Source organism: Streptomyces sp. NPDC107538 (assembly GCF_055657445.1).
The window spans coordinates 54848-109920 of record NZ_JBVKAY010000019.1; the positions used below are offsets into that span (position 1 = coordinate 54848).

Consider the following 55073-nt stretch of genomic DNA (forward strand, 5'->3'; position numbering starts at 1 on the left):
GTGCTCGACGAGTTCGGCGCCTTCCCGGCCGTCGTCGCGCGGGAGCTGGACCGCTACCTCCCCTTCCTCGCCACGACCAAGGTGCTGATGGGCGCCGTACGGGCGGGCGTCGGCCGTGAGGTCGCGCACGAGGCCATCAAGGAGAACGCCGTCGCCTCCGCGCTCGCCATGCGCGAGCAGGGCGCCGAGCGCAACGAGCTGCTGGACAAGCTCGCCGCCGACGACCGCATCCCGCTGGACCGCGGCCAGTTGGACGCCCTCATGGCCGACAAGCTCTCCTTCACCGGCGCCGCCGCCGATCAGGTCGCAGTGATCGTCGGCCGGATCGAGGAGATCCTGAAGCAGCGCCCGGAGGCCGCCGGTTACACGCCGGGGGCGATCCTCTGACCCGCTGGACCCTGGCCGAACTGGAGGCCGCCCGCGACCGGCTGGTGCCGGATGTCACGGCGGACGGCCTCCGGGTCCTTTTCTGCGGCATCAACCCGGGGCTGATGACGGCCGTCTCCGGCCACCACTTCGCCCGCCCCGGCAACCGTTTCTGGCCCGTCCTGCATCTGTCCGGGTTCACGCCCCGGCTGCTGAAGCCGTCCGAGCAGGGCGAGTTGCCGTTGTACGGGCTCGGCATCACCAATGTCGTCGCCCGTGCCACGGCACGCGCCGACGAACTGACGGCGGAGGAGTACGTCGCGGGCGGGCGCCTGCTGACCGCCAAGGTCGAGCGGCTCCGGCCGCGCTGGCTCGCGGTGGTCGGTGTGACCGCGTATCGCGCCGCCTTCGGCGACCGCAAGGCCGTCGTCGGGCCCCAGGAGCGGACGATCGGTGACGCGCGTGTGTGGGTGCTGCCCAATCCCAGCGGGCTGAACGCGCACTGGACGACGGCGACGATGGCGGAGGAGTTCGGGCGGCTGCGGGTGGCGGCGGAGGGCTGAGCGCCGCCGGGTGCCGTGGGGTTCCCCTGGGTTTCGGCAGGTCAGGTCGTCAGGTCAGGTCAGGGCGGGTCGATCTCCGTTATCACCGCGACCAGTTGGAACGGCAGCTCCTTGTCCCACTGGGAGACGCCGAGCGCGACCCAGCGGCCGTGGCCGTTCGCCCGCCACAGGTGCACGTCGGGGACGTGGGCGCTGAGCGGTCCCCAGGGCTCGGGTATCTCCTCGCCGTCCGTGGAGCGGTCGCGGACGCTCCAGAGGCTGAACACGTCGGGGGCGCCCCAGCGCGCGGCGAGCCGCTCCGACAGGGCGTCACGGTCCGCCTCGTACTGTTCCTCGGTCTCCTCGCGCCGTGTCCCGTCGTCCTCCCAGAAGTCGGCGCTCGTCCCTAACTCGGCGATGTGCCAGCCGGGTCCGGCCGTGCCGACGTCCGAGCGGCCGGGCTCCGCCGGGAAGTCCTCGGAGCACAGCCGCTCGATGACGGCGAGGTGCTGCGTGATGCTCATGCGGTCCAGTAAAGCGGGCACCACTGACAATTGGCACGGTGTCAGGGGGGCGGGCACGGGGGCGAGCGGTCGTCGAGCACGGGTGGTGGTCGGCGGTGGCGGTGGAGTCGTCGTCGGCGGCGGGTAGTCGTCGGCGGCGGCGGGTAGTCGGCGGTGGTGGTGGTCGGCGGCGGCTGCGGCTGCGGTGGTCGGGGCCCTCGGGCGGGGCCAGGTCGTGGGGTCGGGTCGTGGGGTCGGGCGTTCGTCCGGCGGCCGGGGCGCCGGTGGGCGGCGGCAGCGGATGCCGGGCCGGCGGGCCACCGCTCCCGCCCGCGCCCACACCCGCCTTCGTCGGGGATTCCGCAGGTCGGGGGCGGCAGGCACTCGCCGGGGTGCGGCTTGGCGAGTACGATCCGGCAGACACGGGAGCGAGCTGGGAGGACGGGCGTTGGGGCGACTGACCGGCGGGGATCCTTCTCTGCTCCGAAGAATCAACTCGGCCGTGGTGCTGCACGCGCTGCGCGCCACGGACCACGCGACACTCACCGAGATCACCAGGGTCACCGGGCTGTCGCGGCCCACGGTCGAGGGCGTCGTGGAGGGGCTGGTCGAGGCCGGGCTGGTGGTCGAGCGGGCCGCCGACGAGGGCGCCGCACGACGGCAGGGGCGCCCGGCGCGACACTACCGGTTCCGGGCCGAGGCGGGCCATCTGCTGGGCCTGGACGTGGGCTCGCACCAGGTGACCGCGCTGCTCGCGGACCTCGACGGGCGGGTGCTGGGCTCGCTGACCAAGGATGTCTCGGAGTCGGCGTCGGCGGACGACCGGCTGGAGCGGCTGCGCTCGACCGTCGCCGAGCTGCTGCGCAGGTCAGGCGTCTCCCGGGGCTCGCTGCGCGCGGTCGGCGTGGGCAGTCCGGGGGTCATCGAGGCCGACGGCGCCGTACGTCTGTGCGCGGCCCTGCCGGAGTGGACGGGGCTGAACCTCGGCGAGCGGCTGAGCCGTTCCTTCAAGTGCTCCGTGCTGGTCGAGAACGACGCCAACGCGGCGGCCGTCGCCGAGCACTGGAAGGGCGCCGCCGCCGAGTCGGACGATGTGGTGTTCGTGTTGGCGGGGCTGAGTCCGGGCGCCGGTTCGCTGATCGGCGGGCGGCTGCACCGGGGGTACGGCGGCGCGGCCGGCGAGATCGGCGCGCTGCATCTGCTGGGCCGCGAGGCCACCCCGGAGGCGCTGCTGTCGACGACGGGTGAGCCCCTGCATCCGCTGGACGAGCAGGCGGTCGCCGAGGTCTTCCAGCACGCGCGCGAGGGAGACGAACGGGCCCGTGAGGCCGTCGACCGCTTCATACAGCGCCTCGTGCACGACGTGACGGCCCTCGTGCTCGCCCTCGACCCCGAACTCGTGGTCGTCGGCGGCTGGGCGACCGGTATCGACGATGTCCTCGACCCCCTCCGCCACGAGCTGGCCCGCTACTGTCTGCGTCCGCCCCGCGTCGCCCTCTCCCGACTGGGCGAGACGGCCGTCGCCATGGGCGCGCTCCGGCTGGCCCTGGACCATGTCGAGGAGCAGCTGTTCGCGGTGGAGGGCACGGTCACGGCCCGCCGCTGACGGCCGTGCCCCGGACGTCCGGGCACGAGAACGCCGCGCCCCGGATGTCCGGGGCGCGGCGGGTGCGGCTCGCGGTGCGGCTCGCGGGTGCGATTCGCCGGGCGTGCGCGGGGTCAGGACGCGCGGCGCTCCGGGCCGTGGTGGATCTCGACGCCGCCCGAGGCACCGAAGGTCAGGCGGCACGTGTCAGCACGGTAGGTGGCCAGGGAGACGGCCGCCGTGCGTCCTTCGGCGTAGAAGCGGGTGGTGACGACGAGGACGGGCGCGCCGGGCAGCCGGTCCAGCTCCTTGGCGTCGTCCGCGCGGGCGGAGCCCAGCTCCACCGAACGCTCCTGTCCCTCCAGCTCCAGACGCTGCAGCTCACGCAGTACGGCACGCGCGCGTGCGGCACCGGAGGGGGCGTCTATGGCGGACAGGGCGGGCACCGAGGCCGCCGGGATGTAGAGCAGTTCGGCGGCGACGGGCTGGCCGTGCGACATACGGGAGCGGCGTACGACGTGCACCTGCTCGCCGTGCACGCTGTCCAGGATGTCGGCGACCGCGACGGGCGGCGCCGAGTCCGTGCAGTCCACGGTCTGCCAGGTGTCACCGACGGTGCCCGGCCACGCGTGCTGCTCGGTGCCGACCGCGACGCCCACGCGCGGGGGTGCCACGGTGGTGCCGACGCCGCGCCGGCGCTGCAGTCGGCCCTCCAGTTCGAGCTGCTCCAGCGCTTGGCGGAGGGTGGCCCGGGCGACACCGAAACGGGCCGCGAGATCACGTTCGTTGGGCAGGATCTCCCCCACCGAGAACTCGGAGTCCAATGCCTCACTGAGCACGGTCTTCAGATGCCAGTACTTCGGTTCCGGCACCGATTCCAGCTGCTGGGTCCCCACCCTGTCCTCCGCTGCTTCGCCGTGGCCCGGCGGCGTTTTTAGCGCCCTTGTTTATTAAAGGTTGTTGCACTTTCTTGCGACCATAGGCCTGCCCCCACCCTTGGTCAAGACCAATCATCGAACCCTCGGGCATCCGACAGGTCGGACGCCCGACAGCGTTCATCAGAGCTTCACGGCCGCCAGTGCGAGCAGCTTCTCCGGGTTGCGCACGATGTAGACGCACTGGATCCGCCCGTCGACGACGTCGAGTTGGAACACGCTGTCGACCTTGCCGCCGGCCAACAGCACCACCGCGTGGCCGCCGTTGATCTCCATGAAGCGGAACGAGACCTCCGCGACGCCCTTGCCGGCCGCGCCGTGCAGGAACCGTCCCACCTTGTCGGCGGTTTCGAGGACCCGCACCGGGGCCTTGCCGATGCCGCCGCCGTCGCCCACCAGCCGCACGTCCGGGGCCAGCAGCGCCATGAGTCCGTCGAGGTCGCCACCGGTCGCGGCGGCGAGGAACTTCTCGGTCAGCTCACGGCGTTGGGCCGGGTCGACCTCGTAGCGCGGCCGGCGCTCGTCGACATGCCTGCGGGCTCGTCCGGCGAGTTGGCGGACGGCGGGCTCGGCGCGGTCGATCATGGCCGCGATCTCGGCGTAGGGAAAGCCGAAGGCCTCCCGGAGCACGAACACCGCGCGTTCCAGGGGCGACAGGGACTCCATGACGACGAGGACGGCGAGGGAGACGGTGTCCGCGAGGACGGCCCGCTCGGCGGTGTCGGGGACGGTGGCCCCGTAGTCGGTGATGTACGGCTCGGGCAGCCAGGGCCCTGGGTAGGCCTCGTTGCGCGACTGCACCTGGCGCAGCCGGTCGATGGCGAGGCGGGTGGTGATCCGGACCAGATAGCCGCGTGGTTCACGCACCTCGGACCGTTCGGCGCCGGACCAGCGCAGCCAGGCCTCCTGGACCACGTCCTCCGCGTCGGCGATCCGGCCGAGCATGCGGTAGGCGACTCCCATGAGGACGGGGCGGTGCTCTTCGAAGACGTCGGTCGCGATATCGGTGTCGGTGGTCACCCGTCCATCCCATCCCGGCGGGCGCCGCCCTGTCCAGGCGATTCCGCGCACGCGCGGAGGCTTGTTACCGACAAGGACTACCCGCCGGTAGCAGTTGCTGACAAGCTGTCTATGAACGCCGTACGTCAGAACGCCGTACGTCAGAACGCCGTACGTCAGAACGCCGTACGTCAGCGCGCCCCCTCCCAGACGAGGAGCTGCACCATGTCCGCCGCCACGGTCTCCTTCCAGGTCCCCACCCCGCTCGGCCCGCGACCCGTGACGGTCTCCTACGCGCGCGAGGGCGCGGGCGAGCCGCTGCTCCTGCTGCACGGCATCGGCCACCACCGGCAGGCCTGGGACCCCGTGGTGCACATCCTGGCGGCCGAGCGCGAGGTCATCACCGTGGACCTGCCCGGCTTCGGCGAGTCCCCGGCGCTGCCCGACGGCCTCGCCTACGACCTGCCCACGACGACCGCCGTGTTCGGCGCCTTCTGCGAGACGCTGGAGCTCGACCGCCCCCACGTGGCCGGCAACTCCCTGGGCGGGCTGCTCGCCCTGGAGCTGGGCCGCGAGAAGCTCGTACGGTCCGTCACGGCCCTGTCGCCCGCCGGGTTCTGGAACGAGGCCGAGCGGCGCTACGCGTTCGGCGTCCTGCTCACCATGCGGCACATCTCGCGGCGGCTGCCGCTGCCCCTGGTCGAGCGGCTGTCCCGGTCCGCGGCCGGCCGCACCGCACTGACGAGCACCATCTATGCCCGCCCGGCCCGCCGTTCACCGGAGGCGGTGGTCGCCGAGACGCTCGCGCTGGCGGGGGCCACCGGGTTCGACGCGACCCTGCGGGCCGGCGGCAGCGTCCTGTTCACCGACGACGTCCCCGGGCTGCCGATCACCGTGGCCTGGGGTACCCGGGACTGGCTGCTCGTCCGCCGCCAGGGCGTCCGCGCCAAGCGGGTCATCCCCGGCGCCCGCCTCGTACGGCTGCCCGGCTGCGGCCACTGCCCCATGAACGACGACCCCGCGCTGGTCGCCCGCGTCATCCTCGACGGCAGCCGCTGAGGTTTTTGGCCGCCTCTTTCGGCGCGGGTCCGGTGGGGGCTGGTCGCGCAGTTCCCCGCGCCCCTGAAAGGGGCCTGCGGCCCTTTCGCGGCGAAAGGCATGGGGCGCAGCCCCTGCTTTTCAGGGGCGCGGGGAACTGCGCGAGTAGCCCCACCGGACCCGCACCCACCGACGCACCGAAACCCCCGCGTTCCACGCGGCGCCCGCTTCCCTCACGTCCCGGACAGTTGTTCACTTGACGTTTCCGTGTGCGCTGCGGCGTACGCGTAGTCATGGCTGTGCACACTGGCCGGATCCGTCACTGGAGGCGCATTCATGTCACACCGTCCGCCGAGTTCTCAGCCCGGCCGCCGCAGCGTGCTGCGCGGCTCGCTCGCCGCGTCGGCGGCCCTCGCGCTGCCCGGTTCCGTCGCGCTCGGTTCGGTGCCGGCGCTGGCCCTGTCGGGGCGGCCCAAGGCCGGGTGGGGTGTGCAGACCGGCGACGTGACCGCGCACTCCGGGCTGGTGTGGGTCCGGTCGGACCGTCCGGCGCGGATGATCGTCGAGACGTCCGCCACCGAGTCGTTTCGCAACGCGCGCAGATGGCACGGCCCGCTGCTCGGCGCCGGCACGGACTTCACCGGCACCACGCGGCTGAGCGGTCTGCCGTCGGGTGAGCAGATCCATTACCGGGTGCTGCTCGCCGACCCGGACGACCCGCGCCGCACGGGTGAGCCGGTCACCGGGACGTTCCGTACGACCTCGCTGAAACGCCGTTCCGGGGCGCGGTTCGTGTGGTCGGGCGACCTGGCCGGGCAGGGCTGGGGCATCAACCCGGACCGCGGCGGCTACCGCATCTTCGACGCGATGGGCGCGCTGGACCCGGACTTCTTCCTGTTCAGCGGCGACACCATCTACGCGGACGGCCCGATCGCGGCGACGGCCGCGCTCCCGGACGGCAACACCTGGCGGAACGTCACCACCGAGGAGAAGTCCAAGGTGGCCGAGACGCTCGCCGAGTTCCGGGGCAACTTCCGCTACAACCTGCTGGACGAGAACCTGAAGCGGTTCAACGCCCAGGTCCCGGCGATCGTGCAGTGGGACGACCACGAGGTCACCAACAACTGGTACCCGGGCGAGATCCTCACCGACACCCGGTACACCGAGAAGAACGTGGACGTGCTGGCGGCGCGGGCGCGGCGGGCCTTCAGCGAGTACTTCCCGATCTCCACGCTGCGGCCGGGCGCCCGGGAGGGCCGCGTGCACCGCGTGCTGCGCCACGGCCCCCTGCTGGACGTGTTCGTGCTGGACATGCGGACGTACCGCAACGCCAACTCGCCCGACACGCAGACCACCGACGCGGTCGGCATTCTCGGCGCCGAGCAGTTGCAGTGGCTCAAGCGGGAGCTGTCGAAGTCGCGCGCGGTGTGGAAGGTGATCGCCTCCGACATGCCGCTCGGCCTGGTCGTGCCGGACACCGGCGACGGCAAGCCGAACATCGAGGCCGTGGCGCAGGGCGATCCGGGCGCTCCGCTCGGGCGGGAGCTGCAGATCGCCGAGCTGCTGCGGTTCATCAAGCACCGGAAGATCACCGGCACGGTGTGGCTGACGGCCGACGTCCACTACACCTCGGCGCAGCACTACCAGCCGTCGCGGGCCGCCTTCACCGACTTCGAGCCGTTCTGGGAGTTCGTCTCCGGCCCGCTCAACGCCGGCGCCTTCCCGGCCAACGCGCTCGACAACACCTTCGGTCCCGAACGGGTGTTCATGAAGGCGCCGACCACGGCGAACGTCTCCCCGGCGGGCGGCTACCAGTTCTTCGGCGAGGTCGACATCGACGGCCACAGCGGGGAGTTGACGGTCCGGCTGCGGGAGCAGGACGGGACCGTGCTCTACACGAAGGTGCTGCAGCCGGGTCTCGTCGGGCAGTAACCCGTAGCCCGTACGCAGCCCGCAGCCCGCAGCCCGCAGCCCGTACGACGATCGCCCCTGAACCTCGCGTTTTCGCAGGTCAGGGGCGATTGTCAGTGGTCGCTCCTACGGTTTTCCCATGACGCGATCTCTGCAGGCCGTGGCCTACACCCGACCCTCCGTGCTGGAGTCCGTGGCGGGCGGACGTCGGCTGGGGCTCGAGACCTCCCGGGGTGCGACCCCGACGGGTGTCGAGGACCATCCGCGGTTCTTCACGGGCTTCCTGACCTCCCCTCAGGTGGCGGCGGCCGGGCTGCTGGCGGTGGCCGACGTGGCGGCGGCGCGGTACTTCCAGCAGCAGCTGCGGTCCTCGCTGGATCCGGTGGTGACGGGCAACGGGGACCGGCTGCGGTTCGAGTCCTTCTCGGGCTGCGGCGGCGTCTACGCCCGGCTGGACGTGCTGGGGCCGGGCCTCGACGGTGGCGAGGTGGGGCACGGCACCACCAATGTGGACGTCAACAACCCGCTGCGGGAGGCGCTGTCCCGGATCGGCGGGGACGATCCGCTGCATCTGCGGGTAGGGCCCGAGGAGTTGGCGGTGACCACCCTGGACGGTCCGGTGGTGGAGAAGAAGGTGCCGCTGCCGGACCGCTGGCTGCGCGGTTTCGCCGAGGCCCAGGTGATCGCGGCCGGGTTCGATCTGCGGGCCGAGCTGCCCGCCGCCGAGGCGGTGCGGTTCCTGCGGTCGCTGCCGCGCGGCGGTGCGCGCGGGGCTTCGCGGGGCGCCCAGTGGGTCGTGCCCGCCGGACGCGCGCTGCGGCCGACGACCCGGCCCGTCCCGGGCGCGGTCTGTCTGCCGGGCCCGGAGCGGCTGGTGGCCCTGCAGCGGGTGCTGCGCCATGCCACGGCGCTGCGCGTCTACGGTCCGCCGGCCACCGGTGAGACCGCGGTGGCCGGCGCCTGGGAGGTCGTGCTCCCCGGTATGCGGCTCACCCTCACGCTGTCCCCGGAGGCCGGGCGGGGCTTCTCCGGCGAGGGCGGGGTGCTGGAGGCCCTGGCCACCGACGAGGCCGCCGAGGACGCGGAGCTGATCGGGGTCCTGCTCGCCTGGGAGCCGCGCATCGACATCGGCGACCTCGCCGCCTCGTCCGGCCTGCCGGCCGAGCGGGTGCGGGCGGCGCTGACCCGGCTGGGCACCTCGGGGCGCGTCGGCTACGACACGGCGGAGGCCGCGTACTTCCACCGTGAACTGCCGTACGACGCCGACCGCGTCGAGCGCCACAATCCACGGCTGCGCTCGGCCCGCGCCCTGGTGGCCGCCGGAGCGGTCGCCCTGGACGGCGACCTCGGCACCGTCACGGCCGAGGACGGCCATGTCCACCGGGTCCGGGACAGCGCGGGCACCCTGAGCTGCTCCTGCCTCTGGTGGGCGAAGTACCGGGGCGGCCGGGGCCCCTGCAAGCACGCGCTGGCGGTGCGCATGGTCCGCAGGGGCGCCACGGCGGAGCCGGATGGCACACAGGCCGACGCAGAAGCCGGCGCGGTACGGATCGACGGGGGTGCGCGATGAGTGCGGAGTCGCTGATCAGGGCGGTGCGGTCGGGGAACATGAGTGACCTGGTCGCGCTGGTGGACGGGATGACGGACGCCGAACGGCGCGCGTGCGTGCCGGAGTTGAAGCAGCTGCGGAAGGAGCTGCGGGCCGAGCCGTGGAGTTCTCCGGCCCAGCGCGCGTATCCGACGCTGCATGCGGCGGGTGCCGTCTGTCAGACGGGCGCCGCCGCCGTGGCGGCCTGGCTCACCGGGTCCGAGCTGCGCTGGCGGCAGGCACCGCCGAGGGTGCTGATCGACGTGCTCGGCGACCGTGATCCCGCCTGGCTCGCCGAGGTCGTGCGGCGCCTGGCGGAGCGCCCGCTCTCCTCGGACGTCCCGTACGAGCTGATGGCCGGCCTCGTCCGGCTCGCGGGCTGCCCGGTTCCCACGTCCGAGGCCTATGTCCGGGGCTGGATGGACCACGTCGGACGGCAGCGTCGGCACGCGGGCACGGTCATCGGAACCCTGCGGACGGACCCGCATCTGGCGGAGCTGGTCGCCGCGCTGTTCGAGACCGAGGAGATCGGCGCCCGCAGCGACTGGCGGTACGGCGAAGGGCTGAACGACTGGACGTACGCCCTCACCCAGCTGACCCGGGAGGGCCTCCTCGACCGCGAGGCCATGGTCGACGGGTGTGTGGCCCGGCTGCTGCGCGGCGGCGGCTCCATGGCGGACAACAAGGTCTTCCTGGGCCTGCTGACCGCGTTCGACCTCACCCGCGACGAGCAGCGCGCGCGGATCGCGGACTGGACGGCGCTGTGCTCCGACGCGCCCTCCACGGTGGCGGCGCACGCGCAGTCGGTCCTCGCGGGCTTGGCGCTGGAGGGCGAGTTGGGGCTGCGTCGGCTCGCGGAGCTGTCCGGTGCGGTGCTCTTCCGCACCGAGAAGAAGCTCGTCCGGGCCCAGCTCGTGCTGCTGGGCAAGGCGCTCAAGCAGGATCCGTCCACGGCCGCCGAGCTGCTGCCGGTCATCGCCCAGGCGTTCGGGCACCCGGACACGGATGTGCAGGAGCGGGCGCTGAAGCTGGTGGAGCGTCACCTGGGCGACCTCGACGACACCGGTGATCTCGGCGACGTCGGCCCCGGAAGCGGCGGGGAGGCGATCGGCGTACGGGACGAGATCGCCGACGCCGCGGCCCAGTTGATCCCCGGCCTGCGGGTCCGGGCCCATCGGCTCCTCGGTGCTCCGGGCACGGAGGAGCCCGCCCCCGAGGTGTACGAGGAGCTGCTGCCGCCCGTTCCCCTGCCGACCCGGGTCGCCCCGGCGCCGGAGACGGTGACCGAACTGGCCGAGGAGATCGGTGCCCTGCTGGCCGCGGAGGGCGAGGTCGACGCGTTCGAGCGGGCGTTGGACGGACTCGTCCGGCACGCGCACCGGGACCGGGACGCGTTGGTGGAAGCGCTGGGCCCGGCGGCGGCCGGACGCTGGTGGACGGGCATGGGCACGGGGTACGTCGACAAGTACTTCCGTGAGTCGGCCCACGGCCTGGAGATCATCCTCGCGACGCTGTTCGAGCGGGTGCGCACCGACGCCCTGCGCCCGACCCGCAACAGGGCAGAGGAGTCGGCGGGTTGTGTGCACAGCGGCCTGGCCTGGTCGTTCGACGCCCGGCTGCGGGAGATCGCGTATCGGATCCGGACCGAACCGCTGCCGTTCCTGCTGGCGACGCCCACCTGGAGCACGGGGTCGCTGGAGGCGGCGGACCTGGTGGAGCGGCTGGACGTCTACCGGCGGTCGGGCGTCCGGCCGGGCGAGGCGGACTTCGCGCAGGCCCGGCTGCGGGTGCGGCGCGACGACCCGGCGGCGCTCGCGTCCGCCGCGGCGGCGGCCCGGCGGCTGGGCACGACGGAGGGCGACCGGCTGGCCGAGTGGCTGCTGACGGGCGTACCGTCGCAGCCCGTCGAGCGGGGCCGTACGGCCGGGCCGAGGATGCTCGTGGAGTTCGGTGAACTGCCCGAGCTGCGGGTCGATTCGTTCCCGCCGGAGTTCCGTCGGCTGGGGCGGCCGTCGTCCGTGTACACGGACCGCTACTACTGCGCGCACTGGGACGACGACGAGTGGAAGCACTGGCTGGCGCTGGTGCCGGGGCGGCCGGAGCTGGTGGCGGGACGGATCCTGCGCGATCTCTCCATGGCCACCATCGAGGACACCCGGTCCGGCTACAGGTTCCTGCCGACGCTCGCCGAGGCGGAGGGCGAGGCGGGCCCGGCCGTCCATCTCTGTGTGGCGTACGGGCTGGGCGCGCAGCGTGCGGAGGACCGGCTCGCCGCCGTGGACGCCCTGCTGGTGCTGGCGGCGCGCGGGCGGCTGGACGCGGCGCGGTTGGGGGCCGACCTGGGGAAGCTGGCGGTGCTGGGGAGTGTGAAACCGGCGCGGCTCGCGGAGGCGATACGGACGGCGGCCTCGACCGGGGCGTACGGCACGGCCTGGGCGGTGCTGCGGGAGGCACTGCCACCGCTGCTCGCCGAACTCACGGAAGGCGCAGCACCCACGGAACTCTCGGACGGGAAGGGGGCGAAGCCGGCGCCGCGCGGTCTCGGGGATCTCGTGGCCGTCGCCGCCGAATGCGTGGAGCGCTCCGGGGCACCCGGGGAGCTGCCGTATCTCGCGGAGGTGGCGGAGCGGCGGGGTTCGTCCCGGCTGGTGTCCCAGGCCCGGCGGCTGCGCGCGGCGCTGGGAGAGGGGGTGGCGGGGGCGGTGGTCTGACCTCGGCGGTCACGGTCGGCGTCGGATCCGGCAGCATCGGTCAGCTTCGGTTATACAAACCGCAACAAAAGGTGCGGAACGATGCTTTTACCGGTCAGTCACAAAGCGTTCGTGATCACGCAACACCGTTCGTTCACAGTGGCCCCATGACTCCAGACATGTCAGATGCTACGCGGGCCCGGAACGGCCGCGCGATCCACCACCACTTCCTCTCGGCCACGGCCGGGTTCCGTGGCTGGTGGGAACGCCGCCACGGGCACGCGCCCCCGACCGGTGATACCGACGCCCGGCCGCCGCTCGCCGAGGGGCAGCAGGCCGGGCCGTCCGCCGAGGCCGCCCCGGTGGTCACCGGTGCGACCCTGATGTGGCGGATGCGGACGACGGTGAAGGACGAGCCCGGTTCACTGGCCGCGCTGTGCATGGCGCTGGCGGGGCACCGGGTCGACATCCTGAGCCTGCAGACGCATCCGCTGGCCGAGGGCACGGTGGACGAGTTCCTGCTCCGGGCGCCCGAGGAGCTGTCGGCCACCGAGATCGTGCGGGCCGTGTCGGAGGCGGGCGGCTCCGGGACCTGGATCGAGCGCGGTGACGCCCACGACCTGGTGGACGCGCCGACCCGGATCCTCGGTCTGGCCACGCGTACGGCACTGGACGCGGCGGAACTGCCGCTCGCGCTGCGGCAGTTGCTGGGCCGCTGCACCATCCGCTCGCTGCCCGCCACCGCTCCCGGCTCGGGCCGGGTCCAGGAGAGCGCCCCGGTCGAAGGGGTCCTGGAGGAGACGGTGATGCGGCTGCGGGCGCCGGAGGGCGGGGTGATCACGGTGGAACGGCCGTATCTGCCGTTCACGCCGACGGAGTTCGCGCGGGCGCGGGCCCTGGTGGAGCTGGACGCGCGGCTGGGGCCGAGGATCCCGCGCGGCGAGGACGTGCTGACGCTGCCCGAGGGCAACGACATCACGGTGCGGCGTGCCGACGCCGGGGATCTGCGGGCGGCGAAGGAGATGCACGAACGGTGCTCGGCGCGGACGCTGAGCATGCGCTACCACGGGCCGGTGGGGGACGCCGACCGGTATCTCAAGCACCTGCTGAGCCCGCGCTTCGGGCGGACGCTCGCCGCGCAGACGGCCTCGGGTCGTCTCGTCGGGCTGGGTCACCTCCTCTGGGACGGCGACGAGACGGAGATCGCGCTGCTCGTCGAGGACGACTGGCAGCGGCGCGGGATCGGCGGGGAGTTGCTCCGCAGGCTGGTGGACATGGCGGCGGGGACGGGGTGCGCGCACGTGTACGTGGTGACGCAGTCGTCCAACACGGGGATGGTCGCGGCGATGCGGGGGCTTGAGCTGCCGCTCGACTATCAGATCGAGGAGGGGACGCTGGTGATCACCGCGCGGTTGGACGAGGTGCGGGTGGTTGAGGCTGCGGAGGGGCGCCGTCGGGGTTGACGCCCCGTCGTCGGCTACCGGTGCGCTGTGGCTGGTCGCGCAGTTCCCCGCGCCCCTGCAGGGGTGCTGCGCACCCTGCTCCCCAGCGCCGCGTCCAAATCCGTCCACAGGTCCTCGACGTCCTCCAAGCCAACCGACATGCGCAGCAGTCGGTCGCTGACGCCTGCGCCGCGGCGGTCGGTCTCGTCCACGATGCGGTGGCTGATGGAGGCGGGGTGCTGGATGAGGGTGTCGACGCTGCCGAGGCTCACCGCCGGGGTGATCAGGCGGACGGCGGCGATGACCTCGTGGGGGTCGCCGTGGACTTCGAAGGCGATCATGGCGCCGCCGATGCGCGGATAGTGGACGCGGGCGACACGCGGGTCGGCGGCGAGACGGCGGACGAGGTCGGCGGCGGTCGCCGAGGCCGCGCGGACCCGGACCGGGAGCGTGGACAGGCCGCGCAGCAGGAGGTAGCCGGCGAGCGGGTGCAGGACGCCGCCGGTGGCGAAGCGGACCTGGCGCAGCCGCCCGGCGAACTCCTCGTCGCAGGCCACGACCCCGGCCATGACGTCACCGTGGCCGCCTAGGTACTTGGTGGCGCTGTGCAGGACCAGCCGGGCGCCCTGTTCGACGGGGCGTTGCAGGACGGGCGTGGCGAAGGTGTTGTCCGCCAGCAGCGGGACCGAGCCGCAGGCGTGGGCGAGGGCGCGGAGGTCGAGTTCGGCGAGGGTCGGGTTGGCCAGCGTCTCGACCAGGACCAGGCCCGTGTCGGGGCGCAGCGCGTCGGCGACACCGGCCGGGTCGACCCAGGTGACCTCGGTGCCGAGCAGCCCGGCGGTGAGGAGATGGTCGCTGCAGCCGTACAGGGGCCGTACGGCGACGACATGGCGCAGGCCCATGGAGGCGCGGACCAGGAGGACGGCGCTCAGGGCGGCCATGCCGCTGGCGAAGGCGACCGCGCTCTCGGTGCCTTCGAGGCGGGCGAGGGCCGTCTCGAAGCGGGCGACGGTCGGGTTGCCGAGCCGTCCGTAGATCGGTGGGCCCTCCGGTTCGGCCCCGTCGCCGGCGAAGGCGTCGATGCGAGCGGCCTCGCCCCGGCTGTCGTACGAGGGGTAGGTGGTCGACAGGTCGATCGGCGGAACGTGCAGGCCCTGGCGCGCGAGGTCGTCGCGGCCGGCGTGCACGGCCTCGGTGGCCAGTGCTCTCGGCGTGGAGCGTGCGTGGTCGTACGCGTGCGTGCTCGCTGAGTTCATGGGCGCCAGAGTGAACATCGACCGGGCCGTAGGGGGCGAGCGCCGTGTTACGTTCGGACAATGGCCGAATCTGTCGTACTCGATCCGGTAGATCTCCATCTGCTGCGGCTGTTGCAGAACGACGCCCGGACGACGTACCGGGACCTTGCCGCGCAGGTCGGGGTCGCGCCGTCGACCTGTCTGGACCGGGTGACCCGGCTGCGCCGGGCCGGTGTGATCCTCGGTCATCAGCTGCGGCTGGATCCGGCCAAGCTGGGGCGTGGTCTGGAGGCCTTGCTGTCGGTGCAGGTCAGGCCGCATCGGCGGGAGCTGGTGGGGCCGTTCGTGGAGCGGATCCGGGCGCTGCCGGAGTCGCGGACCGTGTACCACCTCACCGGGCCGGACGACTATCTCGTGCATGTCGCGGTCGCGGACATGGCGGATCTGCAGCGGCTGGTCCTGGACGGGTTCACCTCCCGGCGCGAGGTGGCGCGGGTGGAGACCCGGCTGATCTTCCAGCAGTGGGAGTGCGGGCCGCTGCTGCCGCCGGACACCGAGGGGGCCGCGTCGCCGTGAGCGCTCCGGCCCGTTCGCTCGGCCCGTTCGCTCCGGCCCGTTTCGGGCCCGGGTCCGGCCCGGATCACGCCATGAGCGGAATCCGGCCGACGTAAGGCCCAAGCGCCCGTCAAGGAGCTGACGTCGTCCCCGTCGCCGTACCAAGATTGTCGGCATGGCTGACACCAAGAGCTTCCTGCCCCGCGAGGTCGCCGACGCGTATGTCGACGATCTCATCGCCCTCGACCCCGTGACCGGCACCTATCTGGGTGTGAAGGAGAGTTCCGGCAGGCTGCCGGACACCTCGCCGGCGGGCCAGGAGGCCCGGGCGGAGCTGATCCGGGCTACGCTCGCGCGGCTCGACGAGGCGGAGCGCCGGCCGGGCGCGGACAGTGACGCCGAGCGCCGGTGCGCGCGCCTGCTGCGGGAGCGGCTGACGGCGGAACTGGGCGTGCACGAGGCGGACGAGGGTCTGCGCGCGGTCGGCAACATGGTCACGCCGCCGCACGAGGTGCGCGAGGTCTTCACCATCACGCCCGCCGAGACCGAGGACGACTGGCGGGCGATCGCGGAGCGGCTGCGCGCGGTGCCGACGGCGTACGCCGGGTACCGCGAGTCCCTCGCGCTGGGCCTGGAGCGCAAGCTCTACGCGGGCCCGCGTCCGACGGCGACCTTCATCGGCCAGCTCACCGAGTGGGCGGACACGGACGGTTCGGGCCGCGGCTGGTTCGAGGACTTCGCCGCCGCCGGCCCCGAGTCGCTGCGCGCCGAACTGGACGAGGCCGCGCGCGGCGCGACCCGGGCCGTGGTGGAGCTGCGCGACTGGATGCGCGACGTGTACGCCCCGGCGGTCGAGGACGCCCCGGACACGGTCGGCCGGGAGCGCTACGGCAGGCTGGTCCGCTACTTCACCGGGTCGGACCTGGACCTCGACGAGGCGTACGCATACGGCTGGGCGGAGTTCCACCGGCTGCTCGGCGAGATGAAGAAGGAGGCCGCGAAGATCCTGCCCGGCGCCGAGACTCCGTGGGTGGCGCTGGCGCACCTGGACGAGCACGGCCGGCACATCGAGGGCGTCGACGAGGTCCGTGAGTGGCTGCAGTCGCTGATGGACGAGGCGATCGAGGCGCTGGACGGCACCCACTTCGACCTGGCCGAGCCGGTCCGCAAGGTCGAGTCGTGCATCGCCCCGCCCGGCGGCGCGGCGGCCCCGTACTACTCGGCCCCGACCGAGGACTTCTCCCGCCCCGGCCGCACCTGGCTGCCGACGATGGGCGCGACCCGCTTCCCCGTCTACGACCTGGTCTCCACCTGGTACCACGAGGGCGTCCCCGGCCACCATCTCCAGCTCGCGCAGTGGGTGTACGTCAAGGACGACCTGTCGCGCTACCAGGCGACGATCGGCGGGGTGAGCGCAAACGCCGAGGGCTGGGCCCTGTACGCGGAGCGGCTCATGGACGAGCTGGGCTTCCTCAAGGACGCGGAGGAGCGGCTCGGTTACCTGGACGCGCAGATGATGCGCGCGGCCCGGGTGATCGTCGACATCGGCATGCACCTGGAACTGGAGATCCCGGCGGACTCCCCCTTCCACCCGGGCGAGCGCTGGACTGTTGATCTGGCGCAGGAGTTCTTCGGCGCCCACAGCAGCCGCCCGGCGGACTTCGTGGAGAGCGAGCTGACCCGCTATCTGACGATGCCGGGCCAGGCCATCGGCTACAAGCTCGGCGAACGCGCCTGGCTGCTGGGCCGGGAGAACGCGAAGCGGCGCCACGGCGCCGCCTTCGACGCCAAGGCCTGGCACATGGCCGCGCTCTCCCAGGGCTCCCTGGGCCTGGACGACCTGGTGGACGAGCTGTCCCAGCTGTGATCCGGCTGTCCCAGCCGTGATCCCGGCCGGCCGGGCCCACCATCCCGCCGATGGCCGGGCCCGCCCCTGTCGACGGCCGGGCCCGGCCCCGTCGCCGGTCGGGCCCGGCCGCCGCACCTGCTCAAGTGGCCGGGGTGGCAGCCCTGTTCAGTCCGTGAGTGCTCTCACCCGGACGAGGCCGAGCCAGGTCTCCGGCCCCGTCGCGACGTGGGCGGCGCGCACCCCGTAGCGGCCGGGGCGCAGCTCCACCCGTACATGGTCCGTGTCCCGGAAGGCGCTTCCGGGCCAGGCGGCGTCGAACAGGACGACCGGGCCCGGCACCCGCCACTCCACCTCCGGCTCCCAGGCAGCCGCGTCGAGGGCCGCCGGGACGTCCGCGAGGAGGTCGGCCTCGGTGTCGGCCGCGTACCTGCGGACGAAGGTGCCGTGCTCGGGGAGGTACGCGGTGGAGGCGGGTTCATGGCCGAGGACCAGGGCGCGGGTGTCGCCCACGGGCAGCAGGCCGATGTGTCCGTCGACGTCGCAGGCGCGGTCGTAGTCGGACGACGTCTCGTCGCCGTCGGCGCCCGCCCAGAACGGCAGTACCGCCTCCGGCAGCGCTATGAGCGGTCCGCCGCTCGACTCCACCCACCGCACCACATCGGGCACCGCCACCGCATCCGCGTATCCAGCCATGCCCAGAAGTTACACGGCGCCCGCCCGGCCGAACTCGCCGCCCCCGCAGCCTTCTTGACAGTTTGTCAGCAACTGTGGTCAGCAACCGCAGTTCTCGGTGTCCACCGGGGTGGTCAGTGGGTCGGCCGTGTGTTGGGCCGTGCCCTCCCAGGTCTCGTAGGCGAGGCCCTCGCGTGCCCAGTACTCGAATCCGCCGAGCATCTCCTTGACCTGGAAGCCGAGTTCGGCGAGGGCGAGCGCGGCCCGGGTGCCACCGTTGCAGGCGGGGCTCCAGCAGTAGGTGACGACCGGCACGGACTTGTCGAGCAGCCTCTCGGCCAGCTCGGGGATCAGCGCGGTGGGGAGATGGACGGCGCCCGGGACGTGGCCCTGCTCCCAGGACGGGGTGGAGCGGGAGTCGAGGACGACGAAGCCGGGGTCGCCGTCGGCGGCGAGGGCGGCGGCCACGTCGGACACGTCGGTGTGGAAGACGAGACTGGCCCGGAAGTACGCGGCGGCCTCGGCCGGAGCGGCGGGCGCGACCCGCAGGACGGAGTTGACGGCGGACGTGGTGGAGACGCTCATGAGCCGGCCTTTCCCTCGTGGAAGCCCTTGCTTCCCTGACCAGAAATCTAGGGCCGGTGATCCCCTTTCAGAAGGGGCGTTCCACGGCCCGAGGGTTGATCGGCCGGGGATTCCCCTGCTATCCATCGGGAATGACCGCGAATCCCCCGTACGAGGCCGATGGCACCGACTGGCGCATCCTGGAGGTCCTCCAGCGCGAGGGCCGGGCCAGTTTCGCCGAACTCGCCCGTGCCGTGTCGATGTCGCCGAGCGCCGTGACCGAGCGGGTGCGGCGGCTGGAGGAGGCGGGCGTCATCCAGGGGTACGCGGCCGTCGTGGACCCGGAGCGGCTGGGACTGCCGATCCTGGCGTTCGTGCGTCTGCGCTACCCGAACGGGAACTACAAGCCGTTTCACGACCTGGTGGCCGTCACGCCCGAGATCCTGGAGGCGCATCACGTCACGGGCGACGACTGCTTCGTGATCAAGGTCGCCGCCCGTTCGATGCGTCACCTGGAGGAGGTGTCGGGCAAGATCGGCGCCCTGGGCTCGGTGACGACGAGCGTCGTCTACTCCTCACCACTCCCCCGGCGGCCGCTGGGCCACTGACGGTCACCGGCCTCACGGGCCTCACGGGCGTCACCGGCCTCATCGGCCGCGCTGTCGTACGACCGACCCCGTCCGCTCCTTCACGACCTCCAGCTGGGCGTGGACGCGCCGCCGCAGATCGGCGACATGGCTGACGATGCCGACGCTGCGGTCGCGTTCGCGCAGCGCGTCGAGGACGTCGAGGACCTCGTCGAGGGTCTGGTCGTCGAGACTGCCGAACCCCTCGTCGATGAAGAGCGTGTCGAGGCGTACGCCACCGGCCTCGTCCGTGACGACGTCGGCGAGACCGAGGGCGAGCGCGAGGGAGGCGAAGAACGTCTCGCCGCCGGAGAGCGTGGCCGTGTCCCGCTCCCGCCCGGTCCAGGCGTCGACGACATGCAGCCCGAGTCCGCTGCGGCCCCGCCCGGCCCGGTCGTCGGAATGGACGAGGGTGTAGCGGCCGGAGGACATGCGCTGGAGCCGTACGGTCGCGGCGGCGGCGACCTGTTCCAGCCGGGCGGCGAGGACGTACGCCTCCAGCCGCATCCGGCGCTCGTTGTCGGCGGAGGTGCCGGCCGCGAGCCCCGCCATCCGGGCGACGCGGTCGTACTCCTCCCGCAGGGGCGCGAGCCGGCGTACGGAGGTGGTGGCCCGCGCGGACAGCCGGTCCAGTTCGGCGCGGCGGCGCTCGGCGGCGTCCCACGCGGAGACGGTGCCCTGGAGCCGTCGGGCGGCGGCCGTGGCGGCCCGCTCGGCGGTCGCGAGGTCGGCGGGCGGCAGCTCTGCCGCGGCGGCCGTCTCCGTCTCGGCGAGGACGGCCCGCACGGCGGCCTCCTCCGACTGCCGTGCGTCCAGGCGGTGTTGCAGGTCCCGGTGGGCGGCGTCGTCGAGGACGGCGGCGGCAGCGGCCGCCGGGGTGTCGAACCCGGCGCGGAAGGCGGCGTCGGCGAGGCGCGCGTCGGCGTCCTTGAGCCGCTGCGCGGTGTCGTCGGCGGCCCGTACGGCCTCGGCGGCCCCGGTGAGGAGCGCGGCGAGCCGCTCCAGCTCGGCGGCCCGCGCGGCCACGCTCGCGGCCTCGCCCCGGGCCTGGGTCAACTCGCCTTCCAGGGCTGCCCGTTCCCGCTCCAGCGCGTCGCGCCGGGTGTTGCGGGACGCAGCCCGCACCGCGGCCTCCTGCTGGGCGGTGATCCGCCGGTCGCGCTCCCGTTCGGCGTGCAGCAGTGTCTCCCGCGCGGAGTGCAGCCCGGAGGCATCGCGTCGCGCCTGCGCATAGGAGCCTTCCAACTCAGCTGCCAGGTCGGCGAGTTGCTCGGTCGGGGTGTCACCGGCCTCGGCACTCGCGGCGGCCAGGGCCCGCTGGACGAGCCCGAGCCGCCGCTCCGCGTCGGCGCGCTCCTCGTCGGCCCGCTGGAACGCGGCGAGCGCCCGTTCCTCCGCCTCCCGGTCCACGTGTCCGGCGATCTTCCGGGCCGGCTCGGGGTGTTCGGTGCCACCGCAGACGGCGCAGGGCCGGCCCTCGACGAGTTCGGCGGCGAGTTCCGCCGCGATGCCCGACAGCCGCTGTTCCTTGAGGTCCAGCCAGTGCGCGCGGGCCTCGACCGCCGACTCGGCCAGCCGCAGCACCCGCGCCTGCGCCTCGTCGGTGTCCCGGCCGAGCTGGTCCCGCTGCCGGGCGGCCCCGAGCCGCTTCTCGGCGGGTTCCCGCCGCTCGGCGAGCTGTTCGGCGCGGGTGGCGGCCTCCTGCGCGGACTCGATCCGGCTCCGCAGTTCCGCCCGGGTCGTCTCCCACGCGGCCAGCCAGCCCCCGGCGTCCTGGAGGACGTCCTCGTCGGCGCGCTCCTCGTCGTCCAGCTCCGCCCGCTCGGTGAGGAGCACGGCGAGCCGCCGCTCCGCGCGACGGGCCGACTCCAGACCGCCCAGCTCCTCCGCCGCCTTCCGGGCGGCGGTGGCGAGCCCGGCGGCACCCGCGTCGGCGTGCGCCCCCGACAGCCGCGTACGCGCCTGCTCTTCCTCCGCACTCGCCCACCGGTGTTCGCGCTCGGCCTCGTCGCGCAGCTCCAGCGCGGGCACCACGGCCTCCGCCTTGCGGGCCCGCTCCATCCGCGCCCGGTCCTCCCGGTGGGCGTCGGCCCGCTCCGCCAGCCGCGCGGCCCGCTCCCGCGCCTCCGCGAACCGCCGTTGCAGCCGCGCCACTTCGCGTACGTCGTCCAGGGCGCGGTCGGCGGCGGCGCGCGCCGACTCGGCGGCGGCCCGCGCGCAGTGGGCAATGGTGAGCCGTTCCCGCGCGGTGCTGCGGGCGACGGCGGCCCAGGCGAGGACGGCGTCGGCGAGTCCCGGATCGCCCGGCGCCAGTTCGGGCGGCTCCGAGCCGTCGCCGGCGGCCTGCTGCATCCGGTGGGCGTCGGCGAGCAGTTCCGCGTCGCCGTCGCGGACCCGTGCCTCGGTCGCCCGGCGCCGGTCGGCGAGCCGCTTCTCGACGGCGGCGAAGTGGTGGGTGTCGAAGAGCCGGCCGAGCAGCTTCCCGCGCGCCTCGGCGTCGGCCCGCAGGAACCGCGCGAAGTCGCCCTGCGGCAACAGCACGACCTGGCAGAACTGCTCCCGGCTCATCCCGAGAAGCTGGGTGATCTCCTCACCGATCTCCTGGTGGGACCGGCTGAGATCCTTCCAGGAGGCGGCGACCGCGTCGTACTCGCGCAGCCAGCTCTGCGCCTTGTCCAGGGTGGTGCCCTCGCCGCGCTTCTTGGGCCGCTCCCAGGGCGGCTGGCGGGTGACCTCCAACCGGCGTCCGGCGACGGTGAGTTCGAGCCGCACCTCGGTACGCGTCGAGGGCGCCGCATGGTCGCTGCGCAGGGTCATGCCCTGGCCGCCGCCGTTCTGCCGGGCGCCCGGCACCGAGCCGTAGAGCGCGTAGCAGACGGCGTCCAGGACCGAGGTCTTGCCCGCGCCGGTCGGGCCGTGCAGCAGGAAGAGCCCGGCGGCCGAGAGGTCGTCGAAGTCGACGGACTGGGCGTCGCCGAAGGGGCCGAAGGCGGTGATGTCGAGCCGGTGGAGCCTCATCGGCCCCCTCCCGCGGCGGCGGGCCGGGGCGACCGGTGGACGGGGTTCATCGGGCGGCCTCCCGCAGCGTGTCGTCGGCCCGTACGTCGTCGAACGCGTCCCTGAGCACACGACGTTCGTGGGCGTCGGGGCCCGTGCCGCGGACGTGGGCCACGAAGTCCTCGGCGATCTCCTGGTCGTCGCGGCCGGCGAGGCGGCGGGCGTAGGAGAGATCCGGGTCGCCGGGGGCGCGCTCGGGGTCGAAGGCGAGGCTGAGGGTGTGCGGGAAGCGTTCGCACAGCCGGGCCATGGGCTCGGCGGGCCGGACCGGGTCGGTGAGGGTGGCCTCGACCCAGGCCTCCTCGTGCCGGGCCAGTTCCGGGTCGGCGAGCAGCTCGTCCAGGCGCCCCCGGATCCGGGCGAGCGGGCGCGGGACGGGGCAGTCGATCCGCTCGGCGTCCACCGAACCGTCGGCGCCGAGGTCCACCAGCCACATGCTCTTGCGGTGGTCGGTCTCGGAGAAGGAGTACGGCAGCGGGGAACCGGAGTAGCGGACGCGGTCGGTGAGGGTCTGGCTGCCGTGGAGGTGGCCCAGCGCCACGTAGTCGACGCCGTCGAAGACCCCGGCCGGCACGGAGGAGACACCGCCGACGGAGATGTCCCGCTCGCTGTCGCTGGGCGCGCCGCCGGTGACGAAGGCGTGGGCCAGGACGACGGAACGGGTGCCCTCCGGGCGCGTGGCCAGATCCGCCCGGACCCGGTCCATGGCGGCGCCGAGCACGGCTTCGTGGCCCGGCTTCTCGACCCCGAACTCGTCCTTCACCAGGGCGGGTTCGAGATACGGCAGCCCGTAGAAGGCGACCTCGCCGTCGGCGTCCGGCAGCACGACCGGTGTCCCGACCGCCGAGGCCGCCGTCCGCAGGTGGATACCCGCCCGGCCGATGAGCCCCGCTCCGACGCCGAGCCGCCGCGCCGAGTCGTGGTTCCCGGAGATCATCACCGTGGGCACACCCAGCTCGGCCAGCCGGTGCAGGGCGTCGTCGAACAGCTCGACCGCCGCCAGCGCGGGCACCGCCCGGTCGTACACGTCCCCCGCCACGACCACCACGTCCACGTCGCGCTCCCGCACGGTCGTGACCAGATGCGCGATGAACCCGGCCTGCGCGCCGAGCATGTTCACCCGGTGGAACGCCCGGCCGAGATGCCAGTCGGACGTGTGCAGAATTCTCAAGACACCGCTCCGACCTGCATGTTTCCCCCTACTCCCCTCCTGGACCCAGCACCGGACCAGCACGTCTCTCACTGTCGGCACCGTCCACGCTAGCGCCTCTCAGCACCTGGTCCCGCACGGGCCTCAGGCTGCCGCCGGCATACGGCGTCAGATGGCCGTGGCTGTCAGCCGTGATCTGGACGAGGACTTGTGGATCGGCTCCCCGGGAGGACGTGAAGGGCGTAGCTTCCCGGGTGAGTGATCGACCAGCCACCGAGGGGGCCCGTGATCGCGGCGCGGGTCGGGAAGGTACGCCTGTGCTCAGCGTGGTGCATGCCGATGGGGCCGAAGTCGACCAGTACACAGCCGAGTTGACGGCCGAGAGGGGCGGGGCCGGGCGTCGGCTGGTGGTCCGCGACGGCCACCGCCGGACCGGCACCGTGACCACCGCCGCGGGACCGTGGTGGCGCGAGTCGCCCAGGGGCAGCGACGTGCTGCCGCCGCTCTCCCCGCACGGATGGTCTTGGGCGGACTCCGTACCCGCGCTGGAGCAGCTGACGAAGCAACGGCAGGACGACCACGCCGCCGTCCAGCAGCGCGGTTTCAGGGGATCCGCCCAGGCCCGCTGGCGCGCGGTCGCCAAAGCCCACCTCGTCGGCCTGGTCCGCGCGGGCGCGAGGTTCGAGAACGGCGTCCGCGTCGAGCGTGAGGCGGCAGCATGAGCCGGCCCTCGCGGAGGCGGAGGTCACGCAGCGGTGGGGCGCCGAGGTGGGGCGCCCGCCATGGGGCGACGTGGTGGCGATCGGCGCCGACAGCGAGGGCGGGGGCCCGGGAGCCGCGGGCCTCCAGAACGCAGGAAGAAGGGAACACCGGCCCTGGTCGGCCTCCTCGGACCGACCGCCTCGGCATTCTCCTGTCCCTGCGTCCCGGCCAGCCGTGGCGCCCCGTCGTCGGACACCTCGGCAGCACAGCCCTCGCCCTGGTGTCCGGGACCACGGTGAGCGCGGGCGGCGAGGGCACCGACCTCTCCGCCGTCGCCCGCTCCTTCCGCGAGGCGAGCCGCGTCGCCGAAGCCACCGAGCCCGGCCAGCCGCTCCCGCCCGGACGCTCCTACCACGAACGATCCGAAATCGGCCTGCGCCGCCTGCTCTTCGCGCTCCGCGAGGACACCCGGATCCAGGACTACGCCGAACGCCGGCTCGGTCGGCTGGCCGACCATGACGCCCGCCACGGCACGGACTTGGTCACCACACTGCGCCACTACCTGGACGCCGCGGGCAACAAGACGGTGGCGGCCCGCTCCGGCGGACTGTCCCGCGAGACCGTCTACCAACGCCTGCGCACCATCGAACGCATCCTCGACTGCGACCTTGAGTCCGGCGAACAACACACCGAACTGCACGTGGCACTCACGGCGTTCGACGTCCTCCGGGTCCGGTGAGCGGGCCGTGCCGCGTGTGGAGGACGGGGCGCAGGGTGCCGCCACAGCCGGTGATGCAGCACCACCGGTGGGACTACGGTCACGCGTCGCCGTATGCCTCGCCGCCGAGTTCGAGGGCGGCCGTGCCGGCCGTGGTGTCGGCCAGCCAGGTGCGGAAGGTGGGGACGTCGGCGTCGGGGAGGGCGATCTCGATGGTGACGGCCTCGTCGTAGCGGACGTCACGGACCTCGCGCCCGGTGGACCGCAGGTCGTTCTGTACCTTGCCGGCACGTTGGTGGTCGACGGTCACCGTGGCCAGCCGGAAGCGCCGGCGGGTGAGCGTGCCGAGCGTGTCCAGCGCCTCGCCCACGGCACCGCCGTACGCCCTGATGAGGCCGCCCGCGCCCAGTTTGACCCCGCCGTAGTACCGGGTGACGACGGCGACGACGTACCGCATGTCCCGGCGGAGCAGCATCTGCAGCATGGGGACGCCGGCGGTGCCGCCGGGTTCGCCGTCGTCGCTCGCCCTCTGGACGGCCGCGTCGGCGCCGATGACGTACGCGAAGCAGTTGTGCGTGGCGTCGGCGTGCTCCTTGCGGACGGCCGCGATGAAGTCCTGGGCCTCCTGTTCGGTGGCCGCCGGGGCGAGCGCGCACAGGAACCGGGAGCGGTTCACCTCGGTCTCGTGCACGCCGGCGCGGGCGACGGTGCGGTACTCGTCCTGCATCCGGCCAGCCTATGCGCACTCCGGCGCACGCCCGCGCGGGCTACTGCTTCGGCTTCCTCCCCCTGGCCACGATCAGGTCCGTCAGCAGTGCCGTGCCCGGGGCGAGCGCGGCCCAGGTCTCGCCGTGCCAGGAGAGGAAGGCGATCGCCGACGTGGGGAACTTGGTCCGTACGTCGTCCAGGGTGTCGCCGAGCGCGTCACCGGCCAGGTCGAGGACCAGCTCCTCCAGCCCCGGGTTGTGGCCGACGAGCAGCAGCGTGCGCACCTGGTCGGGAGCCCCGCGCACCACGTCGAGCAACTCCGGCACCTCGGCGGCGTACACCCGCCCGTCGAACCGTACGGGCGGCGGTGTCCCCCACTGCGCGGCGGCCAGCTCCCAGGTCTGCCGCGCCCGTACGGCGGTGGAGCAGACGGCGAGATCGGGCAGACAGTCCGCCTCGGCGAGGGCCCGGCCGGCGGCGGGGGCGTCACGCAGGCCGCGCGGCGCCAGGGGTCGTTCGTGGTCGGGGACGCCCACGGGCCACGCGGACTTGGCGTGCCGCAGGACGACGAGTCTGCGCAGGGGGCCCGCGTCGGCGCGCGCGATCATGCCGATCCTCCGATCTCACGGGTGAGCTCCAGGCCGAGGAGCCGGTCCGCGTAGGCGTACGTCTCGAACCGCGCGCCGTCCGCCACGTCCCGCGCCCCCTCCACGTCCCTCAGGACGCCGAGCACCGCGCGTACGTCGAGATCGTCCTCCCACGCGGCACGCAGGGCCTGACGCACACGCTCGGGGATCGGCTTCGACGGCCGCGTCGCCCACCCCGCGACCGCCTTGCGCCAGTGGTCGACCATGTCGGCGGCCTCCGCGAGCGCGGTCGCGTCGAGGGAGACGGGCGTCCGGTGGGGGTGCGAGAGGAGAGCCAGGCGCAGGGCGGCGCCCGAGGGACCGGAGCCTGATGGAACGGAGTCCGATGGCAGGAAGTCTGATGGGCGGAAGTCCGATGGAACGGGTTTCTCGGGGCCGATCACCGGGGCGACGGCGAGGCTGATGCCGGTCTCCGAGCCGGTTCCGGGCTCCCCGGAGCCGAACACGCGCAGCACCCGCTGTCCGCCGCCCGCCGTCGTGGCCTCGCTCGGCCGGATGCCGAGGTCGTCGGCGCGTTGTCGTAGTGCGGTGGGCGGGTCGGCGACGAGGACGGCGGGGCTCCCGCCCAGTTCCAGGGCGCGGGCGAGGACGTCGGCGACCAGCAGGACGCGCAGGGCGGAGGTGTCGTCCCCCCGCACGTCGGCATGGACCCGGGTGAGCGCCCTGCGGATCTCGGCGGGCTCGCCGGTCCGGGCGTCGGTGATACGCAGCACGGGGTGAGCGTAGGCGCGGGAACGCCCCGACGCAGCGCGGAGGACGGCATTCCGGACACCGCGCCGGGGAATCGCCGGGCCCCGCCCGCTGTTGGCGCAGGCAGCGCGCCGCACGACCGGGCGCTCCAGCGGCCGAACGACAGAGGAGATGGCATGTACGGCGACCCCGCCACGATCCGCAGGGTGCTGACGGAACTCGGCGACACCTGGGCTGTCGTCGGCCTGTCCAACAACCGGGACCGCGCGGCGTACGGCGTCGCTCAGGTCCTCCAGCGCTTCGGCAAGCGCGTCGTCCCGGTGCACCCCAAGGCCGAGACGGTCCACGGCGAGCAGGGCTACGCCTCCCTCTCCGCCATCCCCTTCCCCGTGGACGTCGTCGACGTCTTCGTCAACAGCGACCTCGCGGGCCCCGTCGCCGACGAGGCCACCCGCATCGGCGCCAAGGCCGTCTGGTTCCAACTCAACGTGATCGACGAAGACGCCTACCACCGCACCCGCGAAGCCGGCCTCGACATGATCATGGACCGCTGCCCGGCGATAGAGATCCCGCGCCTGCCGTCCAGCGCCTAGAAGCAGGGGCCTGACTCCGCGCTTTTAATCTTTCAGGGGCGCGGGGAACTGCGCGAGAACCCCATCGAACCCGCACCCGAAAACGCACCCGTCCACGCACCCTGGCGGGGTCGAAGGGGCGCAGCCCCTGGGGATGGGACGGGTAGGGGCGGCGGGGGCGAGAAAAAACCCGGCCCCCCACTCCCCCCTCACTCATGCGCGACCACAGCCACCGGCACCCCCGCATGGTGAAGCACCGCATGCACCACCGGCCCGATATGCGCCCCCACCGGCGACTGCCGCACCCGCCGCCCGACGACCACCAGACACGCGTCCCGCGACGCCGCCAGCAGATGCTCCGCCGCCTTCCCCCGCCGCGACTCCTCCACCACCTCCACGCCCGGAAACTCCCGCCGCCACGGCACCAGCACCTCGGTCAGCGTTTCGGCCTCCACCTGCCCCACATCCGCGTCGAGATCGGCCTCCAACTCGGGCCGCTCGCGAAGGCCGGAGTGCGGCGGCGGACGCCAGTCGTGCAGGATCCGCAACGCCGTCCCCCGCACCGCAGCCGCCTCGAACGCGAACCGGATCAACGTGTGGTCCGGCTGCACGGTGTCCAGCCCGAGCACGACGGGCCGGGACGGCGCCCCGTCCCCGGGCTCGCCGGCCACCCCAGGCGAACGCGGATCCCCAGGCGAACCCGGCTCCCCGGGCGCACCCATCCCCCCGACGGGCCCCGGCACGTGCTCGTCCGCGGCCCGCTCCCCGGCCCGTACGAGCACCACCGGCCGCTCCGTGTGCGCGACCACGTGCAGTCCCACGGAGCCCAGCAAGAACCCGGCGATGCCGCTCAGCCCGCGGGAGCCGAGGACCAGGAGTTCCCCGCTGTGGGCGGCCCGCACCAGTTCGTCACTCGCCCGGCCCGCCAACTGCTCGACGCTCACATCGACGCCGGCGTGCCGCAGCCGGATCCCGTCGGCCGTCTCGCGCAGCACCTTGCCGACCCCCGGGTCCCGCCACGCGTTCCGCCCCACCCCCACCGTTCCCACCTCCGGGCCGGCGGGCGGGCCCGTGCCCGGCCCCAGCACCGGTTCCCTCCCCATCGGCTCGGGAACCGGCTCCCAGACGTTGACCAACCGCAGCGGCAGCGCGCGGAGCGAGGCCTCCCGGGCCGCCCACTCGGCGGCGGCCAGACTCTCGGGCGAACCGTCGATACCGGCGGTGACGGTGCGGAACATGGGCGCACCTCCTGAGGTCGAGGTCTGCTTCCAGGATCGCCGCAGCGCAGCCGATCCGCAGGGGCACGTACCGAAGGGTCGGTGAGGGGCCCGCCAGCCGCAGGAGGCCCACGCGTCACACCGGCAGCAACCGCGTCACCAGCTCCCCCAGCCGCCGCGCGTTCCGGCAGGCGTGCATGTCGACGATCTCGGCGTAGACATGGGCGGCGGAGTCGCCCGTCCCCCACTGCTCCGGCGACTCGGGGTTCAACCAGTGGACGCGGCGGGCATGCGCCGCGATCCGCCGCAGGGCCGCAGCCCGGGGATCGAACCCGTTGGTGCGGGCGTCCCCGAGGACGATGACCGACGTACGCGGGCCCACGGCGTCGAGGTACCGCTCGGCGAACTCCCCGAGCGCGGCCCCGTAGTCACTGCTGCCGTGCCAGCCGGAGACGGCGGCCTCGCCGGTGATCCGGCGGGCGAGTTCGGCGGGGTCGGCCGCGCCGTGGGTGACCAGGCCGGTGACCTCGTCGACGCGGTTGACGAACGCGTACACCCGCACCTTGCTGAACTGGTCCCGCATCGCCTGCACCAGGAGCATCGTGAAGTTGGCGAACCCGGCGACCGAGCCGGACACATCGCAGAGCAGCACGATCTCCGGCCGGGCGGGCCGGTGCCGCCGGTAGGCGGGGCGCAGGGGTACGCCTCCCGTGGACAGCGAGCGCCGGAGCGTGCGCCGGATGTCGATCTGCCCGCGCGCGGCCCGGCGCCGCCGGGCGGCCAGCCGGGTCGCGAGCTTACGGGCCAACGGCTGGACGGTACGGCGGAGTTCGACGAGCTGCTCACGGCTCGCGACCAGGAAGTCGACCTGATCGGCACTGGGCGCGACACCCCGTGCGGCGATCGTCTCCGCTCCCCGGCGCTCGGCGACCCGCCGCCGCGCCTCCGCACCCACCCGGTGCCTGAACTCCTCGATACGGCGCCGGACTTCATCGGCGTCCAGCCGCTCGGTGAACCCACCCGAACCAAGACCGGAGCCAGCTCCCGAGGCCTCAGCCCCCACACCGACGTCCGCACCCGCGCCCGCGCCGAACGCCAAACCGCCGCCGAATCCCATCCGGAACCCACCACCGGCCCCAGCCCCAGCCCCCGCACCGGCACCCCCCTGCGCCCCCGCCAGAATCCGCGCCAACAACGTCTGCGGCCGCAGCCGGTCCAGCGTCTGATGGGCCGACCAGCCGTCCGCCCCCGGGGAACCGTAACGGCCGAGCAGTTCCACGGCCTCCGCCGCGAGCCGGCCGAGCGCGACCGCGTCGTTCGCGGCCAGTGCCTCGGCGAGCCGGTCCCGCAGCTCGTCCCGGTCCCCGGCCGAGGCCCGCCGCGCCCCCGTCAACTCGCCCACACCGAGCGGGAAGTAGAGCTCGAAGGCCGAGTCGAACACGGCACGCTGCCGGTCGGCGCGCAACAGCGCCGCCGCCAGCCCCTCCCGGATCCGCTCCCGGTCGGCGAGCCCCAGCACCTCCAGCACGGCCGCCGCGTCCACGGTCTCACCGGGCCCGATCCGGATCCCATGGCCCCGCAAGGCCCGTACGAACCCGGTCAGCCGATCGGCCAGCGGCGACCCCGAGGCCCCAGCGCCAGCCCCGGCCCCGGCCCCGGCCCCCGCGTTCATACCAGCGTCAGCTTCCGCGCGGCCTTCTCGATGTCGTCCTGGTGTTTGAGGATCACGCCGAGGCTGTCCCGTACGACGGTCTCGTCGAGGGTGTCGGCGCCGAGGGCCAGCAGGGTGCGGGCCCAGTCGATGGTCTCGGCGACGGAGGGGGCCTTGCGCAGTTCCATCTCGCGCAGCGCGCCCACGACGCGGACGAGGGAGTCGGCGAGGGTGGCGTCCAGGCCCGGGACCCGCAGCCGTACGATCCGGCGCTCCAACTCGGCGTCGGGGAAGTCGAGATGGAGGAAGAGACAGCGGCGGCGGAGCGCCTCGGAGAGTTCCCGGGTGGCGTTCGAGGTGAGGACGGTGAAGGGGCGCCGGGTGGCGGTGATCGTGCCCAGCTCCGGGACGGTGACCTGGAAGTCGCTGAGCACCTCCAGCAGCAGCCCCTCGACCTCGACGTCCGCCTTGTCGGTCTCGTCGATGAGGAGCACGGTCGGCTCGTCGCCCCGGATGGCAGTCAGCAGGGGGCGGGTGAGCAGGAACTCGTCGCTGAAGATGTCGGTGCGGGCGTCGTCCCAGGCCTCGTCGCGTCCGGCGGTGATGCGCAGCAGCTGCTTGGCGTGGTTCCACTCGTACAGCGCGCGGGACTCGTCGATGCCCTCGTAGCACTGGAGCCGGACCAGACGGGCGGCGCCGACCCGGGCGACGGCCTTGGCCAGCTCGGTCTTGCCGACGCCCGCCGGGCCCTCCACCAGCAGCGGCTTGCCGAGCCGGTCGGCCAGGAAGACGGTGGTGGCGACGGCTGTCGAGGCCAGGTATCCCACCTCGGCGAGCCGTGCGGCGACTTCGTCCACGGAGGCGAAGAAGCCGGTGCCGGTGGTGTCCGGGCGCTCGTTCCCGCCGTTCTCGTCGGTCATGTGACCCTCCCCCTCACGCGGCGGGCGAGGCCACTCCCCGCCACCCGACCCCAAGTTACCAAGCGGTCGCTTTCCCTGTCTGCGGACTCGTGCCTGCGGACTCCTGCCTGCGGACTCCTGTCGGCGGGCTACGGGCCCGGATCTCAGGCCGCCACGACCAGCCGCTCCACCAGGTCCCCCCACCCCCGCTCCAGCCGGTCGAGGGACATCCCGCGCCGCTCGACCAGATGGTCGACGAGGTGGATGTCCAGATAGCCCAGCAGCGTCTGCGCCAGCAGTTCCGCGTCGCCCGTCGCCCCGGCGCGGCGCAGCAGCATGCACAGATGCCCCAGGCGCAGCTGGGAGGCGGGGTTGGCGTGGCGGCGGGAGACGTCCGCGCGGGCGGCGAGGTAGAGGTCGCGGTGGGCGTACTCGTGGCGGATGACGGCGGCGCCGAAGGCCCGCAGCCGCTCGACGGGCGGCGCGTCGGGGCCGAGGGGCGGCGGGCCGGTCAGGAACGCGGCCTGGAGCTCGCGCTCCTGGTGGTCGAGGAGCGCGACCATCAGCCCGAACCGGTCCCCGAACCGCCGGAAGACTGTGCCCTTGCCCACTTCGGCGGCGGTCGCCACGGCCTCCATGGTCAGGTTGGCGGCCCCGCACTCCGCCGCGAGCCGGGCGGCGACCTCAAGGAGCCGGGTGCGGTTGCGGGCCGCGTCCGCGCGCAGTCGTGGCTGGTCGGAGGCGGTCGGGGCGAGGTCGAGCAGTCCGTCGAGGGGGTCGGGGTCCTGAGGCGCCGGGAAGGGCGGCAGCGACTCTTTCATGAAAAGAGCGTAACGCTCACCACACACAAGTGGACCCCGGTCCGGATAGGTGCTACAAATTTCAACGGACCCCGGTCCGCTTCACTTGCCCCCTGGGCCCGGGCCCGATCAGCTTCCCCATGCACATCCTTGCTAGGAGTCAGCTCATGTCCGTTCGCATCCTCGCGCTCGTCGGCAGCCTTCGCGCCGGTTCGCACAACCGTCAGCTCGCCGAGGCGGCCGTGAAGCACGCCCCCGAGGGCGTCGAGATCGAGCTGTACGAGGGTCTGGCCGAGGTCCCGTTCTACAACGAGGACATCGACAACGAGGCCGCCCTCCCGGCCACCGCCGCACGGCTGCGCGAGGCCGCCAACCAGGCCGACGGCTTCCTGCTCTTCTCCCCCGAGTACAACGGCACCATCCCGGCCGTCCTGAAGAACGCCATCGACTGGCTGTCCCGCCCGTACGGCGCCGGCTCCTTCACCGGCAAGCCGGTCGCCGTGGTCGGCACCGCGTTCGGCCAGTTCGGCGGCGTGTGGGCGCAGGACGAGACCCGCAAGGCCGTCGGCATCGCCGGCGCCACGGTCCTGGAGGACGCCAAGCTCTCCATTCCGGGCTCCGTCGTCCGCTTCGCCGAGACCCACCCGGCCGACGACGCCGAGGTCGTCACCGGCCTCACCGAGGTCCTGAACCAGCTCAGCGCCCAGGCGGGCACCGCCGCCGCCTGATCCGGCGCTCAGCCGTACGCCGCCAGGTCCCAGGCCACACGCCCGGGGCCCGGCGTCGCCGTTCCGGCACGAGCGGGACGGCAGCGGACGGGGGCAGGGGGAGCAGCGGGGCAGCGGGGCAGCGGGGCAGCGGGGCAGCGGCAGAGAACCCTGGGCCGCCTCTCCGGGACCGCCGCTCAGGCGGTGGCCACCCCCAGCCCCTCCAGCACCACCGCGTTCGGCAGCTCCGCGAACGCCTTCCCCGGCACCAGCAGCTTGCCGCGCCGCCGTCCGCTGCCGACCAGGACGTACGGCAGATCGACGACGGCCGAGTCCACCAGGACCGGCCAGGCCGCGGGCAGCCCGACGGGGGTGATGCCGCCGTACTCCATCCCGGTCTCCCCGACGGCGGTGTCCATCGACGCGAACGAGGCCTTGCGGGCGCCGAGTTGGCGGCGGACGACGCCATTGACGTCGACGCGGGTGGTGGAGAGCACGACACACGCGGCCAGCGTCGACTCGCCGCCCCGCTTGCCCGCGACCACCACGCAGTTCGCGGACTGTTCGAGCAGCTCCTGCCCGTAGTGCTGGACGAAGACCGCGGTGTCGGCCCACTGCGGGTCCGTCTCGACGTACAGGATCTGGTCGGCGGGCACACTGCCCGGCCAGCCGCGTACGGCGTCGGCGACCGGGCCGACGAGGTCGTCGAGGCGGTCGGGGGCAGGGGTGGCGTGGTCGAAGTCTCCGATGGGTGCGCGCATGGCCGCACGGTAACAAAGGCCCGGTGGCGGCCGGTTCGGTGTCCCGGTGCCGCGTCTCAGTGCTGCACGGGAGGCACCGACACCGTCAGCACCAGCTCCGTCGGCACGTCCCCCCGATTCGCGTACTCATGGGCCGCGTTGGCCTCGAAGGTGACACTCGAACCGGCCGGGACGCGGTACTCCGTGCCCTCGACGGTGAGGGCCAGCTCGCCCGCCGTGACATGCACGATCTCGACCGTGCCCACGGGGTGCGGGTCCGAGCCGCTGCCCTCGCCCGGCATCAGCAGCCAGCTCCACATCTCCAGCGGGCCGGGCGCCTCCGTACCCGCCAGCAGCTTGCTGTAGCTGCCCGCCTCGGTGTGCCACAGCCGGACCACCTGCTCGGCCGGGACGATCCGGACCCGGGGCCCCTGCTCGTAGTCGAGCAGCGTGGTGATGCTGACGCCGAGCGCGTCACCGATCTTGACGACGGTGCCGAGACTGGGGTTGGTGCGGGCCTGCTCGATCTGGATGAGCATGCCCCGGCTGACTCCGGCGCGGGCCGCGAGCGTGTCCAGGGTGAACCCCCGCTCGGTGCGCCAGCGCTTGACGTTCCGCGCCAGGGACTGGGTCAGCAGGTCGAGATCCGACACATTCCGTCCAATATTCTCAATGACAGAGTTCAGTGCGATGAACCAACGGTGAAGGACAACTGTACTGGGCGGCACCCCGTCGCTCAGGCGGTCTCCCCCGCGCCCTCCGCGTCCCACTCGGCCAGCGCCAGCAGCTGTTCCGGTGTGACCCCGTCGGGGATCGGCACGGGCGCGGGCGTCCGGATCGGCGGCTGCCACCCGTCGACCGGATCCCACCGGCGCACGACCCGCGCGGGCGCGCCCGCGACCACCGAGTGGTCCGGTACCACCCCGCGCACGACCGCCCCCGCCGCGACCACCACGTTCCGTCCGACGCGCGCCCCCGGCAGGATCACCGCACCCGTGCCGATCCAGCAGCCGGGGCCGATCGACACGGGGTCCATCCGGGGCCACTGCTTGCCGATCGGCTCGTGCGGGTCGTCGTAGGAGTGGTTCGTGGACGTCACATACACGTAGGGCCCGAAGTAGCAGTCGCTGCCGATGGTCACGGTGGTGTCGGCGATGACATGGCTGCCGCGGCCGAGGACGACCCCGTCACCGATGCGCAGGATCGGTTCCGCGCCGAGGTCCAGATCGGGCATCAGCCCGGCGGTCAGGGTGACCTGCTCGCCGATGATGCAGTGCGAGCCGAGATGGATCCACGGCTCGCCGAAGACCGTGCCGAGCGGGAAGGCCAGTCTGGTACCCGTTCCCATCGCGCCGAAGCGGAGGCGGCCGGGCCGCTCGGCGGTCACGGACCCCGTGCGCTGCAGCCACGCCCAGCCCGCGTGGACGGCGCGCTGCACGAGGCGGCCCCGCCAGGACGAGAACGTGTTCTTGCTCTTCGGCACCCGCTCACCGTACTCACCGGGCGGCACACCCATGACGCCGAGGAGCTGTGATCTTCACCCCACACGGGGCCCGTCACATGGCTTACGGTGCGGGTGGACTGATCTTCACCCAGCATCTGGAGGCGGCGATGAACCGGCAGCGGGCCCTGATCACGACGTTCGGCGGCAGAAAGCCGGACGTGGAGGAGGCGGCGTTCGTCTCCCCCACGTCGGTGGTGATCGGCGATGTGACGCTGCGGCCGGGGTCGAGCGTCTGGTACGGGGCGGTGCTGCGGGCCGAGTTCGAGCCGATCGTCATCGGCGTGGACGCCAACGTCCAGGACAACTGCACGCTGCACTGCGACCCCGGGTTCCCGGTCTCGATCGGCGAGCGGGTCTCGATCGGGCACAACGCGGTGGTGCACGGGGCGACCGTCGAGGACGACTGTCTGATCGGGATGGGCGCGACCGTGCTGAACGGCGCGGTGATCGGGGCGGGTTCGCTGGTGGCCGCGCAGGCGCTGGTGCCGCAGGGGATGCGGGTGCCGCCGGGCTCGCTGGTGGCGGGGGTGCCGGCGAAGGTGAAGCGGCCCCTCACCGAGGAGGAGCGGGAGATGGTGACGCTGAACGGGACGCACTACGCGGAGTTGGCGGTGGCGCACCGGGCGGCGCAGGAGGAGTACGGCGCATAGCGGTCCGCATAGCGGTCCGCGGGTGGTGTGCGGCTGGTCGCGCCCAGGCGGCGGAGCCGCACGTCGATACGGTCCCGCGCCGCTTCGGGGCGCGGTCAGTCCCCGGCGGTCACCAGGTCCCCCTCCGCCGCCTCCGCCTTCTCCGCCGCCTTCTTCGCCTTGCGCTTGATCACCAGCATCGAGGTGACACCGATCAGGACCGCGAGGACCAGGCCCAGCCAGGAGAAGCGCTTGAGCCAGGCCTCGGCGACGACACCGACGTAGTAGATGACGGCGGTGGTGCCGCCGGCCCAGAGGATGCCGCCGAGGACGTTGGCGACGGCGAAGCGCCAGTAGGGCATCTGGAGGACGCCGGCGAGGGGCCCGGCGAAGATGCGCAGGAGCGCGATGAAGCGGCCGAAGAAGACCGCCCACATGCCCCACCGGTCGAAGGAGCGCTCGGCGACGGCGATGTTGCTCTCGCTGAAGTGCTTGGGGAACCGCCGACTGAGCTTGGCCAGCAGGGGGCGCCCGCCCTTGCGACCGATGGCGTAGCCGATGGAGTCACCGATGATCGCGCCGGCGGTGGCGCAGGCGCCGAGGACGAACGGGTCGATCTCGCCGTGCTGGGAGGCGAGCAGCGCGGAGGAGACCAGGATAATCTCGCCCGGCAGCGGGATGCCCAGGCTCTCCAGGCCGATGACCAGCCCCACCAGCAGATAGATGGCGAGCGGAGGCACTGTTTCGAGCCACTCCTGGACGTGCAAAGCCGGTTCCTCCCGTGCAGCGGATCAAGCGGATCTCAGGACCCCCGGCGCGCGCTCTCGACGGAGCGCGCGCCGGGGCAGCCTACCCGCTTACTCGGACGGCGACGGAGGCCTACGGGTTGTCCCACAGGTCGCATCGGTGCTCACCGTGCACGGTCGTGCTCAGTGCGTTGCCGCCCTGTCCGGCGGTCCGCAGGGTGAGGATCTCGCCGCCCCCGGCCGGGATCGCGGGCTGGCCCGCGGCCCGGGGCACCCCGTCGCGGATGAAGGAGCCCCAGTAGTCGGTCATCTGGCGGGCGAGCCGGCGCTGCTCGGCGTTCAGCGGTGACTCCAGGCCGAAGTGCCGGAAGAGGTACTGCACCTCGTTGACGTGCGTCGCGCCGAAGTCGAAGTCGGTTCCCAGATTCCGGAGCGAGGCGAAGGGCGGGGAGGTGCGGTCGGCGAACTCGTACGCGTACACCGGGCCGCGTCCGGCGAGGGTCCGGTTCAGCCGCAGCGCGGAGCAGGCGAAGAGCTGGTCGCCCTGGGCGGTGGCGTAGGCGAGGGTGGGCGAGGCGTGGGCGGAGAGCGGGTAGCGCTCCAGGGCGCGCTCGCCGAACTCGGCCCGTACGACGGCCGGGTACCGCTCGGCGGTGAGCGGAGCCCCGGCCCCGTCGAAGCGCGCGAAGGCGAAGAGCCGGCCCTCGTCCTGGTTGGCGCCGTTGAGGACGGGCACTCCCGCCGCCGCGCCCTCGGCGTACGCCCGGGCCGGCTGTACGGGCAGGAAGGCGCCGCCGACGACGGGGCCCCAGTTCAGCCCGGCCTGGGCGGTGAGGATCTCCTCGGCGGACCGGCCGCGCAGACAGGCCACGTCCGCGCAGTCCAGCCGGGCGAGGAAGGTCCGCCCCTGAGCTGTCGCCGCCTCCCGGGTACGGCCCGCGCAGTCGCCGTAGGCGCCGCTCTGCACGATCCCGGCGCGGAAGAGGCCCTTTCCGGTGGGTGAGGCCAACTGGGTGCAGACCGAGCGGCCGCCCGCGGACTCGCCGGCGATGGTGACCCGGCCCGGGTCACCGCCGAAGCGGCCGATGTTGGCCCGGACCCAGCGCAGGGCGGCCTGCTGGTCGAGCATGCCGAAGTTGCCGGAGACACCGTCCCGCGCCTCGGCGTCGAGGTCGGACGTGGCGAGGAACCCCATGGCTCCGAGGCGGTAGTTGACGGTCACGACGACCGTTCCGGTACGGCGGGCGAAGGCGTCCGGTACGACGTCCTCACCGGCGCCCGCGGTCAGTCCGCCACCGTGCAGCCAGACCATGACCGGCCTGCGGGCGCCGCCCGGCGGGGCGTACACATTGAGGTCGAGGCAGTCCTCGGTGTGGGTGGGCTGCTCGTAGCCCGGGTCCCAGCTCGCGGTCTGCGCGCATCTGTCGCCGAACTCGCGGGCCTCCCGCACCCCTTGCCAGGGGCGGACGGGCCGGGGCTCGGTCCAGCGGAGGTCTCCGACGGGCGGCTGGGCGTAGGGGATGCCGAGGAACTGCCGCCCCTCGGCGGTGTTCTCGCCCCGGACCCAGCCGGAGCCGGTGCGGACGAGGGGGGATCCCGAGGTCTCCGCCCGCGCGGGGGCGGGGGTGAGCAGGGCGGCGGCGAGGGCGGCGACCAGGGCGGCCACCGCCGGTCCCAGCCGTCCGGGACGTAAGGCGACCGAACGCCGGGGCACTGCTTCTGACATGAGCCGTCACTCCTTCGTGCGGGCCGTCGAGGTGGGCGCCGCGGTGCACGTCGTGGTGCGCGTCGTGGTGCACGTCCGGCGCCTGTGTCGGCGGGGAAGCTAGAGCCGGAGGTGACTCGTGTCAATCGGAGGAACAAGCCGCCCTCACCGCGTTTTCCGGACATCGGTGGTGCGGCGAGGGCAGGGGCCCCTGGTTCAGGAGTTGGGGCGCAGCGTCCAGACGACGGTCATCTCGCCGGTCACGGCACCGTCGCCGCGCCGGATCTCGATGGCGACGGGGAACTCGGGGCGCTGCCCGGCGTCGAGTTCGGCGACGACCTCGGCGACGGGGCGGCCGAGCGTGGCGGTGGCCGTGACGGCGCCCATCGCGAGCTTCTTGTACGCGATCTCCGCGCTGACCGCGAGCGGCACCGCGCGGGAGAGCTGGTCCCCGAACGCGGCGAGCACGATCGTCCCGCTCGCCGTCTCCCCCAGCGTGAACATCGCGCCGGCGTGCGGCCCGCCGACATGGTTGTGGAACTCGCCCTGGTCCGGGAGTACCACCACGGCCTTCTCCGGCGTGGTCTCCAGGAACTCCAGCTTCAGGGTCCTGGCCATCGGCACGGTGGCGGCGAGCATCTCGCCGATCGACATCTGGTCTGCGCTCATGGTGCGATGTTACCCACGAGTAGCCAATCCTGGCCAGGGGTGCCGAAACGAAGGACCCGTGGCGGTGCCATGACCCGTGGCGGTGCAACAGTCGTCCACCCCCGCCGTTTTGGAGCCGTTCGTCCCGACTGCAAAGGCGCTTCGTGGACTCCCGTGGCAGCCCGCCCCCCGGCGCCTCTATGGTTACGAGCCATGTGGCCAGGACAGCAGCAGCCGCCCGGGGGCGAGCACCAACCGCAGCAGCCGAATCCGTACCAGCAGCCGGGGTACGACCAGTCGGGACAGCCGGGACAGGGACAGCCGGGACAGTCGGGATACCAACAGCCGGGGTACCAGCAACCCAACCCCTACCAGCAGCCCGGATACCAGTCGACGGGCCAGCAGGCCCAGTACGGGCAGCAACCGCAGTGGGGTGCGCAGGGGCCCGCGGGCCCGCCGGTGCCGCCGGGCGGAGGCGGCGGCAACCGGACGAAGCTGATCGCGATCATCGCGGCCACGGCCGTCGTCGTGGCGGCCGGGGTGACGGGCTTCCTGGTCCTCGGGGGCGACGGCGACAAGGACGACTCGAAGACTCAGGCGTCCTCCTCGTCCTCCCCGTCGCCGACCGTGTCCGAGAGCACCGAGGACAACCCGCGCGGTGAGGACGCCGGGGCGAAGCCGACCGTCGCGGGCTGGAAGGTCGTCGTCAACCCCAAGTGGGGTACGGCCTTCGACGTGCCCCCCGAGTGGGACGTCCAGTCGCCGGACACCTTCATCGGCTTCGAGGACGACAAGAAGGGCGACGGGTCGCCCTTCATCGGCATGTCAGCACCCGCCATCCTCAAGGAGGAGTGGTGCACGTCCGACGACGACAAGGACGGCAACGAGGAGTCGAGTTCCCTCGCCGCGGCGGGCACCAAAGGCCAGCAGGGCGCCAAGGACACCGAGAGCATCGCCCGCGGCGACTCCGCGTCGTGGGTCTTCGCCGGGTACACCGACCAGAAGGACGCCTCCGAGAAGAAGCTGACCATTGGCAAGCCCGAGGCGTACACCACGGCGTCGGGCGTCGAGGGCAGTGTCGCGACCACGTACTCGAAGGGCGTCGCCAAGAAGGGCAAGTGCGACTCCGACGGCAAGGCGACCACGTTCGCGTTCAAGAACTCGGCCGGTGACTACGTCTCCTGGTCGTTCTACGGCGCCAAGGACGTCGCCGACGAGGTCCCGGACGCGACCGTGCAGAAGGTCCTCAGCACGGTACGGCTGTACGGCGAACCGACGGGCGGCTGAGCCGACGGAGGGCTGCGCCGGCGGGGCGGCTGAGCCGGGCGGGCATCGGGGCGGGCGGGCACCGGGGCGGACGGACCGGCGGGCCGGCGGGGTCGTACGCCCTGCCGCCCGCCCTCCGTGACCCGTCCTCCATAACTCGCGCTCCGAGCCCGGTGCGATGCTGGCCCGATCCGGCCCCCTGCTCTGCGAAAACGTTTTGGCAGGAGCGGTGGGGGCGGCGATAGTCGGCGGGTGACGACTCCCGCCGCCTTCCGTCGCCGCCCCGCCTGGGCCGGTCGCAACTACACCCTGCTGACGACGGCCGCGGTCGTCACCAGCCTGGGCAGCCACGGCGCCCTGATCGCGGCCGCGTTCGCGGTCCTGGAGGCGGGCGGCGACGGCGGGGACGTCGGCCTGGTCGCGGCGGCGCGCACCCTCCCGCTGGTGCTGTTCCTGCTGATCGGCGGCGCGATCGCGGACCGTCTGCCCCGGCACCGCGTGATGGTCGCGGCGAACACCCTCAACTGTCTCTCCCAGGCGGCCTTCGCCGTGCTGGTACTCACCGGCGAGGCGCGGCTGTGGCAGATGATGTTGCTCTCCGCGCTCGGCGGCACCGGCCTTGCGTTCTTCAGCCCGGCCGCCGAGGGCATGCTGCTCTCCTCGGTCACCGCCGAGCAGGCGGGCCGGGCCTTCGCGTTGTTCCGCTTCGCCTCGCAGGGCGCGACCATGACGGGCGCGGCCCTCGGCGGCGCCCTCGTCGCGGTGATCGGCCCCGGCTGGGTGCTCGCGGTGGACGCCGCCGCGTTCGCGTTCGCCGGTGCCCTGCGCGCCTTCCTCGACGTCAGCCACATACCGGAACGCGAGCCGGGCCACGGCATGCTCGCCGATCTCCGGGACGGCTGGCGGGAGTTCACCGGCCGCGCGTGGCTGTGGGCGATCGTGGTCCAGTTCTCCCTGGTGAACGCGGTGATCGTCGCGGCCGACGCGGTCTACGGCCCGCAGGTCGCCCGCGACAGCCTCGGCGGACCCGGCCCCTGGGGTCTGGCCCTGGGCCTGTTCGGGGCGGGCAACGCCGTCGGGGCGCTGCTCATGACCCGCTGGAAACCGCGCCGCCTCCTCCTCGTGGGCGTCCTGTGCGTCTTCCCGTACGCCCTGCCGTCCGCCGCGCTCGCCGTGCCGACGCCGATCGCCGTGCTGTGTCTGGCCATGTTCGTCAGCGGTCTGTCGATCGAGGTGTTCGGCGTCTCCTGGATGACGGCGCTGCACCAGGAGATCCCCGAGGACAAGCTGTCCCGGGTCGCGGCCTACGACTGGTTCGGCTCGGTGGCGATGGTGCCGCTCGCCGCCGCCCTGGCGGGCCCGGCGGAGAGCGCCTTCGGCCGTACGGCGGCCCTGTGGGGCTGCGCCGGGCTGTGCGTGGCCGCCACGGCGGCGGTCCTGTGCGTACGGGACGTACGCAACCTGACCCGGCGCACCCTGCCGGTGGCCCTGGCCAAGCCCGCGGCCGAGCCCGAGGCCGACCCCCGGGCCCAGCCCCAGGCCGCCCCCGGCACCAAAGCCGGCGGCGATCCCGGTTCAGCCGATACCGAAGGCCCCGTCGGGCGGCTCGGGTGACGGTACGGCGTCCTCCTCGCGGACGGGTGCGGCGCCGCCGATGAGGGCGCGCAGGGCCGGGCCGTGCTCGACCCGGGCCGGGAAGGCGTCGGCGGCGGTCCGCCGGGCCAGGGCGCTGATGTCGGGCGGCCGATGGGCGGCGACCAGCACGGCGTTCCCGAACCGCCGGCCGCGCAGCACACCCGGCTCGGCGATCAGCACCAGCTCCTCGAACACCGTGGCGAGCGTGGCCAGTTGGGACCGCAGGAACGCGAAGGGCGCGGCATCGGCCAGGTTCGCGAGATACACCCCGTCCGCGCGCAGCACCCGGCCGACGGCCCGCGCGTACGCCACGGTCGTCAGATGCGCCGGGACCCGCGAGCCGCCGAAGACGTCCCCGACGACCACGTCGACGGAGTCCGCGGGGGCCGCTTCGAGCCATTCCCGGGCGTCCGCGGGGTGCAGGGCGATCCCCGCGTCACCGGGCAGCGGCAGCTGTTCGACGACCAGTTCCAGGAGCCCCCGGTCGTACTCGACGACCTCCTGCCGGGACCCGGGCCGGGTGGCGGCCACATACCTGGGCAGGGTCAGCGCGCCCCCGCCGAGATGCAGCACGTCGAGCGCCCGCCCCGGCTCCGCCACCGTGTCCAGCGCGTGCCCGAGCCGTCGCGCGTACTCGAACTCCAGATGCGTCGGCTCGTCCAGGTCCACATACGACTGCGGCGCCCCGTCCACGGTCAGCAGCCAGGCCCGCTCCCGGTCGACGTCGGGCATGAGCTTGGCGGTCCCTTGATCGATGTCCCTGGACACGGGTATGGCTTCGTTCACGGCGCCATTGTGCCGGGCGCGCCCTCGGCCAGGGGCCCGCGGCAGCGCCCTGAAGGGGCGCGGGGAACTGCGCGAACAGCCACGAACCGGCCCGCAGTCCCCCACACACACCAGCCCACTTACTCGACGGCCGTCACGGTCCCCGCTCCCACGGTCCGGCCGCCCTCACGGATCGCGAACCCGAGCCCCGGCTCCAACGGCACCTCCCGGCCCAGCTCCACGCTCATCGTGACCCGGTCCCCGGGCCGCGCGACCCCGACCTCGCCTAGGTCGACGTCGCCCACCACATCCGCCGTACGGATGTAGAACTGCGGCCGGTACCCGCTGGCCACCGGGGTCGTACGGCCCCCCTCCCGCGCCGACAGCACATACACCTGGGCGGTGAAGTGCCGCTTGGGCACGACACTTCCGGGCGCGGCCACGACATGACCGCGCCGGACGGAGTCCCGGGGGACCCCCCGCAGCAGCAGGGCCACGTTGTCCCCGGCCTGGGCCTCCTCCATCGGCTTGCCGAAGGTCTCCAGCCCGGTGACGACGGTCTCCACCTCGGCGCCGAGCACGTCGACCCGGTCGCCGACATGGATCGTGCCGCGCTCGACGGCGCCGGTGACGACGGTGCCCCGGCCCGTGATGGTCAGCACGTTCTCCACGGACAGCAGGAACGGCGCGTCCAGATACCGCTCCGGCATCGGAACGTACGTGTCCACCGCGTCGAGCAGCGCGTCGATCGACGCCGTCCACCGCGGGTCCCCTTCGAGGGCCTTGAGCCCGGAGACCCGTACGACGGGGACGGAGTCGCCGCCGTACCCGTGCGCGGTGAGCAGTTCGCGGACCTCCAGCTCGACAAGGTCGATCAGCTCCTCGTCGCCGGCGTCGGCCTTGTTGAGGGCCACCACGATGTGATTGACGCCCACCTGCCGGGCGAGGAGCACGTGCTCGGCGGTCTGCGGCATGATCCCGTCGAGCGCGGAGACGACGAGGATCGCCCCGTCGAGCTGCGCGGCCCCGGTGACCATGTTCTTGACGTAGTCGGCGTGGCCGGGCATGTCGACGTGCGCGTAGTGCCGGGTGTCGGTCTCGTACTCGACGTGCGCGATGTTGATGGTGATGCCGCGCGCCGCCTCCTCCGGGGCGCGGTCGATGCGGTCGAACGGCACGAACGTGCCGGCCCCGCGCTCGGCGAGGACCTTGGTGATGGCGGCGGTCAACGTGGTCTTGCCGTGGTCGACATGACCCATCGTGCCGATGTTGAGATGCGGTTTCGTGCGGACGTAAGCGGTCTTGGACATGGCGGTACCTCGAAGCCTCTTCAGCGGTACTGAGTGATGGCCCCGGCGGCACGGAACGGCGGCCGGGACGGGGACCCCGAGGTCTTGCCGACCCTCCCCCTGCGGGGTCCGCCGGAATCTCCGGGAAGGGTCAGCTTCGGGCGCCGTCTGCGGCGGCCACGACAGTGAGAAGGGCAGCCTTCGGCACATCCGCGACTGTCGCGGATGCGGCGAGAACGAAGGCGTGCCGGAACATGAAACCGATCATCGTCGACAAGTCGGCCCGCGTCGAATGGTTTTCGGTGCCTCCGGGTTCCGGGAGGGAGCGGAAGAGAGATGCTTCACAAGGGGACGTACGAGGTGAACGGGGTCCGGGTCCCGGCCGTGTTCCGGAAGGCGCAGGCAGGGCGGTGCGCGGTGCCCGTCGGGACCCTGGGCAGGGTGTGCCGGGCGAGCTCGTTGTTCCGCTCGTTGTGACCCCCGTGAGACGTTCCGTACGACATTCCCCTACACAGGTCGGTTACCGTCGTCGAATGCTCGATGCCACCACCCGCTCTGGGGGCACCGCCACGGTCCTTCCCCGGACCTCCGCCACGGAGCTCGCCGTCGCCACCCAAGTCGCCGTTCCGGCCGTTCCCACCGTGCCGCCGGGGCGTGCCGCCCGCTGGGGCAGAGTGCTGCTCTCGCCGTGGGCCCGGTTCTCGCTGCTCGTGGCGCTGCTCCTGGGCGCGGTGTCGGCGGTGCTGCTGTTCGAGCCGCAGCGGCTGCTGGCCGACGGCTGGCCGCCGCAGCTGAGCGGTGCGGCGGCGGTGGTGATGTTCGGGGTGGCGTACGGGCTGTGCACGGTGGCCTTCGTGCCCCGGCCGATCCTCAACATCGCGGCGGGCGCCCTCTTCGGCTCCCAGCTGGGTCTGGTGTCGGCGCTCGGCGGCACGGTCCTCGGAGCCGGTATCGCCTTCGGCCTGGGCCGCATGCTCGGCCAGGACGCCCTGCGCCCCCTGCTGCGCCACCGCTGGCTGAAGTCGGCGGACGGGCAGCTCAGCCGCCACGGCTTCCGCTCGATGCTGGCGGCCCGTCTCTTCCCGGGAGTGCCCTTCTGGGCGGCCAACTACTGCGCCTCCGTCTCCCGCATGGGCTACCTCCCCTTCCTCCTCGCCACCGCCCTCGGCTCCATCCCGAACACCGCCGCCTACGTCGTCGCCGGCGCCCGCGCCTCCTCCCCCACCTCCCCCGCCTTCCTCATCGCCATGGCCTGCATCGCCCTCCCGGCCCTGATCGGCGCGACGCTCGCCTGGCGCAAACGCCACCACCTACGGGCCCGCTGAGACGGCCCCGAAGGGAACGAGCACGCCAGCCCCGAACGGGGCGGGCGCCCACCGACCGCACCCGGCAACGGACATCCCCGGCGGCCGACCTCACACCGCCTCCACCACCATCGCGTTGGTCAGCCCGCCCGCCCCGCACATGGCCTGCATCGCCGCCCCGGCCCCGATCGACACGGCGCTCGCCCGACGCCAACCCACCACCGCGCGCCCGCTGAGACGGGACCCGGCGGAGCAAGCAAGCCGACCCCGGACGGGACGGACCCCACCGCCCGCACCCGACGGACACCCCCGCCGGCCGACCTCACACCGCCTCCACCACCATCGCGTTGGCCAGGCCGCCCGCCTCGCACATGGTCTGCAGGCCGAAGCGGGCGCCGCGCTCGCGCAGGGCGTGGACCAGTGTCGTCGTCAGCCGGGCACCGCTCGCCCCGAGCGGATGCCCCAGGGCGATCGCGCCCCCGTGGACGTTGACCTTTGCCAGGTCCGCCCCGGTCTCCTGCTGCCAGGCGAGCACCACACTGGCGAACGCCTCGTTGACCTCGAAGAGGTCGATGTCGTCGAGGGTCAGCCCCGCCCGGCGGAGCACCTTCTCCGTGGCCGGTACGACGCCGGTGAGCATCAGCAGCGGGTCGGAGCCGGTCACGGCGAACGCGTGCAGCCGGGCGAGCGGGCGCAGCCCGAGCCGGGCCGCCGTCTCACCGGAGGTGATGAGGACGGCCGAGGCCCCGTCGTTGACCGGGCTGGCGTTCCCGGCGGTGACGTTCCAGTCGATCTGCGGGAACCGCTCGGCGAATCCGGGGTCGTGGTAGGCGGGCCGGAGTCCGGCGAGGATCTCGGGCGTGCTGCCGGGCCGTACGCACTCGTCGCGCGTCACCCCGTGCAGCGGAGCGACCTCGGCGTCGAAGAGGCCCGCCTCCCAGGCGGCCGCGGCCTTGCGATGGGACGACACCGCGAAGGCGTCCATCTCCGCCCGCCCGATCGACCACTTCGCGGCGATCAGCTCGGCGCTGATGCCCTGCGGCACGAGCCCCTCGGGATAGCGCGCGGCGACACCGGGCCCGAACGGGTCCGCGCCGGGCGGCACGTTGGACCACATCGGCACCCGGCTCATCGACTCCACCCCGCAGGCCACGACCATGTCGTACGCCCCGGACATCACGCCCTGGGCCGCGAAGTGCACGGCCTGCTGGGAGGAACCGCACTGCCGGTCGACCGTGGTCGCGGGCACCTCCTCCGGGAAGCCCGCCGAGAGGACGGCGTAGCGGGTCGTGTTCATGGCCTGTTCGCCGACCTGGTCGACGGTGCCCCCGATGACGTCGTCGATGAGCGCGGGGTCGATGCCCGAGCGGTCGACGAGGGCGCGCAGGGTGTGGGCGAGGAGTTCCACGGGGTGGACCTGGGCGAGGGCGCCGTTCGGCCTGCCCTTGCCGATCGGGGTGCGTACGGCTTCGACGACGACTGCGTCACGCATGGGCGGGCCTCCAGGGCTGCCGGGACGACTACCGGTGAGTAGGAAATCCAAACTCACCATAGTCCTGCGAGTTGGAAAAACAAACCCTCCCCTAGACTGGGCCCATGCCCGCCTCCGGAGACCCGCGCCCCTGTTCCATCGCCGACGCCCTGGCGATCGTCGGCGAGAAGTACTCCCTGCTGGTCCTGCGCGAGGTCTGCCTCGGCAACGGCCGCTTCGACCAACTGGTCCGCAACATCGGGGCCCCACGCGACGTCCTGGCGACCCGCCTCCGGCGACTGGTGGACGCGGGCGTCCTCGACAAGCACGCCTACAACGAGCGCCCGCAGCGCTTCGAATACCGCCCCACCCAGGCGGGCCTCGAACTGGAACCGGTCCTGATGACCCTCATGGCATGGGGCGACCGCCATCTCCGAAAAGACGACGACCGCCCCATGGTGATCCGACACAGCTGCGGCAACGCCCTCATCCCGACCGTCACCTGCACAACCTGCGGCACCGAGATCCACCACCAGGACCTCACGGCCCACCCCCAGACCCCAGGCTGGAAGATCACAGGCCCGACGGCCCCATAGGCCGCCGGCTCACACAAGCGCGCCCCGACAGGGGCGCGGGGAACTGCGCGAGCAACCACGAACGACCGCCAGCCGCCCCACCACCGCACCCCCCGAGCTAAAAGGCGCCCCTCTACTCCCCCTGCAGACGTCACTCCCCCTTGTAGACGTCCAACCGCCCACACATCCCGAACTTCCCGTACGCCGCGGGCCCCTCGGCCCGCACAACCGCATCGGCCAAGTGCGACAAGTCCCCCCGCTCCAGCCGCTCCAACTGCTCCCCGGTCCCCGCGGCAGCGGCCCACGCACCCCGCTCCCACCGCGCCCGCCACTCCGCGAGCCGAGGCCGCACGAGCGCGGCGGCGGCCCGGTGGAACGCGGCGAGCGGCTCCGGGCCGGAGGCCTCGCGCAGGGCCCGGTAGCCCTCCAGGGCGAGGTCCCGCCGGGCACGGGCGACCCGCTCCCGCTCCTCCTCCGGCGCGTCCGCCGGGATACGCGTGGCGGCGGCGTACGTCTCCGGGTCGGTCAGATACTCCGGGGGCAGCGTGAGGACGGCGTCACCCGCCTCCGGCAGCCCGCTGTTCTGCATGAGGACGGTGATCCGCAGCTCGTCCTCGTTGACCAGCCGGTGGATCGTGCCGGGGGTGAACCAGGCGACCGTCCCGGGCGCCAGCGGCGTCACCTCGTACCCGGACGTGGTCAGCGTCTGCACGGCCCCCCGCCCGCCGGTGACGACGTACGCCTCCGAACAGGTCAGATGCATATGGGGAGTTCCGCCGCAGACCCCGTCGGTCGCGGGCCAGTCGTACACGGACAGGTGCGAGACGGCGACCCCGCCCGGCAGCCCCGCGTAGCCCCGGGAGTCCTCCGAACCGTTCACCACGGGTGCGCCTCCAGGTACTTGGCGATCTCCTCCCGCTCCCAGGCGCCGTCGGCCACGACGACCCGGTAGCGGCGGGTGAGCGTGTCGCCCGGGGCCAGCGCCAGTTCGTCGAAGAAGGCCCAGGAGGGGGCGACGGCGGCGAAGGGCTCGTTACGGACGAACCAGTGCGCCGGGTGGGCGCCCCCGGCTCCCGTGTGGTCGTTCTCGGGCGCGTGCGCGAAGACGAGCGTGGCGTGGCCGTCGGTGCCGTCGTGCTCGCCCGAGTAGGCCAGCCAGGGCGCCTGCTCGCCCATCAGCCCGGGTCCCTCGGCGTCGGGCCCGATGATCCGCCCGTCCCGGAAGGCGCGCGGGCCGCGCCAGAACAGGCCCGTGTAGCCGGCCATCTCCCGCCCGGCGGTCGTCGGGCTGCCGAACAGCAGCGGCTCGTCCCGGCGGTTGGTGATCGCGCTCGTCCAGGTCAGCGCCCACGAACCCGACTCGGTGTCGACGTCGTGGATCTCGATCCGGCGCTCCTCGTCGGCCCACAGCTCCCCGGTGTACGGGTGCCAGGCCAGCCGCTCGGCGATCTCGACCCGCTCGCCGTCCGACTCGACGACGTCGAAGCCGGTGTGCGTCATCGAGCCGACCCGCTCGGGGATCGGCAGATAACCCTCGCCGTGCACATAGGAGTTGCCGCCCCACAGGTTCTGCCCCGACAGGTGCGAGGCCGTCAGCTGCAGACCTTTGTGCCAGCGGTGGTCGTTGGGCCGGAAGTCGGTGACGACGTCCCCGGCGAGCGTCCGCAGCGGGTGCAGATACGGCTTCGGCGCCTCCCAGGCCGCCTCGGGCCGGTAGACGTAGCTCACCAGCTCGACGCCGGTGGTGGGTTCGGTGACCGTGATCCGGTCGCCGTGGGCGTGGACCACGCGCAGCCCGTCGTGGAAGGTCATGCGGTGATCTCCTCACTCGTGCCGACGGAGCCCGCGTCGGCGGCGCTCCCGTCGGCGGACACCTGGGCGGTTCCGGGCGCCCACCCGGGGGCGCCTCCGTGCATGGCCGTGTAGTAGGGGTCGCCGGGCCCGATCTCCCCCCGCCGTACGGTCGCGTCGGTGAACGCGGACTTGTACAGGGCCGCGATCAGCTCCAGGCTCGTACGCCCGTCGGCGCCGCTGCTGCGCGGGCGTTCCCCGGCGCGCATGCTGGCGACCAGTTCGCGCAGCTGGGCCAGGTGGGAGCTGGGCACGTCCTCGCCGAAGTCCCGCCAGGCCGCCGCGTCCGCCTCCGGGGTGCCGGGGGCGGGGGTGATGGTCCAGTCGGCGTTGGAGTGGCCGTACAGATGGGTCAGTTCGACGGTGGCGCGTTCGCAGTCGATGCGGATGCGGCTGACCTCGTCGGGGCTGAGGACGCTGTTGACGACGGTGGCCAGCGCGCCGCTCTCGAAGCGGACGAGGGCGGTGGAGACGTCCTCGGTCTCCACGTCGTGGACGAGGCGCCCGGCCATCGCCCGGACCTCGCTCCACGGGCCGAGCAGATCGAGCAGCAGATCCATCTGGTGGATGCCGTGGCCCATGGCGGGCCCGCCGCCCTCGGTGGCCCAGCGTCCACGCCAGGGCACGGCGTAGTAAGCGGTGTCCCGGTACCAGGTGGTCTGGCAGTGGGCCACGAGCGGGCGCCCGAGGCTCCGCTCGGCGAGCAGCTTTCCGACGTGCCGTGAGGCCGAGCCGAAGCGGTGCTGGAAGACGATCGAGGCGTACGGTCCCCCGGTCTCCGCGCCCTCCTCCGCCTCGACGGCGTCGAAGTCGGCCAGCGTCGGCACCGGCGGCTTCTCGCACCACACCCAGGCGCCGGCCCGCAGCGCGGCGATCGTCTGGTCGCGGTGCAGGGTGGGCGGGGTGCAGACGCTGACCAGGTCGGGCCGCTGCTCCGCCAGCATGCGGTCGAGATCGGTGTAGCCGTGCGGGATGCCGTGTTCCGCGCAGAACTTCGCCACCGCGTCGGCATCGATGTCGACGGCGGCGACGACCTCGGTCTCGCCCTCCTCGGCGAGCCGCTCCAGCGCGGGCAGATGCGAGCCGCCGCCGATGGCGCCGATGCCGATGATCGCGGCCCGGACACGGCGGCCGGCCAGCGGGGCGGGGGGACGGTGGTCCGGAGTCGGGCTCGGGTCGTTGCTGGGTGTGGGCATGGACGTGATCAGCACTCCATCGAACGGGACATCGGACGGTGGCGGGCGCCCGGTGGCGGGGGGTTCCGGCGGAACGGCGACCCTCACCACGGCAAGCGCTTTCCCTCGCCAGCAAAGTATGTGCGGACATAGTGACTGGTCAACACCACGGATCCGGCCGTTCCACGCCTCGGAACGCCCGCGCTCCACCCGTCCCCCGCACACCCCGCGTCCGCTCCCCCACGCACCCTCCGTCCGGTCCCCCGAACACCCTCTGCCAGGTCCCGGCCCGGCCCTGCGAAACCCCTGTGCCAGCCCTGTCACCAAGGGGCGCTAGGCTGCCTCCAGCACCTGTGATCACCCGCCCCGCGGCGCGGCACGTCTTCCGTCGGCCCTCCACGATCAGCGCTTGGACCACGTAACTTCATGTCTTGGTTTGAATCCCTCATCCTCGGACTCGTCCAGGGGCTGACCGAATTCCTCCCCGTCTCCTCCAGCGCGCATCTGCGCCTGACCGCGGCCTTCTCCGGCTGGGAGGACCCGGGCGCGGCCTTCACCGCGATCACCCAGATCGGCACCGAGGCCGCCGTGCTGATCTACTTCCGCAAGGACATCGCCAACATCATCTCGGCGTGGTCCCGCTCCCTGTTCAACAAGGAGATGCGCAGCGACCACGACGCCCAGATGGGCTGGCTGGTCATCGTCGGCTCCATCCCGATCGGTGTCCTCGGCGTGACCCTCAAGGACCAGATCGAGGGCCCCTTCCGTGATCTGCGCCTCACGGCCACGATGCTGATCGTCATGGGCATCGTCCTGGGCGTGGCGGACCGTCTCGCCGCGCGCGACGAGACGGGCGGCAAGCACCGCGCCGCCAAGGAGCGCAAGAGCCTGGAACAGCTCAGCGTCAAGGACGGCCTGATCTTCGGCCTCTGCCAGGCCATGGCCCTGATCCCCGGTGTCTCCCGCTCCGGCGCCACCATCAGCGGTGGCCTCCTGATGGGCTACAAGCGCGAGGCCGCGGCCCGCTACTCCTTCCTCCTCGCCATCCCGGCCGTGATCGCCTCGGGCGGCTACGAGCTGAAGGACGCGATGGAGGGCGGCCATGTCTCCTGGGGCCCGACGATCTTCGCCACGGTCATCGCCTTCTTCGTCGGCTATGCAGTAATCGCGTGGTTTATGAAATTCATTTCCACCAAGAGCTTCATGCCGTTCGTCTGGTACCGCATCGCCCTCGGCATCCTCATCGTCGTCCTGGTCTCCATGGGCGTCCTGAGTCCGCACGCGGGCGAGTCGGCGGGCTGAGCGGACCGTTCGGGCCGAGCGGACCGTTCGGGGGCTGAGCAGGCCCCGCACGAACGGCCCGCTCCTCCCCAACTCCCGTCCGTGACCAACCACATACGGCATCCGTAGCCGACCGGTAGCGCACTGTCAGTCCCGGCGCCTACTCTTGTCGGCATGTCCCCCGATGCCCCTGCCCGTGGTTCCGTGCGGTCCGCCGCCGACTTGAACGACCAGATCCGAGCCCTGTGGCGGCACGCGGGCGGATCCCTCTCCGCACAGGAGCGGGCGGAGTACGAGCTGTTGGTCGTGGAGTGGGCCGCGGCGATACGCGAGAACATCATCGAGGCCGCGTGACTCCTCCGGGCCGCCCGGCCGCCGAGCGGCGCCTTCCACATCCCGGTCGACGCCTTCCACGCCATGCGGACCCGCCGGGAACTGCCGCCCGAGCGGCTCACCACCGTCCTGCACGACACCTGGCGGGGCTACCACCGCGCGATCGCCGGCATGGCCGCCGCGGGGAACACCGTCGTCATGGACCATGTCCTGAGCGCGGAATGGCGGCTACGGGACTGCCTCGACCTCTTCGTCCCCGAGAACGTCGTGTTCGTGGGCGTGCGCTGCGACCGGGACGAGCTCGAACGACGCGAACGGCAGCGGGGCGACCGACCGGCGGGGCTCGCGGCCCGGCAGCTGGACCAGGTGCACGCCCACGGCCTCTACGACATCGAATGCGACACCAGCCACGCGAACCCCCTCGCCTGCGCCTCCCGCATCAAGGAGTTCCTGCCCCACCGCCCGAGACCGACGGCCTTCGAGCAACTCCGGGACAAGAGGAGGGACTTGTGACTACGGGCCGGTCGAAGCCGCGCCCCTGAAAAGGGGCGCGGGGAACTGCGCGAGCGACCACGAACGCCCCGCGGCCGGCCAACGACCAAGCCCCCCACGGCGCTTCACCGCCCCCCGGAAACCCGCAACACCGCCCCCGTCGTGTACGACGCCTCCGCCGACATCAACCACGCGATCGCCGAGGCGATCTCATCCGCCCGCCCCGGCCGCCGCAGCGGCACGGACGCGGCGATCCGATCGGCCCGCTCCGGGTCCCCCATCCGCGCATGGATCTCCGTGTCGATCACCCCGGGCGCGACCGCGTTGACCCGGATGCCGTCCGGCCCCAGCTCCTTCGCCAGCCCCGTCGTCAGCGTGTCCACCGCGGCCTTGGTCGCCGCGTAGTGGACGTACTCACCGGGACTGCCCAGCGTCGCCGCCGCCGAGGACACGTTCACGATGACACCGCTCCCCGAGGCCGCCATCACCCTGGCCGCACGGCGCGCACACAGCAGCACACCCAGGAGGTTGACCTCCACCACCCGGCGCAGCACCTCCGTGTCGGTGTCCGCCAGCCGTCCGAACGGGCCTGTCACTCCCGCGTTGTTGACCAGCCCCGTCACCGGCCCGAGCCGCTCCGCCGCCGTCTCGAACAGCCGGTCCACATCGGCCTCCACCGACGTGTCGGCCCTGACGGTGACACAGCGCGCCCCGTTGGCCCGCACCCCCGTGGCGATCCACTCGGCGGCGGCCCCGTCGTTCACGTAGCCCACGACCACGTCGTGACCGTCCGCCGCGAGCCGCAGGCAGGTCGCGGCACCGATCCCCCGGCTCCCACCCGTGACCACCGTGACCGGACGTGACATACCGACCTCCCAGACAGCGCACATGACACGGACGGCGCGCGGCCACCGCCCGACGCGGCCACCGCCCGACGCGACGATCGCCCGACGCGGGCGGTGACCCGACTCGGCGATCGATCATCCTACGATCGCAGCCCGGTCGGGCAGCGCGGCGAGGGCAACCATTCCGGCCCCGGCGGCAACCGATGAGTGGCAAGCTCCTTTCACGCGAGCCCCACACACCCCACGCTTTCTCCCGGTTCTCCCGAACCGCGCAGGGAACCGAAGGAATGGAACCGAAGGACTTGAACGTGGCAGCCCGTTCCCATCGCTCCTCCGCCCGCCGGCCCCGGCGGCGCGCCGCCCTCATATCCGTCGCCGCCGTCGCGGCCGTCGGGCTCGCCGCGTCGCTCGTCATCGCCTTCGGCCCCGACCGCGGCAGCGACACCGAAGCCGCCGGGAAGGTGGGCAACGCACCCGTCGCGACCACCTCCCGGGCCACCGATCCGTCCTCCGCCGCGCCGGAACGGAAGAAGCCCTCCCCGACACCCTCGAAGTCCCCGTCCCCGTCGGCCTCGAAGTCCACCCCCTCGGCGGCCCCGACCACCGAGCCCACCCGGCCGTCGCCCGCCGTCACCCGGCAAGCCGGGTCCGCCTCGGGGCAGTTGGCGGGACGGATCCGTCCCGGGGTCGACTACGAGGGCGTCGCCACCTTCTACGACGCCGGGACGGGCGAGGGCGGCGCCTGCTCCTTCGGCCCGAGCGACGACGTGATGACGGCCGCGATGAACACCGCCGACTACGAGGTGTCCAAGGCGTGCGGGGCGTATGTGCGGGTCCGCGCGGCGGGCGGCGCCGCCGTCACCGTACGGATCACCAACGAGTGCCCGGCACCTTGCAAACCCGGCCAACTCGACCTCAGCGCCGAGGCATTCGCCAAGCTCGCCGCCCCCTCGCGCGGCCAGATCCCGATCACCTGGAGCCTGCTGAGCCCCGCCTCGGCCGACCCCCTGTCCATCCGCTACAAGACCGGGTCCAGCCAGTACTGGTGCGGCGTCCAGGTCATCGGCCACCGGAACCCCGTGGCACGGCTGGAGGTCCGCGACGGCGGCGGCTGGACCCCGCTGCCGCGCACCGAGTACAACTACTTCCTCTCCGAGCAGGGCACCGGCTGCGGCGGCGCGCTGCGGATCACCGACATCTACGGGGAGCGGCTGACCGTCGACGGGCTCGCGGTACGACCGGACGTCGCGCAGCCGACCGGGGTGCAGTTCACGGCACGCTGACCAGGGTGCCGTTCACGGCACGCTGACCGCGCCCCGCCCTCTTCCCTTCCCGGAGGGCGGGGGGTCCGAGCCGATCCGCCGGATAGCGCAAGCGCACGCGCGCGGGGCCGAGGTCCCGGCCGATGCTGAGGGTGCCCCTGCCCCCTGAGCATCCCGGGACCCCCATGCCGCTCTCACCCGTTTCCCGCCCGCGCCCCCGTCCCCATACGAGCGCCCGTACCGGCCCCCGTTCCCGCCTCGCCCTCCGCCTCCCCCTCCGGCTGTCCCTCGTCGCCCTGCTCGGCGCCTCCTGCCTCGGCGGTCTGCTCCTCGCCCCGACGGCGGGCGCCGCCGGCACGCGCTCCGACGCCGGGGGCGAGCGCGCCCTGCAACGGCAGCTCGAAGAGCTGGTCGCCACGCCCGGAGGCCCGCCGGGAGTGATCGTCCTCCTGCAACGCGACGGCGCACCCCGCGTCCTGCGTGCCGGTGTCGCCGATCTGGAGACCGGCCGCCCGATCGAGCCCACCGACCACATGCGGATCGCCAGCACGGCGAAGGCCTTCAGCGGCGCCGTGGCGCTACGGCTGGTGCAGCAGGGGTCGCTCCGCCTCGACAGCACCATCGGCCGCACCCTGCCCCAACTGCCGCGCGCCTGGCGGTCGGTCACGCTGCGGCAGCTGCTGAACCACACCAGCGGACTGCCGGACTACACCGAGGACCCGGAGTTCCTGGAACTGCTCCTGGCGGACCCGCGCCGCACCTTCGACCCCCGCCGCCTGCTGGACTTCGTCGCGGACGAACCGCTGCGCTTCCGCCCCGGCTCGCAGTACCGGTACTCCAACTCCGACAACATCGCCGTGGCGCTGATGGCGGAGGCGGTGACCGGGCGGCCGTACGAGGAACTGCTGAGCCGGCTCGTCTACCGGCCGCTCGGGCTGC

The 55073-nt window shown here is 73.1% G+C and carries 50 protein-coding genes and 3 pseudogenes (2 of these 53 running past the window's edge); 25 read left to right on the forward strand and 28 right to left on the reverse strand.

The features are described 5' to 3' along the window. Positions 1–387 carry the 3' end of an adenylosuccinate lyase gene (gene purB / locus ACZ7MG_RS39130; protein WP_471395478.1) on the forward strand. Its footprint begins 1056 nt before the window's first position, so the window shows 387 of its 1443 coding nt (coding positions 1057–1443); its start codon lies beyond the left edge, outside the window; it ends in the stop codon at positions 385–387. A gap of 44 nt (positions 388–431) precedes the next feature. After that, on the forward strand, positions 432–929 hold the full coding sequence (gene mug, locus ACZ7MG_RS39135) for a G/U mismatch-specific DNA glycosylase (protein ID WP_471395479.1): 498 nt from the start codon (positions 432–434) through the stop codon (positions 927–929). Positions 930–988: 59 nt separating this feature from the next. Here the strand turns inward: mug and ACZ7MG_RS39140 are convergent, their stop codons facing one another. Then, positions 989–1432 (reverse strand): hypothetical protein, encoded by a 444-nt coding sequence (locus ACZ7MG_RS39140; protein WP_471395480.1) that lies wholly within the window; start codon positions 1430–1432, stop codon positions 989–991. Positions 1433–1859: 427 nt separating this feature from the next. Here ACZ7MG_RS39140 and ACZ7MG_RS39145 point away from each other — a divergent pair, with 427 nt between their 5' ends. After that, positions 1860–3017, forward strand: a complete 1158-nt coding sequence (locus tag ACZ7MG_RS39145) for an ROK family transcriptional regulator (RefSeq protein ID WP_471395481.1) — start codon at positions 1860–1862, stop codon at positions 3015–3017. A 113-nt stretch (positions 3018–3130) separates the two neighbouring features. Here the strand turns inward: ACZ7MG_RS39145 and ACZ7MG_RS39150 are convergent, their stop codons facing one another. Then, positions 3131–3892: a GntR family transcriptional regulator gene (locus ACZ7MG_RS39150; protein WP_471395482.1), complete on the reverse strand. Its 762-nt coding sequence runs from the start codon at positions 3890–3892 to the stop codon at positions 3131–3133. Positions 3893–4054: 162 nt separating this feature from the next. After that, positions 4055–4951 carry an RNA polymerase sigma-70 factor gene (locus tag ACZ7MG_RS39155; RefSeq protein WP_471395483.1) on the reverse strand — a complete coding sequence of 299 codons (897 nt, stop codon included), beginning with the start codon at positions 4949–4951 and terminating at the stop codon, positions 4055–4057. Between the two features lie 204 nt (positions 4952–5155). Here ACZ7MG_RS39155 and ACZ7MG_RS39160 point away from each other — a divergent pair, with 204 nt between their 5' ends. The 5 genes from ACZ7MG_RS39160 to ACZ7MG_RS39180 all read left to right on the forward strand — a co-directional run bounded on the left by ACZ7MG_RS39160 (position 5156) and on the right by ACZ7MG_RS39180 (position 13620). Then, entirely contained in the window at positions 5156–5989 is an 834-nt protein-coding gene (locus ACZ7MG_RS39160) for an alpha/beta fold hydrolase (protein WP_471395566.1), read from the forward strand. 315 nt (positions 5990–6304) lie between these two features. Next, positions 6305–7900 carry an alkaline phosphatase D family protein gene (locus ACZ7MG_RS39165; protein WP_471395484.1) on the forward strand — a complete coding sequence of 532 codons (1596 nt, stop codon included), beginning with the start codon at positions 6305–6307 and terminating at the stop codon, positions 7898–7900. A 118-nt stretch (positions 7901–8018) separates the two neighbouring features. Further along, on the forward strand, positions 8019–9449 hold the full coding sequence (locus ACZ7MG_RS39170) for an SWIM zinc finger family protein (RefSeq protein ID WP_471395485.1): 1431 nt from the start codon (positions 8019–8021) through the stop codon (positions 9447–9449). Next, positions 9446–12178 carry a DUF7824 domain-containing protein gene (locus tag ACZ7MG_RS39175; RefSeq protein ID WP_471395486.1) on the forward strand — a complete coding sequence of 911 codons (2733 nt, stop codon included), beginning with the start codon at positions 9446–9448 and terminating at the stop codon, positions 12176–12178. The genes ACZ7MG_RS39170 and ACZ7MG_RS39175 overlap by 4 nt, the downstream gene beginning before the upstream one ends. A gap of 158 nt (positions 12179–12336) precedes the next feature. Continuing rightward, positions 12337–13620, forward strand: coding sequence for a GNAT family N-acetyltransferase (locus ACZ7MG_RS39180; RefSeq protein WP_471395487.1), 1284 nt, complete (start codon positions 12337–12339; stop codon positions 13618–13620). 14 nt (positions 13621–13634) lie between these two features. Here the strand turns inward: ACZ7MG_RS39180 and ACZ7MG_RS39185 are convergent, their stop codons facing one another. After that, positions 13635–14855 carry a trans-sulfuration enzyme family protein gene (locus ACZ7MG_RS39185; RefSeq protein WP_471395488.1) on the reverse strand — a complete coding sequence of 407 codons (1221 nt, stop codon included), beginning with the start codon at positions 14853–14855 and terminating at the stop codon, positions 13635–13637. A 60-nt stretch (positions 14856–14915) separates the two neighbouring features. On the opposite strand from ACZ7MG_RS39185, the gene ACZ7MG_RS39190 reads away from it, so the two are divergent. After that, positions 14916–15410, forward strand: coding sequence for an Lrp/AsnC family transcriptional regulator (locus tag ACZ7MG_RS39190; RefSeq protein WP_471395489.1), 495 nt, complete (start codon positions 14916–14918; stop codon positions 15408–15410). Positions 15411–15564: 154 nt separating this feature from the next. Beyond that, a complete protein-coding gene (locus ACZ7MG_RS39195; protein WP_471395490.1) occupies positions 15565–17256 on the forward strand; it encodes a DUF885 domain-containing protein in 1692 nt (563 codons plus the stop codon). A 147-nt stretch (positions 17257–17403) separates the two neighbouring features. On the opposite strand, the gene ACZ7MG_RS39200 is transcribed toward ACZ7MG_RS39195, so the two are convergent. Next, positions 17404–17931, reverse strand: a complete 528-nt coding sequence (locus tag ACZ7MG_RS39200; RefSeq protein ID WP_471395491.1) for an immunity 21 family protein — start codon at positions 17929–17931, stop codon at positions 17404–17406. 78 nt (positions 17932–18009) lie between these two features. After that, positions 18010–18495, reverse strand: a complete 486-nt coding sequence (locus ACZ7MG_RS39205) for a rhodanese-like domain-containing protein (RefSeq protein WP_471395492.1) — start codon at positions 18493–18495, stop codon at positions 18010–18012. Positions 18496–18626: 131 nt separating this feature from the next. Here ACZ7MG_RS39205 and ACZ7MG_RS39210 point away from each other — a divergent pair, with 131 nt between their 5' ends. Beyond that, a complete protein-coding gene (locus ACZ7MG_RS39210; protein WP_471395493.1) occupies positions 18627–19082 on the forward strand; it encodes an Lrp/AsnC family transcriptional regulator in 456 nt (151 codons plus the stop codon). A 39-nt stretch (positions 19083–19121) separates the two neighbouring features. Here the strand turns inward: ACZ7MG_RS39210 and ACZ7MG_RS39215 are convergent, their stop codons facing one another. Next, positions 19122–22118, reverse strand: coding sequence for an AAA family ATPase (locus ACZ7MG_RS39215; protein ID WP_471395494.1), 2997 nt, complete (start codon positions 22116–22118; stop codon positions 19122–19124). Between the two features lie 46 nt (positions 22119–22164). Further along, entirely contained in the window at positions 22165–23328 is a 1164-nt protein-coding gene (locus ACZ7MG_RS39220; protein ID WP_471395495.1) for an exonuclease SbcCD subunit D, read from the reverse strand. 323 nt (positions 23329–23651) lie between these two features. Between ACZ7MG_RS39220 and ACZ7MG_RS39225 the strand changes: the two are divergent. Beyond that, a pseudogene (locus tag ACZ7MG_RS39225) lies at positions 23652–23906 on the forward strand (IS256 family transposase); the annotation flags it as partial. Between the two features lie 249 nt (positions 23907–24155). Then, positions 24156–24748: pseudogene (locus ACZ7MG_RS39230) on the forward strand (PucR family transcriptional regulator); the annotation flags it as partial. 79 nt (positions 24749–24827) lie between these two features. On the opposite strand, the gene ACZ7MG_RS39235 reads toward ACZ7MG_RS39230, so the two are convergent. Genes ACZ7MG_RS39235 through ACZ7MG_RS39245 form a run of 3 tightly spaced genes read right to left on the reverse strand, consistent with a single transcriptional unit; the run spans position 24828 to position 26795 of the window. Then, positions 24828–25454 (reverse strand): YigZ family protein, encoded by a 627-nt coding sequence (locus tag ACZ7MG_RS39235; RefSeq protein ID WP_471395496.1) that lies wholly within the window; start codon positions 25452–25454, stop codon positions 24828–24830. 40 nt (positions 25455–25494) lie between these two features. Further along, the gene (locus ACZ7MG_RS39240; protein ID WP_471395497.1) at positions 25495–26043 is read right to left on the reverse strand and encodes a SixA phosphatase family protein; all 549 of its coding nucleotides are present in this window, start codon (positions 26041–26043) and stop codon (positions 25495–25497) included. Further along, entirely contained in the window at positions 26040–26795 is a 756-nt protein-coding gene (locus ACZ7MG_RS39245; RefSeq protein WP_471395498.1) for a hypothetical protein, read from the reverse strand. The genes ACZ7MG_RS39240 and ACZ7MG_RS39245 overlap by 4 nt, the downstream gene beginning before the upstream one ends. Before the next feature lie 153 nt (positions 26796–26948). Here ACZ7MG_RS39245 and ACZ7MG_RS39250 point away from each other — a divergent pair, with 153 nt between their 5' ends. Continuing rightward, the gene (locus ACZ7MG_RS39250) at positions 26949–27365 is read left to right on the forward strand and encodes a CoA-binding protein (protein ID WP_471395499.1); all 417 of its coding nucleotides are present in this window, start codon (positions 26949–26951) and stop codon (positions 27363–27365) included. A gap of 188 nt (positions 27366–27553) precedes the next feature. Here ACZ7MG_RS39250 and ACZ7MG_RS39255 read toward each other — a convergent pair whose 3' ends face one another. From ACZ7MG_RS39255 to ACZ7MG_RS39270, 4 genes are all read right to left on the reverse strand, one after another. Beyond that, the gene (locus ACZ7MG_RS39255; RefSeq protein WP_471395500.1) at positions 27554–28582 is read right to left on the reverse strand and encodes a universal stress protein; all 1029 of its coding nucleotides are present in this window, start codon (positions 28580–28582) and stop codon (positions 27554–27556) included. Between the two features lie 115 nt (positions 28583–28697). After that, on the reverse strand, positions 28698–30233 hold the full coding sequence (locus ACZ7MG_RS39260) for a VWA domain-containing protein (protein ID WP_471395501.1): 1536 nt from the start codon (positions 30231–30233) through the stop codon (positions 28698–28700). Continuing rightward, positions 30230–31132, reverse strand: a complete 903-nt coding sequence (locus ACZ7MG_RS39265) for an AAA family ATPase (RefSeq protein ID WP_471395502.1) — start codon at positions 31130–31132, stop codon at positions 30230–30232. Before ACZ7MG_RS39265 ends, ACZ7MG_RS39260 begins: the two co-directional genes overlap by 4 nt. A gap of 143 nt (positions 31133–31275) precedes the next feature. Further along, positions 31276–31932: a TetR/AcrR family transcriptional regulator gene (locus tag ACZ7MG_RS39270; RefSeq protein WP_471395503.1), complete on the reverse strand. Its 657-nt coding sequence runs from the start codon at positions 31930–31932 to the stop codon at positions 31276–31278. Positions 31933–32078: 146 nt separating this feature from the next. Between ACZ7MG_RS39270 and ACZ7MG_RS39275 the strand changes: the two genes are divergently transcribed. Continuing rightward, the gene (locus tag ACZ7MG_RS39275) at positions 32079–32639 is read left to right on the forward strand and encodes an NAD(P)H-dependent oxidoreductase (protein ID WP_471395504.1); all 561 of its coding nucleotides are present in this window, start codon (positions 32079–32081) and stop codon (positions 32637–32639) included. A 176-nt stretch (positions 32640–32815) separates the two neighbouring features. Here ACZ7MG_RS39275 and ACZ7MG_RS39280 read toward each other — a convergent pair whose 3' ends face one another. From ACZ7MG_RS39280 to ACZ7MG_RS39290, 3 genes are all read right to left on the reverse strand, one after another. Then, positions 32816–33379 carry a YbaK/EbsC family protein gene (locus ACZ7MG_RS39280; protein WP_471395505.1) on the reverse strand — a complete coding sequence of 188 codons (564 nt, stop codon included), beginning with the start codon at positions 33377–33379 and terminating at the stop codon, positions 32816–32818. Positions 33380–33435: 56 nt separating this feature from the next. Then, positions 33436–34011 carry a helix-turn-helix domain-containing protein gene (locus ACZ7MG_RS39285; protein ID WP_471395506.1) on the reverse strand — a complete coding sequence of 192 codons (576 nt, stop codon included), beginning with the start codon at positions 34009–34011 and terminating at the stop codon, positions 33436–33438. Positions 34012–34094: 83 nt separating this feature from the next. After that, positions 34095–34874 carry an acyltransferase gene (locus ACZ7MG_RS39290; protein WP_471395507.1) on the reverse strand — a complete coding sequence of 260 codons (780 nt, stop codon included), beginning with the start codon at positions 34872–34874 and terminating at the stop codon, positions 34095–34097. Between the two features lie 95 nt (positions 34875–34969). Between ACZ7MG_RS39290 and ACZ7MG_RS39295 the strand changes: the two genes are divergently transcribed. After that, entirely contained in the window at positions 34970–35512 is a 543-nt protein-coding gene (locus ACZ7MG_RS39295) for a gamma carbonic anhydrase family protein (protein ID WP_471395567.1), read from the forward strand. 95 nt (positions 35513–35607) lie between these two features. On the opposite strand, the gene ACZ7MG_RS39300 is transcribed toward ACZ7MG_RS39295, so the two are convergent. From ACZ7MG_RS39300 to ACZ7MG_RS39310, 3 genes are all read right to left on the reverse strand, one after another. Further along, entirely contained in the window at positions 35608–36258 is a 651-nt protein-coding gene (locus ACZ7MG_RS39300; RefSeq protein WP_471395508.1) for a DedA family protein, read from the reverse strand. Positions 36259–36370: 112 nt separating this feature from the next. Then, entirely contained in the window at positions 36371–37963 is a 1593-nt protein-coding gene (locus tag ACZ7MG_RS39305; protein WP_471395509.1) for a carboxylesterase/lipase family protein, read from the reverse strand. A 195-nt stretch (positions 37964–38158) separates the two neighbouring features. Next, on the reverse strand, positions 38159–38596 hold the full coding sequence (locus ACZ7MG_RS39310) for a DUF4442 domain-containing protein (RefSeq protein WP_471395568.1): 438 nt from the start codon (positions 38594–38596) through the stop codon (positions 38159–38161). A 207-nt stretch (positions 38597–38803) separates the two neighbouring features. Between ACZ7MG_RS39310 and ACZ7MG_RS39315 the strand changes: the two genes are divergently transcribed. Beyond that, positions 38804–39877 carry a DUF8017 domain-containing protein gene (locus ACZ7MG_RS39315; RefSeq protein WP_471395510.1) on the forward strand — a complete coding sequence of 358 codons (1074 nt, stop codon included), beginning with the start codon at positions 38804–38806 and terminating at the stop codon, positions 39875–39877. Between the two features lie 231 nt (positions 39878–40108). After that, positions 40109–41470: an MFS transporter gene (locus ACZ7MG_RS39320; RefSeq protein ID WP_471395511.1), complete on the forward strand. Its 1362-nt coding sequence runs from the start codon at positions 40109–40111 to the stop codon at positions 41468–41470. Here the strand turns inward: ACZ7MG_RS39320 and ACZ7MG_RS39325 are convergent. Continuing rightward, a complete protein-coding gene (locus ACZ7MG_RS39325) occupies positions 41432–42277 on the reverse strand; it encodes a spermidine synthase (RefSeq protein ID WP_471395512.1) in 846 nt (281 codons plus the stop codon). The genes ACZ7MG_RS39320 and ACZ7MG_RS39325 overlap by 39 nt on opposite strands. 119 nt (positions 42278–42396) lie before the next feature. Next, the gene (gene tuf, locus ACZ7MG_RS39330; protein ID WP_471395513.1) at positions 42397–43566 is read right to left on the reverse strand and encodes an elongation factor Tu; all 1170 of its coding nucleotides are present in this window, start codon (positions 43564–43566) and stop codon (positions 42397–42399) included. A 512-nt stretch (positions 43567–44078) separates the two neighbouring features. Between tuf and ACZ7MG_RS39335 the strand changes: the two genes are divergently transcribed. Beyond that, entirely contained in the window at positions 44079–44870 is a 792-nt protein-coding gene (locus ACZ7MG_RS39335; RefSeq protein ID WP_471395514.1) for a TVP38/TMEM64 family protein, read from the forward strand. Positions 44871–45171: 301 nt separating this feature from the next. Here the strand turns inward: ACZ7MG_RS39335 and ACZ7MG_RS39340 are convergent, their stop codons facing one another. Continuing rightward, positions 45172–46341: a thiolase family protein gene (locus tag ACZ7MG_RS39340; RefSeq protein ID WP_471395515.1), complete on the reverse strand. Its 1170-nt coding sequence runs from the start codon at positions 46339–46341 to the stop codon at positions 45172–45174. Between the two features lie 104 nt (positions 46342–46445). Between ACZ7MG_RS39340 and ACZ7MG_RS39345 the strand changes: the two genes are divergently transcribed. Next, positions 46446–46916: a winged helix-turn-helix transcriptional regulator gene (locus ACZ7MG_RS39345; RefSeq protein WP_471395516.1), complete on the forward strand. Its 471-nt coding sequence runs from the start codon at positions 46446–46448 to the stop codon at positions 46914–46916. 130 nt (positions 46917–47046) lie between these two features. Here ACZ7MG_RS39345 and ACZ7MG_RS39350 read toward each other — a convergent pair whose 3' ends face one another. The 3 genes from ACZ7MG_RS39350 to ACZ7MG_RS39360 are packed head-to-tail and all read right to left on the reverse strand — an operon-like array spanning position 47047 to position 49942. After that, positions 47047–47778: a cupin domain-containing protein gene (locus tag ACZ7MG_RS39350; protein ID WP_471395517.1), complete on the reverse strand. Its 732-nt coding sequence runs from the start codon at positions 47776–47778 to the stop codon at positions 47047–47049. After that, complete coding sequence (locus ACZ7MG_RS39355; protein WP_471395518.1) at positions 47772–48707, reverse strand: DUF6807 domain-containing protein; 936 nt, start codon at positions 48705–48707, stop codon at positions 47772–47774. The genes ACZ7MG_RS39350 and ACZ7MG_RS39355 overlap by 7 nt, the downstream gene beginning before the upstream one ends. Next, positions 48704–49942, reverse strand: coding sequence for a Gfo/Idh/MocA family protein (locus tag ACZ7MG_RS39360; RefSeq protein WP_471395519.1), 1239 nt, complete (start codon positions 49940–49942; stop codon positions 48704–48706). Before ACZ7MG_RS39360 ends, ACZ7MG_RS39355 begins: the two co-directional genes overlap by 4 nt. A 405-nt stretch (positions 49943–50347) precedes the next feature. Here ACZ7MG_RS39360 and ACZ7MG_RS39365 point away from each other — a divergent pair, with 405 nt between their 5' ends. From ACZ7MG_RS39365 to ACZ7MG_RS39375, 3 genes and pseudogenes are all read left to right on the forward strand, one after another. Then, positions 50348–51223 carry an undecaprenyl-diphosphate phosphatase gene (locus ACZ7MG_RS39365; protein ID WP_471395520.1) on the forward strand — a complete coding sequence of 292 codons (876 nt, stop codon included), beginning with the start codon at positions 50348–50350 and terminating at the stop codon, positions 51221–51223. Positions 51224–51376: 153 nt separating this feature from the next. Beyond that, positions 51377–51556, forward strand: coding sequence for a hypothetical protein (locus tag ACZ7MG_RS39370; protein WP_471395521.1), 180 nt, complete (start codon positions 51377–51379; stop codon positions 51554–51556). Positions 51557–51589: 33 nt separating this feature from the next. Next, positions 51590–52048, forward strand: a pseudogene (locus ACZ7MG_RS39375) (chloramphenicol phosphotransferase CPT family protein); the annotation flags it as partial. 104 nt (positions 52049–52152) lie between these two features. Here the strand turns inward: ACZ7MG_RS39375 and ACZ7MG_RS39380 are convergent. Continuing rightward, positions 52153–52893 carry a glucose 1-dehydrogenase gene (locus ACZ7MG_RS39380; RefSeq protein ID WP_471395522.1) on the reverse strand — a complete coding sequence of 247 codons (741 nt, stop codon included), beginning with the start codon at positions 52891–52893 and terminating at the stop codon, positions 52153–52155. Between the two features lie 287 nt (positions 52894–53180). On the opposite strand from ACZ7MG_RS39380, the gene ACZ7MG_RS39385 reads away from it, so the two are divergent. Together ACZ7MG_RS39385 and ACZ7MG_RS39390 are read left to right on the forward strand one after the other, a co-directional pair. Then, positions 53181–54155, forward strand: a complete 975-nt coding sequence (locus tag ACZ7MG_RS39385) for an expansin EXLX1 family cellulose-binding protein (RefSeq protein ID WP_471395523.1) — start codon at positions 53181–53183, stop codon at positions 54153–54155. Positions 54156–54319: 164 nt separating this feature from the next. After that, positions 54320–55073, forward strand: partial view of a serine hydrolase domain-containing protein gene (locus tag ACZ7MG_RS39390; RefSeq protein ID WP_471395524.1) — the 5' portion only. It continues 500 nt past the right edge of the window; the window shows 754 of its 1254 coding nt (coding positions 1–754); it begins with the start codon at positions 54320–54322; its stop codon lies beyond the right edge, outside the window.

Excerpts from the sequence above, each read along its gene's own strand:
- ACZ7MG_RS39140 (WP_471395480.1), bottom strand. The coding sequence starts at position 1,432 with ATGAGCATCACGCAGCACCTCGCCGTCATCGAGCGGCTGTGCTCCGAG.
- ACZ7MG_RS39160 (WP_471395566.1), top strand. The coding sequence starts at position 5,156 with ATGTCCGCCGCCACGGTCTCCTTCCAGGTCCCCACCCCGCTCGGCCCG.
- ACZ7MG_RS39165 (WP_471395484.1), top strand. The coding sequence starts at position 6,305 with ATGTCACACCGTCCGCCGAGTTCTCAGCCCGGCCGCCGCAGCGTGCTG.
- ACZ7MG_RS39170 (WP_471395485.1), top strand. The coding sequence starts at position 8,019 with ATGACGCGATCTCTGCAGGCCGTGGCCTACACCCGACCCTCCGTGCTG.
- ACZ7MG_RS39175 (WP_471395486.1), top strand. The coding sequence starts at position 9,446 with ATGAGTGCGGAGTCGCTGATCAGGGCGGTGCGGTCGGGGAACATGAGT.
- ACZ7MG_RS39180 (WP_471395487.1), top strand. The coding sequence starts at position 12,337 with ATGTCAGATGCTACGCGGGCCCGGAACGGCCGCGCGATCCACCACCAC.
- ACZ7MG_RS39185 (WP_471395488.1), bottom strand. The coding sequence starts at position 14,855 with ATGAACTCAGCGAGCACGCACGCGTACGACCACGCACGCTCCACGCCG.
- ACZ7MG_RS39190 (WP_471395489.1), top strand. The coding sequence starts at position 14,916 with ATGGCCGAATCTGTCGTACTCGATCCGGTAGATCTCCATCTGCTGCGG.
- ACZ7MG_RS39195 (WP_471395490.1), top strand. The coding sequence starts at position 15,565 with ATGGCTGACACCAAGAGCTTCCTGCCCCGCGAGGTCGCCGACGCGTAT.
- ACZ7MG_RS39200 (WP_471395491.1), bottom strand. The coding sequence starts at position 17,931 with ATGGCTGGATACGCGGATGCGGTGGCGGTGCCCGATGTGGTGCGGTGG.
- ACZ7MG_RS39205 (WP_471395492.1), bottom strand. The coding sequence starts at position 18,495 with ATGAGCGTCTCCACCACGTCCGCCGTCAACTCCGTCCTGCGGGTCGCG.
- ACZ7MG_RS39210 (WP_471395493.1), top strand. The coding sequence starts at position 18,627 with ATGACCGCGAATCCCCCGTACGAGGCCGATGGCACCGACTGGCGCATC.
- ACZ7MG_RS39215 (WP_471395494.1), bottom strand. The coding sequence starts at position 22,118 with ATGAGGCTCCACCGGCTCGACATCACCGCCTTCGGCCCCTTCGGCGAC.
- ACZ7MG_RS39235 (WP_471395496.1), bottom strand. The coding sequence starts at position 25,454 with ATGCAGGACGAGTACCGCACCGTCGCCCGCGCCGGCGTGCACGAGACC.
- ACZ7MG_RS39240 (WP_471395497.1), bottom strand. The coding sequence starts at position 26,043 with ATGATCGCGCGCGCCGACGCGGGCCCCCTGCGCAGACTCGTCGTCCTG.
- ACZ7MG_RS39250 (WP_471395499.1), top strand. The coding sequence starts at position 26,949 with ATGTACGGCGACCCCGCCACGATCCGCAGGGTGCTGACGGAACTCGGC.
- ACZ7MG_RS39255 (WP_471395500.1), bottom strand. The coding sequence starts at position 28,582 with ATGTTCCGCACCGTCACCGCCGGTATCGACGGTTCGCCCGAGAGTCTG.
- ACZ7MG_RS39260 (WP_471395501.1), bottom strand. The coding sequence starts at position 30,233 with ATGAACGCGGGGGCCGGGGCCGGGGCCGGGGCTGGCGCTGGGGCCTCG.
- ACZ7MG_RS39265 (WP_471395502.1), bottom strand. The coding sequence starts at position 31,132 with ATGACCGACGAGAACGGCGGGAACGAGCGCCCGGACACCACCGGCACC.
- ACZ7MG_RS39270 (WP_471395503.1), bottom strand. The coding sequence starts at position 31,932 with ATGAAAGAGTCGCTGCCGCCCTTCCCGGCGCCTCAGGACCCCGACCCC.
- ACZ7MG_RS39275 (WP_471395504.1), top strand. The coding sequence starts at position 32,079 with ATGTCCGTTCGCATCCTCGCGCTCGTCGGCAGCCTTCGCGCCGGTTCG.
- ACZ7MG_RS39280 (WP_471395505.1), bottom strand. The coding sequence starts at position 33,379 with ATGCGCGCACCCATCGGAGACTTCGACCACGCCACCCCTGCCCCCGAC.
- ACZ7MG_RS39290 (WP_471395507.1), bottom strand. The coding sequence starts at position 34,874 with ATGGGTGTGCCGCCCGGTGAGTACGGTGAGCGGGTGCCGAAGAGCAAG.
- ACZ7MG_RS39295 (WP_471395567.1), top strand. The coding sequence starts at position 34,970 with ATGAACCGGCAGCGGGCCCTGATCACGACGTTCGGCGGCAGAAAGCCG.
- ACZ7MG_RS39305 (WP_471395509.1), bottom strand. The coding sequence starts at position 37,963 with ATGTCAGAAGCAGTGCCCCGGCGTTCGGTCGCCTTACGTCCCGGACGG.
- ACZ7MG_RS39310 (WP_471395568.1), bottom strand. The coding sequence starts at position 38,596 with ATGTCGATCGGCGAGATGCTCGCCGCCACCGTGCCGATGGCCAGGACC.
- ACZ7MG_RS39315 (WP_471395510.1), top strand. The coding sequence starts at position 38,804 with ATGTGGCCAGGACAGCAGCAGCCGCCCGGGGGCGAGCACCAACCGCAG.
- tuf (WP_471395513.1), bottom strand. The coding sequence starts at position 43,566 with ATGTCCAAGACCGCTTACGTCCGCACGAAACCGCATCTCAACATCGGC.
- ACZ7MG_RS39335 (WP_471395514.1), top strand. The coding sequence starts at position 44,079 with ATGCTCGATGCCACCACCCGCTCTGGGGGCACCGCCACGGTCCTTCCC.
- ACZ7MG_RS39340 (WP_471395515.1), bottom strand. The coding sequence starts at position 46,341 with ATGCGTGACGCAGTCGTCGTCGAAGCCGTACGCACCCCGATCGGCAAG.
- ACZ7MG_RS39345 (WP_471395516.1), top strand. The coding sequence starts at position 46,446 with ATGCCCGCCTCCGGAGACCCGCGCCCCTGTTCCATCGCCGACGCCCTG.
- ACZ7MG_RS39355 (WP_471395518.1), bottom strand. The coding sequence starts at position 48,707 with ATGACCTTCCACGACGGGCTGCGCGTGGTCCACGCCCACGGCGACCGG.
- ACZ7MG_RS39360 (WP_471395519.1), bottom strand. The coding sequence starts at position 49,942 with ATGCCCACACCCAGCAACGACCCGAGCCCGACTCCGGACCACCGTCCC.
- ACZ7MG_RS39365 (WP_471395520.1), top strand. The coding sequence starts at position 50,348 with ATGTCTTGGTTTGAATCCCTCATCCTCGGACTCGTCCAGGGGCTGACC.
- ACZ7MG_RS39370 (WP_471395521.1), top strand. The coding sequence starts at position 51,377 with ATGTCCCCCGATGCCCCTGCCCGTGGTTCCGTGCGGTCCGCCGCCGAC.
- ACZ7MG_RS39380 (WP_471395522.1), bottom strand. The coding sequence starts at position 52,893 with ATGTCACGTCCGGTCACGGTGGTCACGGGTGGGAGCCGGGGGATCGGT.